The organism is Bilophila sp. (assembly GCF_057864385.1).
Genome location: NZ_DBMAFI010000030.1, coordinates 1 through 41435, shown reverse-complemented (window position 1 = coordinate 41435; position 41435 = coordinate 1). Strand labels below are relative to the sequence as shown.

The window sequence follows — 41435 nt, the reverse complement described above, 5'->3', positions numbered from 1 at the left end:
TGAGGTAAGGCGTCGGAGGGAAATCTTCGCACAGGCCGAAGATATAGCCCACTATGCTTCACTTGCGTGAAGCGTGGGCGACCGTCCCGCTCGACCGGAAAAACAAAACACCAATCCGGGGCATGGCCCCGGCGAACCACAGGAAAAGCACCATGACCATTACCGCGACTCAGTTGAAGGAAATCAGACAGGAATTCGCCACTCTCAAACCCGCTTCCGTCACACTGGAGGGGAACAGAGCCATGTCCGTCAAAGAAGCCGTCTTTGCTCTGGCCCCGACACTGGAACGGATGAGAAAGCGCGGCTTCGATACACAGGAGATTGTCGAACGCCTGCACGAAAAAGGCATTGATGTGAAGTCCCAAACTCTGACCAAGTATCTGACCGAAGCCAGACGGCAACGGGAAGGGCGAAAGTCAAAGAAGCAAGACACACCCCCTCCGCCTCCGAAACGCGAACAACGCTCCAGCTTCATTACTCCTGATATACCCGATGATGAACTATGAACATAAATCCACTGAAAGGAGAAAATCTTATGGCAGAAACTTACGGATATATTCGCGTATCCAGTACAGATCAGAACGAGAGCCGTCAGCGCATCGCCCTTGAGCGGCAAGCCATCCCGTCAGACCGCATTTTCATGGATAAACTGTCGGGCAAGGATTTTCAGCGTCCACAATATCAGGCTATGCTAAAAAAGTTCAGGCCGGGTGACCAGCTCTGTATTACAAGCATTGACAGGCTTGGCAGAAATTACGAGGAGATTCTGGAACAGTGGCGGATAATTACCAAGGAAAAGCGCGTAGACATCTTTGTGCTGGATATGCCACTGCTGGACACACGGCGCGACAAAAACCTGCTCGGCACCTTCATTGCCGACCTTGTTTTGCAAGTACTTTCCTTTGTGGCTCAGAACGAACGGGAGAATATTCGCAGCAGACAGGCTCAGGGGATTGCGGCAGCCAAGCAAAGCGGCGTGCGGTTCGGGCACGCGCCACGACCGCTTCCCCCAAATTTTCCGGAAACATATACCTTATGGACAGAGGGTGCCATCTCGACATCGGAAGCGGCAAAACGTTCCGGCATGGCTCGTTCCACATTCCGCATTCGTGCGGAGTCATTCAAAAAAAATTGTCCATAATATGTCGATAAAGTGTACTTGGCCGCCACCCGTTTTTTTACTTCTAGCACTCGTTTTTAGACGGTAAAAACAGCTTAGTCAACGTTATTGGACTGTCACAGACAGCAGAAGTTTCCTTGGCGGCCAAGTACACTTAACCGCCACCTCCTCCGGGGTGGCAGGAATTGGTGCGACTCGAAGATATTACAAGCGGAAGACTTGTTCTTGGCATTGCTCCACATGAGGCAGTCACCATTGTGGCAGTCCAGTGGTACGGCAACGCCGTTCTGAATCTTACCTACAAAAACAGCCGGGGCGATCTTGGCAATCGTATCCTCTACCGTGAGGATGAAGGGCAACTATCGCTTCAAGACGCATCCCTGCCATGGAGTTTCGACGCCGACGGGGCAAAGCTTCGCCTCGCTTCGGAAGCATGGCGTATACACTACGCCCATCTCTTCGACCCGTATCTCGCTGTTCACACCTCTGATGTGGAGCCTCTTCCGCATCAGATTTCCGCTGTTTATCAGGAAATGCTGGGCCGACTGCCCTTGCGCTACGTCCTTGCGGACGACCCCGGCGCGGGCAAAACCATCATGACCGGGCTGTTCATCAAGGAACTTATAGCCCGCGGCGACCTCAGGCGCTGTCTTATCGTCAGCCCCGGCAGTCTTGCGGAACAGTGGCAGGACGAACTCTTCCAGAAATTCCATCTGCGCTTCGAGATCCTCACCAATGACCGCTTTGAATCCGCCGTTACGGGCAACGCCTTTGACGAAACGCCGCTGGCCATCGCCCGGCTCGACAAACTGGCCCGCAACGAGGCCATCCAGGAAAAACTGAAGGCTACGGACTGGGATCTTATCGTCTGCGATGAAGCCCACAAGATGTCCGCCACGGTCTGGGGCGGCGAAGTCAAAATGACGCGCCGCTTCCAGCTTGGCCGCCTGCTTTCCGGCATCACGCGGCATATGCTTCTGCTTACGGCAACCCCGCACAACGGCAAGGAAGAAGATTTTCAGCTTTTCCTCTCGCTGGTGGATCAGGATCGCTTCGGCGGCGTGGCCCGTACCGGCTCGCAGGCTATCGACATCTCCGATGTCATGCGCCGCCTTGTCAAAGAAGAATTGCTCAAGTTCGACGGTTCGCCCCTCTTCCCTGAGCGCCACGCCGTCACTGTGAACTACAGCCTTTCCCCCGAAGAGGCCGAACTCTACGAGGCTGTGACCGCCTACGTTCAGAACGAATTCAACCGCGCCGACAATCTGAACAACGAACGCCGCACCACCGTAGGCTTCGCACTCACCGTGCTTCAACGGCGTCTCGCGTCTTCTCCCGAGGCCATATATCAGTCTCTGCACCGCCGTCGCGAAAGACTGGAAAACCGTCTCAGCGAAGAGCGGCTCGGCCAGCGTGCCCGCGACTGGAACGAACTGCGTAACCTGAACCTTACGGATGAATTCGACGATGACGACCTGACTTTCGCCGAGCTGGAAGACGCCGAAGAACGCGTAGCTGACAAAGCCAGTGCCGCGACTACCATCACGGAACTGGAAGCGGAAATTGCCACGCTCAAAACGTTGGAAGCCAAGGCCAACGCCGTCCGCACCAGCGGCAGAGACCGCAAATGGGAAGAGCTTTCCAGCCTGCTGCAAGACGAAAAAGGCATGTTCGACGCAGAGGGTTTCCGCGAAAAGCTGATCATTTTTACCGAACACCGTGACACGCTCCTCTACCTCACGGACAAGATACGCTCCCTGCTCGGCAATAACGACGCCGTAGTGATCATCTATGGCGGAATACTGCGCGACGAGCGCCGTAAAGTGGAAGAGCGCTTCAAGCAGGACAAGGAAGTCCGTATCCTCATCGCCACGGACGCCGCAGGCGAAGGCCTCAATCTTCAGCGCGCCCACCTCATGGTGAATTACGACCTGCCGTGGAACCCCAACCGTCTTGAACAACGTTTTGGCCGTATCCACCGTATCGGCCAGACGAAAACTTGCTGGCTCTGGAACCTCGTGGCTTCCGAAACACGCGAAGGCGCGGTGTTCCAGCGGCTTTTTGAAAAACTGGAGCAGGAAAAAGAGGCACTGGGCGGCAAGGTCTTCGACATTCTCGGCAAGGTCTCGTTCAACAACCGTCCCCTGCGCGAACTGCTTATCGAAGCCGTGCGCCACGGCAATGACCCCAATGTGCAGGCCCGTCTCAATCGCGACATGGATATTGCCTTCGACCTGCAAGCTCTGCTTCAGCTGGTGAAGGAACGCGCCCTTACCGAAGACGTGATGAACATCCGCACGGTCAGCGTCATCCGCGAGGAAATGGAGCGCATGGAGGCCCGCCGCCTCCAGCCGTATTTCATCGAGGCATTCTTCAAAGAAGCGTTCCGCGAACTGGGCGGCCGTATGTCGGCCCGCGAGAAAGGCCGCTGGGAGATACTCTCCGTTCCCTTCGTCATCCGCAATCGAGACCGGCAGATAGGCCATATCGAGCCTGTGCTCAATCGCTACGAGCGCATCTGCTTCGACAAGGCTTATCGCAATCTGCCCGGCTCTGTACCTGCCGCGCTCATCTGCCCTGGGCATCCTCTGCTTGAAGCTATGATCGACATCATCCGTGAACGCTCTGTTGATTTGCTTAAACGCGGCGCCGTCCTTATCGACGACAGCGATTCCGGCGAGACCATGCGCCTGCTCTTCTACATCGAACACGCTATTCAGGACGGCACGGCACTGCCCGATGGTGGCCGCCGCGTCATCTCGCGCAATATCCATTTTGTGGAGATGGACGAACACGGTACGGCCGCGAACGCAGGCTATGCGCCGTACCTCGACTACCGCCCCGCTGCGCCTGAAGAACTGGACGCCATTCTTGCCCACGCCCGCAAGCAACCGTGGCTGACGCGCGGCGTGGAAGATGTGGCCATCGGCTATGCCTTGGGCCATCTTATCCCCAAACATCTGAAAGACGTGCGCGAACGCCGCGAGATCATGATTGACAAGACGGAAAAGGCCGTGCGCGAACGCCTCACCGCCGAAATTCGCTACTGGGACTACCGCGCCGGAGAGCTAAAAAAACAGGAACAGGCCGGGAAGATCAGCAACAACCTGAACTCCCAGAAGGCCGCCCGCCGCGCCGAAGAACTGGCCGCCCGCCTGAAGCAACGTACGGACGAATTAGCGGCAGAACGCCTGATTTCGGCTCAGCCGCCCGTGGTCATCGGCGGCGCACTGGTCATCCCCGCTGGACTGCTGGCCCGACTGACGAACGCTCCTTTGCCAACCATCTGTATCGATGCCGCCCCCCGGAGAGTAGTGGAGCTTGCCGCTATGCGTGCGGTCATGGAAGCGGAGAAGGCCCAAGGCCATCTGCCTCGTGACGTCAGTGCGGAAAAATGCGGCTATGACATCGAGTCCTACATGCCGGATGTTGGCAACGGTCTGCCAGGCATGCGCTTTATTGAAGTAAAGGGACGGGCGGCCGGGGCCGATACCGTCACCGTTTCCCGCAACGAAATACTCACTGCGCTCAATCTGCCGGAGCAGTTCATCCTCGCCCTTGTGGATGTGGATGGGGCGCACACGCATACCGTCTATCTGAAACATCCTTTTGTAAATCCCCCGGATTTTTCTGTGGAAAGCACCACCTTCAACAAGGGAGCTTTGCTGGAACGCTCGAAACTGGTTTATGAGAACGATGAAATACTGCCCTAAGGAGAGAGATATGTATGAGAGTTATACGCGGCAGTCGCTGCCTTCTAAAGAATACAGAGAGCTTTTGGGAACTGCTATATGTGCATTTAACTCTAATAATGCATTTATAATAGAAAATATATTACGGTATAATACTGATAGCACATGGTATGAATTTATGAATAAAACGTCAGGAGAATTGAATAAATATATAAAATGTATTCCATGTAATATTAAAAATCTATTTGAAGAGTTGGTTGATATGAGGAATAGAATCATACATTCATTCCAATACACAAAAGAAGATGGAAAACAGATTTTGAGGACTAAAGACAAAGATGATTGTCAATATGATATAGACGAGGAGTATTTATACAAATTCATCAAGAAAAATGAGCAACTATCAGATATGCTTCATAATTTTCGTGGCTTTTAATATTGGGGGAGTATGAAGTATGTCTGTAAAGAAACTTATTGAAGTCGCGCTTCCTCTGGACGCCATCAACGCCGAATCCGCGCGAGAAAAATCCATCCGCCACGGGCACCCTTCTACATTGCATCTGTGGTGGTCGCGTAAACCTACGGCAACGGCCCGAGCAGTGCTTTGGGCTTCATTGGTGGATGACCCGTCGTCGCACCCGGAACTTTTTCCCACAGAAAAAGAGCAGGAGGCAGAGCGTCAGCGCCTGCATGCCTTACTTGCCCGTCTGGTGAAATGGGAAAATTCCAATGACGATGCAGTGTTGAACGAGGCCCGCGCCGAAATAAGGAAATATATGGGCGAAGAACCGTTGACTTTCCTTGATCCCTTTGCGGGCGGAGGGGCCATTCCTCTTGAAGCGCAGAGACTGGGGCTGGAAGCGCACGCGCACGACCTGAACCCCGTGGCCGTGATGATAAACAAGGCCATGATAGAGATTCCCCCGCGCTTTGCCGGGCAATCTCCGGTGAATCCCGATGCCCGAGCCAATCTGGGCAGTGACCGTTCGTGGAGCGGAGCTAAGGGCCTTGCCGAAGACGTACGCTATTACGGCGAATGGATGAAGCAGGAAGCCTTCCGTCGCATCGGTCATCTATACCCGAAAGTTCATATACCACCAGTACAGGGCGGCGGGGAGGCCACCGTTATCGCCTGGAAATGGGCCAGAACCGTAAAGTGCCCGAACCCGGCCTGCGGCTGCGAAATGCCGCTGGCAAACTCCTTTGTGCTGTCGAAGAAGAAGGGGAATGAGGCGTGGGTGGAGCCTGTTTTTGAGGAGGGAAAGACCAGTTACAAGGTGCACCACAGCGGCAAACCGAAGATTGAAGGGACTGTTGATCGTAAAGGGGGAGTCTGTCCCAACTGCGGCACAGTAGTTCCTTTTACCTACATCAGAGAGGAGGGACGACAGTGCAAAATGTCGGCCCAACTGATGGCCATTGTCGCAGAGGGGCAACGAGGTCGAATATATATTTCTTCGGATGAACGCCAAGTCCAGTGTGCGGACATTTCTAAGCCTGATGAATATCCTGATGCCTCACTGTCGCAGAATCCGCGAGACTTCAAAACCCCTAACTATGGACTTCGAAATTTTTCTGACCTCTTCACCAACCGCCAGCTTACGGCCCTGACCACATTCAGCGATCTGGTAGCCGAAGCGCAGACAAAAGCTACACAGGACGCACTCGCCTCAGGTATGCAAGACGACGGCAAGGGGCTGGATGAAGGCGGATGCGGCGCAACAGCCTACGGCCAGGCCGTGGGCGTGTATTTGGCGTTTGCTGTTGATAGACTGGCAATGACGGGAAATAGTCTTGTAAGATGGAATAGCACTGGTGAAAAGGCTCAACATTGCTTTGGTAGACAAGCATTGCCCATGTTGTGGGATTTCGCAGAGCCGAATTTTTTGGGAAATGCAACAGGAAGTATTGATGCTGCCATTTTTTATAGCTTTGATCCATTAAACTATTTATGTAAAGCTGAATACAATGGAATTGTAAATCAATATGCTGTCCAGTATGATATGCTTTTTCATAATATGATTATTTCAACTGATCCGCCGTATTATGATAATATCGGCTATGCCGATCTGTCCGATTTTTTCTATATCTGGATGCGGCGTTCCTTGAAAAACACGTATCCCCGCCTTTTCCGCACCATGCTGGTGCCCAAGGCGGAAGAGCTGGTGGCTACGCCCTACCGCTTTGAGGGCAGCAAGGAAAAGGCTCGGGAGTTTTTTGAGGACGGCATGCTTCAGGCCTGCCGGCAGTTCTACCGCTCTGCGCGGGAAGACGTGCCCGTTACCATTTATTACGCCTACAAACAGAGCGAAAACGACGAAGGCGACAATGCCGCGCAGGCTTCCACCGGTTGGGAGACCATGCTTTCCGCTATCATCAGAGCCGGTTTTGCCATCACAGGCACATGGCCAATGCGCACGGAAATGAAGACAAGGCAAGTTGCTATGAACACCAACGCTCTTGTTTCCTCCATTGTGCTGGTCTGCCGCAAGCGCCTGGAGGATGCGCCATACTGCCCGCGCCGCACTTTTATGGCGGAATTACGGCGGGAACTGCGTACCGCGCTGCAAAAGCTGCAAGCCAGCAACATCGCCCCGGTGGATATGGCGCAGGCCGCCATCGGCCCGGGCATGGGCGTGTATTCTCGTTACGCCAAGGTGCTGGAGGCCGACGGCTCTGCTATGGGCGTCCGTACCGCTCTGCAGGTCATTAACGCCGAGCTCGACGCCTACTTCAGCGAGCAGGACGGCGTGCTGGATGCCGAAAGCCGCTTCTGCGTCGATCTCTACACGCAGTTCGCCTTCAACGAGATGAAATTCGGTGAGGCGGATGTGCTGGCCCGCGCCAAGAACACTTCTGTGGAAAAGCTGGCGTCCATGGGCCTCGTCTATGCCGAAAAGGGCGTCGTCCACTTACAGGAACGCACCGACCTGCCGGAACTCAAGGTCTCGCGATTCACGGCGGATCGCTGTCTGTGGATGCTCACGCAGTACCTTATCCAAAGCATGGATACCGGCGGCATCGAAGCCTGCGCCTGGCTCGTGGTAGAATTTTCCGCCTCTGCCGAGCGCGCCCGCGACCTCGCCTATCGCCTCTTTTCCCTTGCCGAACGCAAAGGCTGGAACGCCGAGGCCTATGCCTACAACTCCCTTGTGGTCGCATGGCCCGACATCCAGCAGAAAGCCGCCGAACTGCGCGCCGCCCGTCGTGCAGCCAAGCAGGGTTCTCTTATCTGACAAACGCCTGAGAGTGAGATATGTCTAACAATAACGAACTCGTTTTCAAAGGATTCCGCCATCTCCTGAAGGCTTTTGCTCCCTATATCTGCGCACTACTCAAAATTGAGTACGGGACAGACTGGTGGCGTGTTGCGGTCATGGGCAAACTCTGGGATGAGCAGAAGCGCGACCTCCCCGAAGACGGCCCGGAACAAATGCTTGTCGACTCGCTGGATATCCAGCGCTGCCTTATCCTGTTTGACCTGTACTGGGGCGAGGTGTTCCGCAAACGCCTCTCCATTGACCACCGTACTTGGGCCAAGGAACTCGTGGGCGTGCGCAACAAACTGGCCCACATCGGCGCGCAGGACTTCAACGACAGCGACACGTGGCGCGCACTGGATACCATGTCCCGCCTCTGTGAGCAGATAGACCCCGAACACACGGAAGAGATCCGTTCCCTGCTCCGTGAGTCCCGCTACGGCTCTTCCGCCGGTTCCACAATGGTTACGGTGCAGACTGTACAGGCGGCTCCCAGCCCTGCCAAAGCAGAGGGGATGCTCACGGTGTCGCCGTCCGGGCTTCCCTGCTGGCGCGACGTTATCGAACCTCATCCCGACGTGGCGCAGGGCCGCTACCGCAATGCAGAGTTCGCCGCCGACCTAGCGCAGGTGTCACGTGGCGAAGGTTCCTTTGAATACCGCGACCCGGTGGAATTTTTCGCCCGTACCTACGTTACCGAAGGTATGTCCGGCCTGCTGGTACAGGCTTTGAAGCGCGTTTCTGGCAAGGACGGCGAACCCGTCATTCAGCTCAAAACAGCCTTTGGCGGCGGCAAGACCCATAGTATGCTCGCGCTGTATCATCTTCTGCGCGGCATGGTCTCGCTGGACAAGATTCCCGCCGCGCGGCCGGTGCTGGAGCAGGCCGGACTCGCCAGCCTGCCGAAAGTCCACGCCGCAGTGCTGGTCGGCACGGCCCTTGACCCCAGCCGCAGCAAACGCCCGCAGAACCTGCCCGGCATCACCATCAATACGCTGTGGGGCGAAATGGCGGCCCAGCTCGCGCTTTCCGTCGGCGACCCAAAACTGTACGACTTCGTGAAGGAGGCCGACAAGAAGGGCATCTCGCCCGGCTCGGAATCGCTCAAAAATCTTTTCGACGCCTGCGGCCCCTGCCTCATCCTCATGGACGAACTCGTGGCTTACGCCAAGCGCATCTATGGCGTGAACGGCCTTCCGGCCGGATCTTTCGACAATTTCATTACCTTTATTCAGGAAATAACAGAAGCCGCCCGCGCCAGCCGCAACAGTCTGGTGGTGGCCTCCATCCCAGAATCAGATATCGAGGTGGGCGGGGAAGCTGGTAAAACCGCACTGGAAGCCATTGAGCATACCTTTGGCCGTATGGAAGCCATCTGGAAGCCCGTGGCTGCCAGCGAAGGTTTTGAAGTGGTACGCCGCAGGCTTTTTCTGGATTGCAAAAACCCTTCCGCACGCGAAATGGTATGTAGCCATTTCAGCGCCCTATACCGGGAAAATCCAACAGACTTTCCTCTGGAAGTCAGAGAAGTGGAGTACAGGAACCGCATGCTGGCCTGTTATCCCATCCACCCGGAAGTATTTGACCGTTTGTATGAAGACTGGGCCACGCTGGAGCGTTTTCAGCGCACACGCGGCGTGCTGCGTCTGATGGCCGCCGTCATTCATGAATTGTGGATGGGCAGCGACGCAAGTCTGTTAATCATGCCCGGTTCCCTGCCACTGGACGTATCAGCCGTGCGCGACGAGCTGACGCGCCATCTGTCGGAAGGCTGGAACAGCCTTGTGGACAGGGAAGTAGATGGTAAGCGCTCCATTCCCTGGCAGCAAGATAAAAATGTTCTTCGCTACGGCAAGGTTCTGGCCTCACGGCGAGTAGCCAGAACCATCATGCTGGGCAGCGCCCCTACAGTGAGGCAACAGAATGTACGCGGCATAGAAGCCTCACGCATACGTCTCGGCGTGGTGCAGCCCGGCGAGCAGATTGCCGTATTCAATGATGCGCTCGGTTCTCTGCAAAACAGTCTTGCTTACCTGTACACGAACCCTTCAGGGGATCGGTTTTGGTATGATACCCGGCCGACGCTACGAAAGACGGTAGAGGATCGTGCGACACAGTTCTCGGCTTCTGACGTGGAATATGAGATAGAACGCCGCATGAAAAAATTGCGGCAGGAACCTCCATTAAAAGGCATACATATTGGTCCTGCTTCCTCACTGGACGTGCCCGACGACCAGACTGTCCGGCTGGTGATCCTCAGCCCCGGCGAGGCAGTGACAACTTCATCTCATGGCTGCGCTGCCTTGGACGTTGCTGAAAAAATTTGGGAAAGCCGGGGGAATTCTCCGCGAATTTTCCGCAATATGCTGGTCTTTCTTGCTCCTGACCAAACATCCATGTCGGCATTGGAACAGGAAACCCGTCGCTATCTGGCATGGCAGTCCATAAAAAATGACAGTCAGGACTTAAACCTTGATGCTGCACAAAACAGAGAGACGGAAAACAGCCTCAAACGCAGTGATGAGACTGTTGCTCTGCGATTAAGCGAAACATGGTGCTGGCTTCTGACACCGGCCATCGCTCGCTCTGACATGAAAACTGTAGAATGGGAAAAAACAAGGCTCAGCGGCGGTACAGAGGGAATTATAAGCCGGGCCGGTAAAAAGCTGCTGGAGAATGAGACTGTAATAGACATGTGGGCTCCTGCACTTCTGCTGATGGAGTTGGACAGCTTACTTTGGAAAGATGCAGATAGCCTGCAAATAAAAAAATTATGGGAGTATCTCTGCACCTACTGCTATCTGCCGCGTCTTTCCGATTACAGCGTACTTGAAAAGGCCATCCAAGAAGGTGTGCAAGGGAAAGATTACTTTGCCTATGCATCTGGCGTAAGTGAAGGGCGGTTTATAGATTTGAGATATGCCCAAAAGGCATCTATAGATCGCAGTGGCTTCATAGTGCGTAAAAGTGCAGCAAAGAAGCAAGTCGAACTGGAACATCTACAGCGTAATCCATCATCTGCTGAATCTGTTACCAATAAAGGGGATTTGAAAACACATTCTTCTGAGCAACGGGATGGCTGGACTCCTTTGACTATGGAGCAGTCAGACACTGAGTCCTCCATATCTTCGTCGCATCTTTCTACACCCAAAAGTATGCGTTTTTTCCTCTCAGCGCCCTTGGACGATGCACGCGTTAATCGCGACGTACAACGTATTCTCGAAGAAGTTATTTCTCAGCTCACAGCAGACAATGGGGTTACGTTGAGCCTGCGGCTTGAAGTGGAAGCTAGTGCCTCAAAAGGCTTCTCACAAGAGACAATACGGGCAGTGTCCGAGAATTGTCGGACATTGAAAATCAAGGAGTTTGGCTTTGAGGAAGAAGAGTAGCGTTGCTTTTGGAAGAATTACCTTCCTGGCTTTACTGTGAATTGTAACCGAGCTAATGCTGATACTTCAGCGTCCAACGGCGTCCCCAGAAGTTTTTTGAACTATTTTAATTTTTGAGGTACTTTTGTAGGTATTATTTTTATGTATGTAAAAATATTTTTAATTTTAGTATGTTATAATTTAAAATTTATCCGCTTGGGGACGCCAACGAAATTATGCCATTACGAGAAATCGTAAGGGTTTTTTCGTTGTGGAACGGAATATGCCCACTATCTGCCCACAAATTAAAAAATCAACTACATAATCCTAATATGGCTATATATACAAGGTCATATACACTTGTAAAAAACGAATGATTAAACAACGCCCCCATCCATACTCTTTAATTCCTCAGCTTGATTGTCGCTTTCGTATCAGTGTACTATAAATGGCGCACAAGCATGATCGCTAACATATATTCATGCAAACCTGACAGCCTTCCTCCAGCTCTACCTGGTATCTTACACATGCAGATCGGCATGGTTTAGCGTACACAGGCGTGCCCGCTACGGAGCATCCGGTCTGGCTCAGCCATCCCGGATACTGTGCAGATCACGAAATACATCAAAATCCTTTTGCCAGCCGTGCGAGTAGTTGAAAGCCCGCCGCTGGAACGCTTCACACGCGGAATAACCAAATGCAGCCCATGATGTCCGACATGACTGTGGCACCCCCGGAGAATAGTCCACGGCTCTTCCCTTAGTCCGGCAAAGGCTTACGGCCTCGAAGTCATCTATGGCGCGCTGCTCCTATTCCGGCGTCACCGTGCCGTCAGGATAAGAAGAGCCCCCAACCGTAAAGCACCATGTCGTGTCCAGCGAATCAGTCAACGTCCAAGTTCGCTTCACATCTACACGCAAGACTTTCGATGGGTGCGTGTCCCGGTCAGGATAGTCCCGCCGTACCAGATAGCGCACAGGCGTACTGCCGTTGCCCCGCCCATACGGAAAAACTTTCATATATGATGGGGCTCCGGAAGAGGCGGGGCTTCTGTATTCATCACCCGTTCAAAGCTGAACAGCGCCTTCAAAATCTCCATAGATTAGCACAGCTTTTCCACATGTTGGCTAGTGAGAAACTGATTGAAATTAACTCCGTCCGATGCGCACAACTGCCGAATATGTTCCTTCTTCTGCGGCATTTGCCGTAGGCGATATCCAACACCTGTTACAGCAGAAAGCCCGTAACAGTTAATCCCTGAGCGGCGGCCTTGGGTAATGACCTTTTTCTCCCTCCAGTGTGAAGCCGAACTTAATCCATGCGTTGCGCCGTAGCGTCAACGTACTCTCATGCCTTTCCTACCTTTGGCCTTCAAAGAGGGCGAGGAGCGGCACGCTTCCGCCAGCCCCGGTAGGAGACACCGTGTCAGCGTATGCCCAGTCAGCATGTATCCATAACGAGTAGGTTGCCTCTGCACCCTACCGTCTTTTCTGCAATCTTACCATCCTGTTGAAATGGTGTGCGAAGAAGGCAAAAGAAGAAGGCAACAGGTACGTTTCAGAGACGGCGGCTCCTACCATCAGCGCACAATATTTCAGGTCCTTCATAGTATCTGGTTGTTTTATCTCAACAATATGCTGAAAAATATATTTTTCTCCAATTTTTCCGCTGATGGGATCCATGTTTGGGGCATTTTACTGGTTATTCCTTTGAAATTTCAAGAAATAAAGCATCAGCCGTTTCCTATGACATCGCCTCTCAAAAAAGTACGGCGAATCATCTGGCTGGACATATGATGCGCCTGACTCACTGATCAAGGTTCTTTTCATGAAGCCACTCGGATAGCAGATTGGCAATTTCGAGGTTGTTCAAGTCTGAGAAAGGAAAATGGGTATTACCCTTAATACCGATTTCCGGTAGATGCACCACTGTGACGTCGCCCCCCTTGCCATTGACGGCAGCAGCCCACAGCCTAGCCATCTGGAGCCGGGTGCGCCAATGATCCGGGCCGGGAAACTCACTTTGAGTTTCTGGAATAAAATCACCATAGTAAATGATGATGGGAATCCGAGTTAACTTCATAAAATCTTCAAGCGGAACAGGGACACCTTCCAGCGTATCAATCCCGCTCGGCAGAGCCGGAGGCACTTCTCCTTCGGGGAAAGGGAAATTGCTGCCCGGTTCGTATGATACTATAGCTCGGACATTTTCACTTTTGATTGCGGTAAACCAGCCTCCCCCACCCCCTTGGGAATGGGTAACCATAATTCCCGGCCCTACCCTGTCGAACAATGCAGCCACGGCATCAGACACTACCTGAACGTCGAACGGGCCTGTATTAGGAGTCATCTGCCGGAAGTATTGGTTCAAAGATTCCGCATCACGCGGGAACTGTACGCCTTCAAAAAAGTCGGGCCAGTTCCCCACGCGGAAGTTGCCGAACCAAAGCTGATCGTCAGTTGCCGCCGAGACGGTTGTTTCCTGCGTGCTGCGCCCGGCATCTCCACGTCGAGGCTGGTCTACCAAATAAACTCCAAATCCTCGGCGCAAAAAAATATTCTGAAATCCTTCACGTCCGTCCGGCGTGCTTTCCCATGTTTTGGAGAACTGTCCGGCCCCATGCAGGAAGACCAGAGGCAGTTTGTGGGCGTTCACCGGAATCTGATAAAAGACGTAGGCATGATCTCCATGCAATGTTTGCCCCGCGGGATTTGTCGGGGTACGGGGGGCAAACATACCGGGCGTTGTGATGACTTTTCCCCCTGCCGCGAAACTCCCTTGCTCCTGAATCATCAAGGGGGGCAACTTGTCCTTGGCCGTGGCGTCTCCCGCTGGTAAGCAGAGTCCGACGGAAAGCGCCAGTACGGTTATGAAATATTTTATGTGCATCGTTGTATCCTTATATTATAAGCTGTTACCGGGCGTTATACTGCTCATCGCTGACCTGTTCCATCCACGTCACGCTTTTGCCGTCCAGCCGTTCACCTATGGCGAGATGCGTCATGGCGGCATCCGGGGCCGCGCCGTGCCAGTGCTTGACGTTGGGCGGACACAGCACCACGTCCCCTTGCCGGATGACCTGTACCGGGCCTCCCCATTCCTGGGTCAGCCCGACGCCGGACGTAACGAGCAAGGTTTGGCCCAACGGGTGGGTATGCCATTTGGTGCGCGCACCCGGCTCAAAGGTGACGTAGGAACCGTAGACGCGCTGTGGTGCCTGTGTTTCAAAAGCCGGATCAACGCGGACATTGCCTGTAAAATTCTGTCCGGGTGCCGTGGACGAAGGGCGGGAACCTGCCGGAATCACAAGTTGTCCCTGAGCTTCAGCATGAGCCGGAAGCACGGCTGTGCCCCCGACAAGAAACAGGCAAAGAGTGAAAAGTGAAAGGCGGTTCATGATATTCTCCGTGAAAAGCCGCGGCATGGGCAGGAGGGCATGGCTATTACATGCCGTAACAGCGCCCTCCTGATTGAGCCGTTTTGTTCGTGACAGGTTATTTCAGATTCTTGCCGTAGAAGTCCGCGAGCTTGGCAACGGCCTGATCCACATACTCAGGCACAAAATAGGTCTGGATATGCGTGGCTCCGGGAATCTTTAAGAGTTCCTTGTCCTTGGTTCCCGTCACCTTCTCAAAGGCTTCCTCGGACATGTACAGCGTATCGGCCTTTTCCCCAGCCATCATGAGCAGCGGCACATTGATAAGTTCGATGTTGTCGGTGGCGTCCCAGCTCATCAAATCCATGAGGCTGCTGGTCGTATAACGGAAGGTGGAGTTGGGATGCCGATGCGTCTTTCCGTAATATATCATGCCCTCTCGGTAGAGATCGGTAGGAATCTTGCTGATGCTTTCATCCGTCAGTGCGTCAAAATCGACGTTGCCCGAATAGCCGATTTCCCCTGTGGCGGCTTCCCTGGCGCGGGCGTCGGAAGCTTCCTTCAGGCGCGTCTGGATGGAATCAAGCTGCGTGTTCATGAAGCCGTTGCGCCTCACCTGCCCGGAATTGAACATGCTCAGCGTGGCTACTGCCTTGAACCGTTTGTCGGACTTGGCGGCATTCAGCGTATAGCCGCCACCGCCGCAGATGCCCAGAGCGCCGATGCGATTGGCGTCTACGCCGGGATAGGCGCTGATGTAGTCGGCCATGCCGTGGATGTCCTCCGTGCGGAACTGAGGCTTGTCCACATTGCGTGGAGTCCCCTCACTGGCTCCCTGATAGGAAGCGTCCGCCGCGATGGTGATATAGCCTTTTTCCGCCAGCCGTTGGGCATAAAGTCCGGCCACCTGTTCCTTGACGCCTCCGTTGGGATGAGCCACCACGACGGCGGGATATTTTTTCGTGGCCCCATATCCGGCGGGAGTATAGACGTTGGCCGCAATTTTCAGGCCGTTCAGAGTATAGGTGACGGGATGGATGTTCACTTTTCCTTTGACGTTTTCCATGATGGCTCCTTTGTAGACAAGACCGAACGGATTGTTTTCAGCCGCATTCGCAACACATGCAAAAGCAAGGGATGATGCCACTGCCAGAGTCGTCAGAAGCGTTTTTTTCATGACTGTCTCCTGTTCCATAAATGTTATGGTGTTATTTGAATTGCATCCTGTTTTGCAGGACGGTGTTCAGGGCCTTTTCCGCCAGTTCCGCTTCCGCCTTGCCTACTTTCGTTTCAAGGACGGCGACAAAGGCTTTCATCTGCTCTTCGCTCCATCCGACCACCAGACAGCAGTTCAAATGAGAGCGCAGTTGGGCTTCTGCCGGGAGACTGGCCAATGCGGAAACCGTGGCCAGCTCTCTCTCCTGGAAACTGAGGACATCACGGCTGAAGATGTCGCCGAAAAGATGTTCCTTCAAAAAGGTGTCGATGACGGGTGCGAATTCATAGACTCGTCCGCTGGCGGGCCTGCCGATGACAGTGGTCTGATTCGCCGTACCGAGTTCGCGAATGTCTGCATTGTCGGGCAGCGGGGAGGCATCCCTGCCCATTTCATCCTCGATCCCCTGCGCCTTTCGTTCGTCAAGCAGGGCGATGAAGGTGTTCAGGCCCGTCAGACTGCGGGGGAACCCCGTGTAGGCGTACATCTGGACAAGGACTTCCTTGATTTCATTGACCGTCATGCCATTTTGCAAGCCTTCCACAAGAACGCCCTTCAATTTTTCCGTATCGCCTTTTGCGGTAAAAGCCGCTATAAGGATGATGCTTTGTTGTTTGCCGCTCAATGCCGATGCGGAGTGCGTACTTTCGGCGTGTGCCATCGCCGGCAATCCCATTGTTACAGTACAACATACGCCCAGAAGGGCCGTAATTATCTTGGAAAACACTGGAACCTCCTTGCTGATGTGTATCAAGGCATTTTTCTTTTGTTGATGACAAAGTAAGATTTCCTCGGTCGCGAAACTATACATAATCTGAGCTATTCTTTGCCTATTTCGCTCGGAAATGCTTGTTTTTTGAAAAGGCCATGTCACGCAAGCGATTGATGCTTTCCTTCTTGAAATTCCAAAAGAATAACCAACAAAATACCTCAGCCATAGAGCCATTCAACAGAAAAACGAAATAAAAAGGACGTATTTTCACTCTATTATGAAAACAAACTGTCATATCCTATGACAGAACTTAAAAAATAAGCGGGAAGCCCGCCAAGTGGTTCTTCCCGCTTATCTTTATGAAGTGAGTCAATAGGTTATGAACGTTTTTTAGCTACATCCTTACGGGGAGGAGCTCCGAATTGACGCTTGTACTCTCTATTGAACTGTGAGCCGCTTTCATAACCAACCATAAGCGCCGCAGTACCGGCATCTTTTCCTTCAAGCAACATAAGCCGTTCGGCCTCATAAAGCCTTAGCCGTTTTTGGAATTGAAGAGGGCTGAGGCTGGTTACTTCCTTAAAATGCCGATTGAATGTTGAGGGAGCCATGTTGACATACCGGGCCAATTCTTCCATGCGAATCGGTGACGTATAATTTTCTCTTAGCCACGAAATAGCTTGGGCGATCTGGTTTGCCTGTGTTCCGCTTGTGTTGAAAAGCCGCAGACATTTCCCCTGACTGCCGCAGAGCAGATAGTAATGGATTTCCCGAATAATCATGGGAGCCAAAACCGGGATTCGTGATGGTGTATCCAACAGCTCAACAAGGCGGGAAAAGGCCTGCAAAAGTTCCTTGTCTACCTCATCTACTACGACAGGAGTCACTTCTCCTTCTTGGGCGGCAACTAAGGAAGGGGCTTCCGTAATCAACTGTGTGATAATGCGTCTGTCCAACTTTACGGAGAGCGAAAGGAACGGCGCCTGAGGCGAAGCATTCGTAATATGGAAGACGCCGGGCATATCAATACCGACAGTTACGCAGTGGAGCTCGCCATAATTTGCTTCATGGTCGCCAATCATGGAACGTTTGAACCCTTGGGCGACCAATGCAATCATAGGTGTATAAAAACATCTTATTGCAGAAGTGTTTTCATCATGACGGGTTAAGGCCAAACCTGAAATCGGGGTTTCCAGCCTGGATTGCTCAGGGAGCCATTTCAACAATTTCTCTTTGAGAGAATCATTAAGTTCATGTAGCTGTGCAGATTCACTCATATTGCTTACTCCATTTGGGTCAAACGGTGATCAATCCACAGGAGCCGTGTCCATACCAAAATAGCTTTTCGTTCTATGTTTAAAATGGTTATAGCATGACTGCGTGAAAACTTGTATGCCTCATTCGCCAGTAAGATTGCCTCATTCGCTCGGCAAGTACATTGAGGGAGCCTCAACCGACCAGACTTCATAGAGTCCCGTCAAAACAATGTCCCCCGGTATCCATGCACTGGACAATAAATACATGGGGGCTGTAAGAAATCGTTTGCGTCATCTCCGGTTACCCCCGGCAAAATCCCGTACCGCATTTACCCCGCAAAAGAGCCCTATTGTGAGGCACAGCCCGCTGATAAGCCAGAGGGCATGTGCAGGCTTACCGCCAGAAGAATATCCCTGCCTGTGGCGATACGAATATCTGTCCAAAGCATCAGGTATCCGTAGGCCAGTAGGCAAATGAGGGAAAACAGCTATATTGGCACCAGATTGGCGTATTGAATTTTGGCGGCAAGGTATTGCGCTTCCTTCACCACGCCATCTATGAACCGTGCTTGAGCGGCGGCAGCTTCCTTTTCAGCGGCAACACGACCATACCGTCTATGATGGTTCTGGACGCTCCGGTGATTTATAAAGGCTCTGTTATAGTACGGGGTCGTTTCATCTCCACAGCACGGTGAAAATACAGCCTGTTCTCCAGTTTTCCCTTTGGCGGGCTTCATGGCTGAGGTGTTTTGTTGGTTATTCCCTTGGAGCGCCATAGAAAAAGGCATCAATCTTTTTCTATGACACAGCCTTTATAGTATGTTGATACTCCATCGCGGTCAGCAACGGCCAGAGGGCATCGTCCTCCCTGAGATTCAATCTGTTGCCGAACTCACGCAGACGGGCCGCTTCAAGGGGCTTAACCAAATGCCCGCTTCCGGCACCCATGCGGGCGTGACGGACAACGAACCCAAAAAAATGATACTTTTCCCCTCCATTTCAGCAGAGGGCTTTTCCAAGAGTACGGCAATATCCAACCCCTCCACGCCGTTGTACGCGAGGCAAGAGTGGCTGTTTTCGGATAACGGTCACCCCTGCCTGCCCACCATGCGCTGCGACTGACGGGAACGGGAACAAGTACATGGACAGACAAAACGAAGCATTATTGGGGATATGTTACGCGGGATACATCATCCGCTGCCTATGAGTCTTCAGATGCACAATGATGGACTTGTATTTAACCACACTCTTTGGAAGTATTTTACCTCCAATGACGGCAAAACCTCATGGGGAGCTGCGGCAGACGGCTTGAAAAAAATAGGCAATAAATTTGGAAAATCGTTCATTTCCCCCTCCAGAATTTCTGCCTATATGGAATCCATAACACACTGATTTCGTGGAGGGAAAAATGAACGCCAAAAAGGATTCCATGACACTCGGACGCCGCCAGTTTCTTGCCGGAGGGCTGGCTCTTGGAGCCGCCGCTCTTCTGCCCCATTCCATGAATGGCATGGCCTATGCCGCAGATACAAACGCAGCGCCCGATACCCAAGGGTTACGGCAGGACAAACAAATGGAACATCGGAAGCTCGGCTCGCTGGAGGTTTCCGCCATCGGCCTCGGCTGCCTGCCTATGGTAGGATACTACGGCGGTAACTATGAAAAAAAGGACATGGTCGCCCTGATCCGCCGGGCCTTTGAACGCGGCGTGACGTTCTTCGACACCGCCGAAGTTTACGGCCCCTATACCAGTGAGGAATGGGTCGGAGAAGCCCTTGCCCCCGTCCGCAATCAGGTCAAAATCGCCACCAAGTTTGGCTTTGGCGTTGAGGAAAAGCAGCCTACGGCTTTGAACAGCAGACCCGGCCACATCCGCCGGGCGGTGGAAGGCTCCCTAAGGCGTCTGCGTACCGACCATATCGACCTTTTGTACCAGCACCGCGTCGATCCGCAGGTTCCGATGGAAGATGTTGCCGGGACGGTGAAAGACCTGATTCAGGAAGGAAAGGTACTGCACTTCGGATTGTCCGAGGCAAGCGCCAACTCCATTCGCAGGGCGCACGCCGTGCAGCCTGTGAGCGCCGTTCAGAGCGAATACTCCCTGTTGTGGCGGGAGCCGGAAACCAAAATTTTTCCCACCCTGCGGGAACTCGGCATCGGCCTTGTGCCGTACTGCCCTCTGGGACGCGGATTCCTTACCGGGGCCATCAATGAAAACAGCCGGTTCACCACGGGGCGGCTTTCCACCCTGCCCCAGTTCACGCCGGAAGCCCTGAAACACAACATGCCTCTGCCGAACCTGATTCGCGAATGGGCTGCGCGCAAAAACTGCACCATGTCCCAGTTCGCCCTCGCATGGCTGCTGGCCCAGGCTCCCTGGATCGCTCCCATACCAGGCACGACAACCCCGGCGCATCTTGATGATTTTCTCGGAGCCACCTCCGTCAGCCTGTCACCTGCGGAACTGCGTGAATTCGAGTCCGCCTATTCCAAAATCAAGCTCATGGGGCATCGCGCAGATCCATTCACGGAAAGCCAGATCGACAAATAACTATTTCCTCACTGCACTGTCCGATGCCGTAAGAACATTACCGTTTGTATTTCTCTATAGTAAAAAATAGAAATAACAAAAGGCACTTCATATAAAGTGAAGTGCCTTTTGTTATGACGCATATGTTATGCAAGAATCAGGCAACTTTTTGCGAAAATTGTATCTTCATTCGTGCCACCGCCTCATCTATCCTGCAACTCAGGACAGATATTCCCCATCTTCCACTGTATTCCTTACGCCATAAGTGGGAAAGGATAACGAAAATGAGCATACCGACAAAACTCTTGACGGACATCCTCATGGCCGTCCTGTTTCTCCTGCTCATGGCCGACCGCCATACAGGCAACACCATCCATGAATGGCTGGGCGTCACGCTTGCGGGAGCTTTCCTGCTGCACACATGGCTGAACCGAATCTGGTACAAAACCTTAAGAAGGGGCCGTTATGATTTTTCCCGCGTCGTCAGGCTCATCCTGAATATGCTTCTGCTTCTGGCAATCCTTGGCACATTGGCAAGCTCCGTGCTCATTTCCCGGACAGTATTCCCATTTCCGGAGCTCAGGGGGGAACTCTTTGCCAGAACCCTGCATGTCTTTTGTGCCCACTGGACTTTCCTTCTCGCGGCGGCACATCTCGGAATCTATGGAAAAAGACTCCAGACGGCGCACGGGCGGCGTGTCCGTTTCACGCTCCCGCACTGGTGCAGTCGGGCGTCACCCGTCCTGTGCGTCGTGCTTGCTGCCTATGGGGCATACGCCTTCCTGTATAGGGAGCTGATTTATCCATTGACCATGAACAGCGCCTTCATGCCGTGGAACGGAAACGAGCATATGCTCTTTTTCCTTCTGGACTACGGTGTAATCTTCTTTCTGTGCGCAGGAGCGGCCCATATGCTTTCTCGCCTGATGCGCAAGAGGAACGCTCCTGTTTTGCGCCCGGCAGAGGCTTGGGATTGAATGCCCCATACGAAGCGGACGACACCACAATGCAAGGAGCAATTCATGAAAATACTTACAGCCGCCATCATCTGTCTGGCTCTGGCGCTGTCGGCGGTACAGACTCAGGCTGCGGATGCGTTCGTCCTCATTCGGGGCGGAACCTTCGACATGGGCAGCCCGTTTTCTGAGCACCGCCGGGAAAAGGATGAAAGACGGCACAGCGTCACCCTTAATCCTTTTTATATGGGCGTCCACGAAGTTACCCAGAAGGAATACCGGGAGCTCATGGGAAATGATCCCAGCCAGTTCAAGGGCGACGATCTCCCGGTGGAAAACGTCAGTTGGCACGATGCCGTGGCCTACTGCAACGCCAAAAGCGCCGCTGAAGGGCTGGCCCCGGCTTATGTGATAAGCGGAAACGGGGATGAGCGCAGCGTTGTCTGGAACCGCGACGCGGACGGATACCGTCTCCCCACGGAAGCGGAATGGGAATATGCCTGCCGTGCGGGAACAACAACTCCGTTTTCTACGGGAGAGAACGTCACTGTCGATCAGGCGAACTATTACGGCACTTATCCCTATGACGGCTATCCCAGCGGACAATACCGTTCGCGGACGGTTCCCGTCGGCAGTTTCGCCCCAAACCGGTGGGGGCTGTACGACATGCACGGCAACGTCTGGGAATGGTGCTGGGACTGGTACGGCCCCTATGCCGACGGCGCGGCCGCCGATCCTACGGGGGCCGCTTCCGGCACCTACCGCGTCAACCGGGGAGGCGGGTGGAACGACTTCGGGCGTCATTTGCGTTCGGCCTACCGCGCCGCATACCCTCCGGCCAATAAGACCTTCAATCTCGGATTCAGGCTTGCCCGCAATGCCCAGCGGCCATCATAGGCCATCTTCTCTTGATGGCTGCCCATCATCCCATCAAAACAATGCACATACCGCCCGGAGGTACACGCTTATGCTTCATCCTTTTTCCCGTCGCCATTTTTTGAAAGGAACGGCTTTGGCGCTCGGCGCATTCGCCCTGAACGGCTTTTACGGTACAGCCCACGCCGTTCCGGGAAATGTACTCGTGGCCTACTTTTCGTGGTCGGGCAACACGCGGGGCATCGCGCGGCTGCTCCATCAGAAAATCGGTGGAGAACTCGTTGAAATCGAACCGGCTACACCGTATTCCGAAGACTACAACACCTGCCTCGAACAAGCCAAGCGCGATCAGGAAAGGGCCGCCCGGCCGGAACTCAAGACACACATCGCCGACATGCCCCGTTATGACGTGGTGTTTCTGGGGTATCCCAACTGGTGGGCCACCATCCCCATGCCTATAGCGTCGTTTTTGGAACAGTATGATTTTTCCGGTAAAACCATTGTGCCCTTCGTCAGCCACGGCGGCGGACGCTTGGGCCAGAGCGTCACCGACATCGCCAAACTGTGCCCTTCCTCCAAAATCATGGAAGCCCTTTCCGTGCGCTACAGCGGCGGCTCCTCGCTGTCAGGCGATATGGATGACTGGCTTGTCCGGATCGGCATGAAAGTCTGAACCTGCTGCAATACCTGATGAAAACGAGAGGCCCTGCGCTGCTGCGGGGCCTCTTCACGTTATTGCAGGAACGTCTGGCGCTGGAGTTTGTCCCGATAGGGCGGTTCACCAAAGAGCCTTTTATATTCACGGTTGAACTGCGTATCGCTTTCGTAGCCGACAAGCAGGGAAACGCTGGACGCTTTCCGGTTTTCAAGCACCATCAGGCGCTGGGCCTCGTGCAGCCGCAACTGCTTATGGAACTGCAACGGGCTGAGTCCGGTAATTTCCTTGAAATGCCTATGGAAGGTTGACGACGACATATTCGCCCGGCGCGCCAGCTCATCCACATGGAGCGGTTCCTTATAGTTGTCTTTCAGCCATGAAATGGCCTGGGCTATCATGTTGCTCTGCGTACCCAGCGTATTAAGCTGGCGAAGGCTTTCCCCTTGCGGCCCGGCAAGCAAAAGATAATGGATTTCCCGGATGACCATCGGAGCACGGATGCGAATCTGCTCCGGCTTGTCCAGAAGTTCCACCAGGCGCAAAAAGCATTGCAGCAAATCCGCATCCAGTTCGCCGATGGAAAGCCCGCCGCCCCTTCCGCTTTGCTTTTCAGAAGCGGGAGGCATTTCCATTGCCAGCCGGGAAATGAGCTGGCTGTCCAGATCAAGAATGACCGACAGGAACGGCTTTTCCTCACTGGGGTGAAGGATATAGAACGCGCTCGGCAAATCAACGCCGGTGATGCAGAACTGCCCTTCCTTATAACGGTATTCCCTGTCTCCGATAAGGGCGCATTTGGCCCCTTGGACAATCGCCGCCACGGAGGGCGTGCCGAAACAGTTATCCGCCTTGTTGATCTCCTGACGCCGTGACAGCGTGAGCCCCTTGACGGCGGTGGCCTGTTTCCCCGGAACGGGCAGATGCCGCAGAATACGCCGCTTCAGTTCCTCATTGATCCGCCTCAGTTCATCATCGACGGTATGTATCATGCTGGCCTCCTGAGAGAACGGACGTCGTCCGCCGTTTTGGAAAGCCTATCATCATTTCCCCCTTCGGAAAGCCCCTTGGCAGATTTAGGCAACAAATTGCAAAAAACGTATCAGTTTTCCCTCTCACTCCCGCCGTAGATTCCTTTCATCAACTGCCCGTCTTACCTATCAGGGGCCGAACGGGAAGCATTCCCCACAGTCATGGAGGCCGTGACGGAAAATTTGCGCCGGCGGTTGATGTCCCGGTGCGGAGGCTCCCCGAACATGCGTTTATATTCCCGATTGAATTGCGTCACGCTTTCATAGCCTACGGACAACGCCGCATTGGCCGCACGTTCATTCTCCATCAGCATCAGGCGCTGCGCTTCGTACAGGCGCAACTGCTTGTGGTACTGCAACGGGCTGAACCCGGTAAGGCTTTTAAAGTGGCGGTGCAGGCTTGATACCGACATGCTGACCTGCCGCGCCAGGGCGTCCATACGCAGGGGGACAGCGATATTCTGCTTCATAAGCGCAATGGCCTGAATGATCTGATTGTTCTGCGAGCCACGCGTATACAGCCCTTGCAGGGCCCCTCCCTGCGGGCCGATAAGGAGCAGGTAATGCAGTTCCCGCATGACGATCGGCGCACGGATGGCAATCTGCTTCGGCTTGTCCAGAAGCTCCGCAAGCCGCAGCATCGCTTCCAGAAACTCCGGATCCGCATCGGCAACGGATACGCCCTGCCCTTCCACGGATGAGGGCCTTGCCTCAGGTTCCATTTCCATAACCAGATCGCTCAGTATCTGCCTGTCCAGATAAAAGAAAAGGGAAAGGAACGGTTTTTCCGGCGTGGGGTCGGCAACGTAAGACGTGCTCGGCATATCCACTCCGGAAACAAGGCATTGGTTTTCGTGGATATGGTATTCCTGCGCGCCTATGATGGAATGTTTGCCGCCTTGGACAATGACCGAAGCCAGCGGCTTCTCAAAGCAGCGTTCCGAACTGTTGGCCTCCTCCCTGCGCACCAGCGTCAACCCACTGACGGCGGAGGGGCGGACACCCGGCCCCTCCATATGCCGCAGCAGTATTTCCTTCAGCCTGGCATTGATTTCTTTAACTCTTTCCTGATTGCCGCCAGCCATAGACAGCGCCTCCCGCCTTCTGGAAAAATCTTGCCCACGCGTCTGTGGAAGCGCCTCTTTTCTAGCATGGCCCTTCCCTTTTGAACAGGCTTTGACAAAATAAGGCAATTTTTTGGCAAAACAAGCTCTTTCACGAGATGGGCTCAAGGCATACACAGAAAACAGAGGCTGCGCCATAGAAAATGGCTGATGCTTTTTTCCTTGAAGTTCCAAAGGAATAACCGGCAAAATGCCTTGGCTATGGATTCCGCCAAGGGGAAGCTGGAGAAAAAGGCTGTGTTTTCATCGCGCTGTGGAGATGGAACAACCGCATATCATGACAGAGCCAAAACAGAAACCTGGATGTTCCATCAATCATGCAGCAGCCATGAACAAGGAGGAAACATGAGAAGGGTACGCGTGGCCGCCGTGGCGTGCTGCCTCCTTATTTCGGGGATCGCCGCCTTTGCCGGGGCCGCCGAAGGCACAAAACGCATTCTGGTATTCGGCGACTCCAACACGTTTGGCTATGTTGAGGATGCCCAGGGGACAGTAAGCCGTCTGCCGCTGCATACGGCCTGGCCGGGCAAAATGGCCGAGCTGCTTGGCGCTGGCTATGAGGTGGTGGTTGAGGGGCTGAGCGGCCGCACGACCACTATGGACAGCCCGGAGCGTTCCGGCACCGGCATCATTCCCGGCGCGGGCATGAACGGAGCCGCATACCTCCCGGCGGCGCTTTCTTCGCACATGCCGTTGGACATGGTCATCATCATGCTGGGGACGAACGACCTCCGCAAGGACAGAAACCGCAATGCCTCGGATATTGCATCAGGCATCATGCGGCTCGTATCCATCGTCAAAAAAGGCGAATGGCAGCAGCGCACGCCTTTTCCCATCCCCCAAGTGCTGGTCATCTGCCCTCCAAAGCTGGATCTTCAACGGAGCCCCTATAAAGACGCTTTCAAAGGGGCCCTCGCCAAAAGCGAAGCCCTCCCCGGAGTCCTTCGTCCGTTAGTGGAATCTTCCGAAGCGCTCTTCTTTGACGCGGCGACGGTGGTGCCCTTTGCACAGGGAGCGGACGAAATACACCTTACGGCGGAAAATCACGCGGCGTTGGCCCAAGCCGTAACCAGGGAAGTCAGGAAGGCATTCGGCGATCCCAACAAAAACACCGCAACAGACAAGGAGACGGTTATGAACGACATCACGGAAGTGTTCCCGCGCGGCGAGGCAAATACGGCGTATGCCCGGTACTTCGTGGGCAACAGCTATCTGAACATGCTTTCCACCGAGGGGGTGGCCATCGGCAACGTAACTTTTGAGCCGGGATGCCGGAACAACTGGCACGTCCACCACGCCGCCAAAGGCGGAGGGCAGATACTGCTCTGCACCGCCGGGCGCGGCTGGTATCAGGAATGGGGCAAGCCCGCCCGCGAACTGCGTCCCGGCGACGTGGTGAACATCCCCGCCGGGGTCAAGCACTGGCACGGCGCGGCCAAAGACAGTTGGTTCGTCCATCTCGCCGTGGAAGTTCCGGGGGAAAACGCCCGTAACGAGTGGCTCGAACCCGTCAGCGAAACGGACTATGACCGGCTCCCCTGAACCTGCCCCTGCCCGGCACTCCATAGGGGCACAAGGACTATTGCTATGGACAGCACGAAAGAAACCCCGCCGGCCCCATCCCTGCATGGACGGGGATCCCCGAAGTTTTCTGGAAAAAACGCCGCAGGAGGCATGACGCGCCGCCATCTGCTGAAAATGGTTGGGGGAACGCTCGCCTTCAGCCTCCTGCCCCCATCCGCTTCTTCCGCCGATGTCCTGACGGACAATGGAGAAAATCCCATGAAAATCGTTGTTCTCACCGGCAGCCCCCACCGTCAGGGGACATCCGCTCTGCTGGCTGATGAATTCATCGCCGGAGCGGTTTCCAAAGGGCACGCTATCGTCCGCTTTGATACGGCCTTTGAAAAAGTCGGCCCCTGCCGGGCCTGCTATTACTGCGACAGGCATGACGGGGAATGTATCCAAAAAGACGCCATGCGGAAGATTTTGCCGGAAATCCTGTCGGCGGACATGATCGTGCTGGTCACGCCGCTGTATTACTTCAATATGACCGCCCAACTGAAAACCGTTCTGGATCGCCTGATGCCGCAGCGCGCGGCCCTGCGGAAGCACCCCATGAAATCCGCTATGCTCGTCACCTGCGGCAGCAACACGGACTGGAACATGGACGCCATCATGGCCCACTACAAAGTCCTTCAGCAATATCTCCCCTGGGAGGATCAGGGCGTGGTGCTCGCCAAAAACGTCTTTGCCCGCAAGGACATTGAAGGCACGGACTATCCTCCGGCTGCGAAGGCTCTGGGCGAACGTCTGTAGCCCGCCAACATCACGGCAAGGAGGAACAGACGACCATTCCCGCCGGGAACGCCCTCCCTGAGCGACGGCCAGAAAGGGCGGCTGGTTTCCGAATTTGCCGACCCCGCAGTACGGATCATAACCCTGTAGAATGAAACATATTGCTCCTTCCTCAAGGAAAACGATCCGGGCACGGTGGGAGTGGGCGGCGTCCTGCCTTCCGAAAGGCGGCGGATGCCCTCCGAATGAGTCGGCGCCGCCTGTGAAGGACACCCGCCTTCAACATGCTGAAGAATCAAAACAGCGCAGGAGGACATCCCCGCACAAAAAGGATAACCTGATGCTTCTACGCCATCTCATGTATTCCACTGCATTGGCGGCCCTCTTTGCGTTCACTGGATTGGGAACGGCCCATGCCGCCGATACGACATCCGTCCGCATAGCCCACCTGCAAATCAAGCCTGAATTTCTAGAAGCGTTCACCGCCGCCGTAAAGGAGGAAATGGAGGCGGCCCTGCGTGTGGAACCCGGCGTATTGGCCATCTATGCCGTGGCGGACAAAAACGATCCAACCAAGCTGACGTTCATTGAAATGTACGCGGACGAGGACGCCTATCAGGTTCACCGTGATACGCCCCATTTCCAGAAATACTTCCATACCACCAAGAATATGATTGCGGAGCGTGTACTGCTGGAAGCCGTGCCCGTCGAACTGCGCGACAAGCACAATACGCCCGCCGCCGACTAGCGGCTCCCGCCCCATCCCCTCCGTACAGAGAAGGTTCACAGATGGACGGGATGGGGCCTTCCGTTGATGCGATGGCAATGAGACATTCACGTTTCCAATGAAACGTGTATCCAATTGGCTTTATTTTAGAAAAGGGTTTATTTTATAATATATTTAAATAAATATATATTTTAATATTTGAAGTTATACTTCCTACTAAAATCAACCGCCCAAACCATATAGAAACCCTCTCTTAAAACATAGCCATTCAATTATCTGAAATTCAAAACGATTTTTTAGAGAGTCATCAAAATGACGAATGTCTCCCACGATACCGACGGGGCTCCTTACGGCATCTATCCTGCCATCTCCATTCCCGTTGCTTGCGGCCCGTGAATATATTACCGCCATGCGGAAGACTCTATTGGCATTCCATCCCTATTTAATTGATCTGGAGGTACTTGCTGTTCTTCCTACAAGCGGTGTCTTGCAATATACAATATACTAAAACTTCAAGCATACTATTGAAATCTGAAATCCGCTTCACTGAATCATCCGGCAACAGGCAACCTATAGGGCTATGATGAGCGTACCGACGGCGATGAATGCCCCACCAAGGGCAACTTTCAGCGTGAGCTGTTCATGCAGAAAAACAATCGCCATGATGATGGTAAAGATGATGCTCGTTTTGTCGATAGGAGCCACTTTTGAAACATCGCCTATTTGCAGCGCCTTGAAATAGCAGAGCCATGATGCGCCTGTGGCAAGCCCTGAAAGCACAAGAAAAACCCACGTCCTTATACTTATTTCTGTCAGGTCTACCTTGACTTCGGTGATGCAGACCATGCCGCAGGCCATAAAGAAAACCACCAGCGTGCGTATGGCGGTGGCGAGATTGGAATCCACGCCTTCAATGCCCACTTTGGCAAGGATGGACGTGAGCGCCGCAAAAACAGCGGACAGAAGCGCAAGAATGAGCCACATCTTTTTTGTATCCTTTTGCATGATAATACCGCAAAGAGGCCGGGAATACCCCGTCCTGTCCGATGGGTTGAATGCCGTCAATGGGCTGGCGCATGACGCGGGCGGTTCAGGCTTGCCCTGACAGTTTTTTCCGTTTTGAAGTCCTTGCCTGTCTAATAAATGAAGCCGTCCGCCTCTTTCCTCCCATAATTTTTTTCCGTCAAGAAATCTTTGCATGGGAGACATTCACCTTTTCGATGATCTTCCAAGGCTCTGTGTCATGGCATGTGGTTGTTTCATCTCCACAGCACGGTGAAAAGACGGCCTTTTTCTCCAGTTTCCCCTTGGCGGACGTTATGGTTGAGGCATTTTGTTGGTTATTCCCTTGGAATTTCAAGAAAGAAAGCGCCAACCATTTTTTAGGGCGTGTCGTCGTGTTAAATGTAACTATCTTCAATTATTGAAACCAATCTTTTTATGAATGGCTGTGTCATAGAAAACGGTTGATGCTTTTTTCCTTGAAATTCCAAAGGAATAACCAATAAAATCCCCCAATCACAGAGCCCACCAGCGGAAAATCTGAAAAAAACATATATTTTCAGTATATTACTGAAACAAAAACATCCATGTACTATGACAGAGCCTTATGAATTAAAAGCAATTAAATAATTTCAATAAATTATATTAAATTGACAACACGGCCTAGGATACAGCCAAAGGGAAACCCAATATCGACAGCCGGAGGCCCCTCACTGAGAGAATCAGGCAATAAAAAGCAAAAAACGTATCTACCATACGTTTCTTTTTCCGCTTATTGTCCGAAAAAATCTATCGGATGGAGAAGGCCCGCCCATGAATCGAAGAACATTTCTCAAGGCTCTGACTGCGGCCGCATTGCTCGGAGGATGCGCTGCCGGAGGGACATGGGCCTTTCTCCGGCAGATGAAGTTCGGCGCGCTCCCGGCAGGCGAAGCGCTGCAACGTATTCTGGCCTCGCCCCACTATGCCGATGGAACCTTCCACAACATGGTTCCCAGAGCGATTTTAAGCGACGACAGCAGTTTCATCCTCGCGCTTCTCCGCTCCCTTGTCGCCAAAAGGGTCAATCCCGTTCCTCCCGGTCCTGTTCCTTCAAAACATATCCCCCTTCACACATTGGAGCGCGGGCAGGATACAGTTCTGTGGCTGGGCCATTCCTCTTTTTTCATCCAGCTCGGCGGCCGCCGCCTGCTCATCGACCCGGTATTCAGCCCCTATGCCGCGCCGGTATCCTTCAGCACACAAGCCTTTGCCGGAGCCACCCCGTACTCCGTTCATGACATGCCGGATATCGACTGCCTGCTGATTTCGCATGACCACTGGGATCATCTGGACTACCCCACCGTTATGGGGCTCAAGCCAAAAATCAGGAATATTGTCTGCGGGCTTGGCGTTGGCGCGCATTTCCGGCGCTGGGGTTTTCCCAACAGCCTCATCCATGAGGCGGACTGGGGCGACACGCTGCCCCTGGACGCGACGGTACGTATCCATGTGACCACCGCAAGCCATTATTCAGGGCGTTCCCTGACCCGCAATAAAACCTTGTGGGCCGGATTTCTGCTGGAATCGGCCTCAAGAAAGATCTTTTTCAGCGGCGACAGCGGATACGGGCCGCATTTCGCTGAATTGGGAAAACGCTTCGGCGGCGTTGACCTCGCCCTTCTGGACTGCGGCCAGTATAACGAACGCTGGCGCCATATCCATATGACGCCGGAAGAAACGGCTCAGGCGGCGGAAGACCTTGGGGCCCGCCATCTGCTCCCCGCGCATGTCGGCAAATTCGCACTGGCCTACCATCCGTGGGACGAACCATTCAAGCGGATTGCCGCCGCCAGCCAGGGCAAAGCCTTTCATCTGATTACCCCTGTTATAGGGGAAGCCGTGAACATGACAGGCCGTATCCCTGATTTCCCCTATTGGTGGGAACAGCTCAATACGGGCTGATGATCCCATAGCCGTTTTACGGCGTAAAAGGCATTGTTCATGAATGCGTGTATGAATAACAAAATAAAAGAGATATTGCTGCATAAAATATCCGCTTCAGGAAAATATATTACACCAATACCGGGATTGACGCTGTTATGCGGCAAAAAAGGAATAAAATCACTCAGTGCGAACAATATACTTTCTATTGTCCTTGTTATTCAGGGAAACGGCTTTGCCATATGCAAAGATAAAAGCATCATATATCATGAAAATGATTATTTCTTTGCAATTCCGCAGGCAGCGGGCAAGCATTGCTGCATAGCAACCTGCAAATCAAAATATTTTTTGGCACTTTCCCTCAAAATAAGCAGGCATGTCCTCTCGCTTTTGGGCACGGGAGGTTCCCATGTATGCCTTCAACATTCAGGGACGAGCGACGACGCTTACGAGGAAGACATCAAGATTGATCTGTTCAACTGTTTTCAGCGCCTTATAATGCTTATGGATAAACCGGAGCAAATTGATGTCCGTGCTCCGATAATTATCTGTGAAATCCATTATCTGGTTTTGATAAGCAGAAAGTGGAGAGAGCGCGAACCATCAGCACTTGATGATTTGAGTGATGCCCATACGTGCTGATGTACCCCGGAGCAATGGGGCAGCGGCATTGATGGGATGCCAGTTCTCCCATTTTTTTGATTCATCAGCTCTTTACCATTCTTGACAAAGTGAACCGGCATGATATTTTGCTTAACTATAAAAGCAGTAATATGCCTTACTTTTAATCACAACGAATCTATTATTTTCTTTTACAGCATTTACTCCATATCAACACTGAACCCCACCTGCTTCTTTTCCACCATGCCATCCAAACCGAGGTGAAAGAACATGTCTGACCATTTACAACGGATAGCCCAACTGAATGACGAACTCAAGCAAAAGCTCTTGCGGTACATGGAAACTCCCTGCATCTACCCCACAGCCATCGAAGGGTTTAACCTTGTTCGCCGTGAAGATGCCGGAATGTCCGAAAAGTGCTTTGAAAAGCCGCTGGTGGGGCTTGTCATACAGGGCACCAAACACTCTCTCATGGGGGGGCAGGAGTACGTCTATACGGAAAACCAGAGCGTCGTAGCCGGTGTGGACATGCCCATATCCTCCTATGTCATAAACCCGACGCACGAAAAGCCTTTTCTTTTTCTTTACCTCTATCTCGACAAACAACTGCTTTCATCGTTGGCGCTGGATATGAAGCAGAGCTTCACTGAGGATATGGAGACGAACACAAGCATTTCGGTTGCCGATACCGATACGGATATTTTAGAAATGTTCCTCCGTCTTCTTGAACTTCATGAAAAGCCCGAACAAATACCGCTTCGCGCCCCCATGATGCTTCGCGAGCTGCATTATCTTCTGCTCATAAGCCCACATGGAAAAATCCTGCGGCAACTGAATACGCCAGGCACACAGAACAATCAGGTTGTTCAGGCGATCAACTGGATACGGGAGAACTATAAAATCCCCATGCGGGTGGAGTCGCTGGCCCGGCAGGTCAATATGTCTACGGCGAACCTGCACCGCCATTTCAAGCTGCTTACCGGGCTCAGCCCGTTGCAGTATCAGAAACAGCTGCGCCTCCATGAAGCCCAGCGCCTTATGCTGGTGGAAAACGAGAGGGCTTCCAGCGCCGCTTTAAGCGTTGGATATGAAAGCATAACCCAGTTCAACAGGGAATATAAGCGGGTATTCGGCGAACCGCCTCTCAGGGATATGAATCGCCGCCGCTCCCTTGAGGCGTGAGGGGCCGTGTCTGAAACAATGCGCGGAAATGCGTGTGGCCCCCTGGCAGAGGGGGCCATACATCATAAAATCACGCCCCCAAATGCCTCCCCATTTCCCTGGCCCGATCCGGAAAGTCCGTCTTCTCCACATCCGAGCGGCAGCCGCACCCTGTCGCCAGCAGCATCCCGGCGTCATGCCAGTTCATATACCGCACAATGGTGCGGTAATGCCCAACAAGGTCACGCATAGTCCAGTCGTTGTCATCATAGGCGGCGGCAAGGAGAAGCGTCCGCTTTCCCTGCCCCCGCAACGCCGCGTTCCGCGCATAAAAACGGTCTACAACGCTTTTCAACTGCGCAGACATTCCAAAATAGTAGAGCGGCGTCACGAAAACGACCATTTCCGCCTGCTCCAGGACAGGAAGCAGTTCCTGCATCCCATCGTCATGGATACAGCGCCCCTTTGCCCTGCAATGCTCACAGGCCAGACAGGGGGATATTTTTTCTTTTGCCGCATCAAAACGAAAAATGTCGTGTCCCGCCTCCCTCGCCCCTTCGATAAAAGCATCGGCCAGGGCAGCCGTTGTTCCGTTCCTGTGCGGGCTTCCGGTAATGACGACTATATGCACGTCAGGCTCCTTTTATACATCTTTTGCTTGGTTCCGTTATCACCATATGCTGGGAACGCCCATCAAGGGCGTTTCCATTTTCAGGTTCACTCGTTTCACTTCATCTGTTCGCGGAAAAGCTTTTCCAGTTGGCTCTGTCATAGCGTGTGGTTGTTTCATCTCCACAGCACGGTGAAAAGACAGCCTTTTTCTCCAGTTTTCCCCTTGGTTGAATCCATAGCTGAGGCATTTTTCTGGTTATTCCTTTGGAATTTCAAGGAAAAAAGCATCAACCATTTTCTGGGACACAGCCTTCCAGTTTATCAAAATGCGGGTACTCCTGCCTGTCTTAGAGATCCACATGCAATGCTCCGGTGTTTATGGGCCGCAACACCTTCATCCCGCTCTCATAGAGATCCATGCGATGTTCCGGGTATGATGTTCAGGACCTTGGGCCCGGCGGCCAGATCATAGGCATCTTCGCTGAAGCATCGGGATACTGCCCCTTCCCCGGCAATGGATAAGAGCGGACTATGGGGTCACATAAACGGAGAATAAATATATTCCTTACAAATGGTTATACTTTTTCCGAGCTATGCCGCCTTTTTCTTCAATCCTCTTCAAGCATGGGAAAAGTTCAGCATGGTGCGAACAACACCCTAGGCCGTGTCGTCAATCAGATATAATTTATTGAAACATTTAACTATTTTTCAAGCCACAAAAATATTGTTTTAAATAATTTCAAATAATTATATGTAAAACAACGACACAGCCTAGGAGATGCGATCTTCATCTGGATAAAAGGGCAGAAGTCCATCAATGGCCTGCTGCCGGTGAAAGGCGGGCCGACACATTCCCGGACTAGTTCCTCGCCGGGAAACCGAGGCCGTCCAACCACGCGTCCACATCCTTCTGCGCGCTGGAAACCCGTGAGCCGCGCACTTCAAACCCTTTCAGCATGTGCGCCTGCGGGCAGAGCTTCCTGAGGTCGCTTTCGCTGCGGCCCAGACGGCTTCCTTCATGGGTGCAGAACGGAATGACGTTTTTGTCCCCCATGTTGTGCTTTTCCAAAAACGTGAAGAAAGGCATGGGCATAGTCCCCCACCAGTTGGGGAAGCCGATGAAGACGGTATGATACTCGTCCCAGTTGGGGATTTCGGTGGCAATCTGCGGGCGGGCATTGCTCTGCTGTTCCTTCTGAGCCATATCCACCACGGCGTCATAATCCTGCGGATAAGGCACGACGGTCTTGAGTTCGACCATATCCCCTCCCGCGCGTCCATGAATCTGCCCGGCGAGCCGCCGCGTATTGCCGGAATGGGAAAAATAAAGAATCAGCACCTTGTTCCCTCCTGCTTCCGCGGCATAAGCGGACGCCCTGGACAGTACCGGAGCGGCGATTACGGCGGCGGCGCCAAGCGCGATGCCTTTCAAAAAGCCTCGCCTCGACCGGATCATGTTTTCCTGATGCGCAACGGCAGTGTGGGGCTGCAAAAAGATCCTGCTGGTCTTGTTCATGGCATATTCTCCTGTAATGCTTTAAAAATGTTTATTTTGCCTGCTTGGGCTCAGGGATGACGGCATTGACGCAGGCCAAGGCATTCAGCGTCCTTGGAAAACCGATGTAGGGAAGGCTCTGCGCCAGCGCGTCAATCAGATTTTCCTTGGAATTCCCTACCGCCACGTTTCCCTGCACATGGGAACGAACTTGGCTGTCGCAGCCTCCGAGGGCGGAAATGATGGAAAACGTCAGAATTTCTCTGGTCTGCAAATCCAGCCCCTTTCTGGTGTAGACATCGCCGAAGCAAAATGCGGAAAGATAGTTTTGGACAAGAGGCAACTGATTGGCAGGAGCCGTCTGGTGCATCTTGTCTATTCCATCGCCAAAAATGGATTTTTGTACTTTCAACCCGTCCGCATACCGGGAAGCTTCCGTTACAGTGCTCTGGCTTTCCACCGGAAGGGGGATATTCTTCGCCCTGAACGCCCCATTCACTCTTTTCAGCGCGGCTTCCGTTTTGGGGAAACCGATGTACGGAGCGCACTGGTACATCGCCTCCTTGATCTCCACAGGCGTTACGCCGACGCGCAAGGCCGCATCCACATGCGTTTCCAAATCCTCCAGGGTTTGCCCAGAAGTCAGCACGACCAGCGTGATGAGCGCACGCTGCTTGTCGTTCAGTGTGCCGTGGTCTGCGATTTCACCATAGATGAGCCTGTCCCGCATGGCGGCAAAGTCAGGATCGGTGGAAGAAAATGAGGATTCCGTATTCCCCAAAAATTTTTGCATGTTCCTTTCCGCCGCCGCAGCCCGTCCTGCGGTGGCATCCCCTCCGGCCTGCGGCGCGGCAAAGGCCATCGTCGAGGCCAGCAGCATCCCGCATACAACGAATGCAGCTTGGCATTTTGAACTTTTCGCATAACGGCTCCCTTAGAGTCAGTTACCTTTAAAGTTTTACGATGTTGACGTGTAAGACGCGCTCGCTCCGACATTGAACAGCACAAATGCATTGTGCTTATGCCTTGCAGCGACCGCCTGCTTCCCACAGCCAAATGCCTTTTCAACGTGAAAACGCTCTCGTTTTGCATGGCTCAGGCGGGAAGCCCGCATGTCAGAATTCCCGGTTCCCTTTATGGGAAGAATACTCCGGCGCCTAAAAGTTGCCAGATATGATTGTTGCAACTTCTTGCCTGATTCTGTACGGGGGACGCCGCCACACAAAAACGGCCTTTTCCGATCCACAGCTTCATCGCCTTCCTGTACTGCCTTCTTCCATACAAAAACCCGGCAACCGCATAAAAATGCACATTGCCGGGCTATGCTGATGGAACCTGTAATTCAGAAGGTTCCGCCACAATATGTGGCTGTTTCATTTCCACAGTATGGTGAACATGCAGCCTTTTTGTCCGGTTTTCCCGTCGGCGGACTCCAAGGCTAAGGTACGCTCTTGGTTATCCCTTTGGAACTTCAAGGAAAAAGCATCAACCGCCTCTATGACGCAACCATTCAGAAAAAATTACTGCGCTTTTACCGTACCCAGCCGCTCAATATCCTTATCCGTTCTATTGCCGTGGAGGGTGATTTTGCCCAGTTCCCGCTCAAGGGAGTCAAATTCCTCATGCGTCAGCGAAACTTCGGCTGCGCCAAGGTTTTCAATTATCCGTTCTTCCCGGCGCATTCCCGGAATCGGGACGATGAAGCCCTTTTTGTGCAGCATCCACGCCAATGAAATCTGCGCCGGAGTCGCCTTTTTTTCTTGCGCGTAACGATGCAGCAAATCAAGCAGGGGCTGGTTGGCTTCCACGTTTTCCCTTGCAAAACGCGTGATGACACGCCGCACGTCGTCACCGGAATATGTGGTTTCCTTATTATATTTTCCGCTCAAAAAACCGCTGGCAAGGGGCGAAAAAGGCACAAAACCGATCCCCAGCTCCTCGCAGGCGGGAATGACGTCCTTTTCAAACATCCTTTCCATCATCGAATACTCGCTCTGGACGGCCGTGAGGGGAGTGACGCCATGCGCCCGCCGTATCTGCCCTTCCGAAGGCTGGGACTGCCCCCATCCCCTGATTTTCCCCTCACGGATCAGTTCTCCCATCCATAAGGCCACTTCCTCCACATTGCTGCCTTCGGGCACCCTGTGCTGATAATACAGGTCGACATAATCCGTTCCCAGCCGCCGGAGGGAGTCTTCGAGGGCTTTTCGGATGCCCTTTCTGCTCAGTTTTCCTTCGGGCAGCTCCTGCCCGGCAAGCGCGATGGGAGAAAACTTCGTAGCCAGAACAATCTTGTCCCGGAAGGGCGCGACCGCTTTGCCGACCAGCTCTTCGTTGACATAAGGGCCGTAGCCCTCAGCCGTATCAAAAAAAGTGCAGCCAAGTTCATACGCTTTGCGTATCAGCCGGATGGATTCCTCTTCAGCGGGCGTCGCACCGTAGCCGTGGCTGAACCCCATGCACCCCATGCCGACGGCAGAAACTGCCATGCCGCTTTTTCCCAACATCCTTGTTTTCATATCCTGCCCTCAACTTTTAGGGTATGTGCCCCGTATTGCTTATGCCCCTGCCGCCCGGTTGCTTCATCTCCACAGCATGGTGAAAATGCAGCCTTTTTATCCAGTTTTCCCACTGGCGGAAATAGCTGAGACATTTTATTGGCTGCCCTTTTGGAGCCTCAAAAAAAGCATCGGCCATTTCCTGCGGCACGGCCTTGCTTATATGGCGATCCTTTCGTCACGAGACCCCATACATGGGCCTGATGACCGCCCGCCCGTCACAAGGATTTCAGCTCTGGAATGTTCATCGTCACGGATGATTTCATCAACAGAGGGAACCACAATGCGCCCCGAACGGGGATTCTTGATGCTGTCCACGGGCGTCGTGATGACGGCATCCACATCCGACTTTTCAAAACAAAGATCGGAATCGACCACTTCACAGTCAATCAGCTTCAGCGCGCTGCAGTAACAAAGCGGCTGGGAACTGAGTATTCTGCAATGTTCAAGAGTGAGGTTGTCGGAATACCAGCCGAGGAATTCCCCGCGAAGCACGCTGTTTCTGACGGTAACATTATGCGCGTGCCAAAAGGCGTCCCTGCTGGTAATATCGCAATGCTCAAAAACGGCATCATGCAGGTATTGCAGCGCATATTTTCCTCTGAATCGCACATCGCGGAATGCCAGACTTCCGGCGTGCAACATGAAATAGTCGCTTTCCACAGTACAGCCTTCCATCGTGAAATCACGGGAAAACCAACCGAATTCATTCGATTTGATGTCGCAGTTACGGACAGCCACATCCCGGCACTCGCGAAACGCCTTGATTCCATGCAGTTCGCTCCCCGTGACGGCAACATGATCCGAATACCAGAGGGCCGCGCGGCACCCTTCGGACATGCGGCACTCCCGGATGTCCAGCCGATGCACATGCCAAAACGGGTAACGCAGGTCGAAAAAGCAATGTTCGGCAACAACATCCGAAGCTTCCTTGACGGCGCTTTCTCCATCGGCCGGACCGGCAAAGGTACAGTCCAAGAGATGGATATTGCTGATGCCGTATAAGGCGCGTTCCTCGTCATAGGTTTGATTTGCTATCGTTTTCATCAGTCCAATCCGTTTTTCGTATACAGGGGTATCCGATCCTTCATTCGCAGTTACATCGAAACCGGAAAACAAGGCTCTGTCGGAATATCTGGCTGTCTCATCTCCACAGCACGGTGAAAATACAGCCTTTTCCTTCAGGCTTCCCATTGGCGAAATCCATAGCCAAGGCATTTTGCTGGTTATCCCTTTGGAGCTTCAAAGAAAAAAGCATCAACCATTTTCCAGGTCGTGCCATTGATTAGATATAATCTAGTGAAACTATTTAACCATTTTTCAAGCCACAAAATATCATTTCAATAATTTCAAATGGTTAAATATAAGATAACAACACAACCCAGGATACGGCCAAAACAAAAGGCGCTCTCCAATTTCACTATGAATTCATTTGTTAGCTTATGCCGTCATGTTACATGCAATTATTTGAAATTTTTGGAAACAATATTTTATAACTTGGAAAAATAATTAGTAATTTCAATATATTATGTCTAATTGACGACACAACCTAAGCATCCTCCGTTTTTTCTGAGGAGGCATTTACCGTCAGGCATTACGGCCTGATGACGGTCTTCAAAACGGACTCAGCAGGGGAAATCTGCTTCTCAAAAGCGTGCTGAAGCTGCTCCAAGGGCAGAATGTCGGTCACGTACTTTTCAACGTCGATGAAGCCGTTGGCAATGAGGTCAATCGTTTCTTCAAATTCCTTTCGGGTGCAGGATACGCTGCCGGTCAGACGAACCTCATGCAGAACGGCGCGATTCAGCTCAAAGGGAACCGCAGGCGTCATCGAGTTGCCGATCATGACGATTTCGCCGCCGGGCTTCACGCCGTCCAGACAGGCGGCAAGCGATTCCCCCGTGCCGACAGCTTCAAAGACGACATCGAATCCGCCTTCGGAAACAGCCTGCATCTTCGCGGCCCGGTTGGGATCATTCCCGTCAAAATAGACGTCAAAATCGCCTAGTTCCCGTGCCTTGCCCGTCTGCCGTTCATCAACTTTGGACATGGCCAGACAGGAAGTCCCCGCCCTCTTGGCCAGCCCGCCGATAAGCTGCGCGATAATGCCGCTGCCGACCACCAGCACCTTGTCGTGCAGTTTCAGGCTGGACTGCCTGACCGCATGGTACGCGACCATCAAGGGATCAATCAGCCCGGCGGCGACGTCCGACACCGTATCCGGCAGCCTGTAGGCGTTCCCCGCCTTGCCGACAAAATATTCCGCATAACCGCCGTTGCAGACGAAGCCGATATAATTGGTGCCATGCACCTCCCGGCAAAGATGTTCCCTGCCCGCCCGGCACATGTCGCATTCGCCGCAATATAGGTTGGCCCAGAAAGTCACACGGTCGCCGACGTGGAAATCGCTATCGCCGGGGTCGACAACGTTCCCGCAAAATTCATGCCCCATATGAAAATCGGCAATGGGTTCCGGGCTCCAGCCCTTTCCGGCCTTCCACATGTGGATGTCGCTGCCGCATACGCCGCAGGCGGAAACACGTATCTTCAGCATACCGGGAGCCATTTCCGGAACGGGTACCTGCCTGATTTCAATCCGCTGCGGCCCGGTCAGGACACCGGCCCTCATCATTTCCTGTTTCATATCTGTTTCCATTTTTTAGGCTGTGTTATAGAAAATGGTTGATGCTTTTTTCCTTGAAACTCCAAAGGGATAACCGGAAAAATGCCTTAGCCGTAGATCCCGCAAGGGGAAAACTGGAAAAAAGGCTCTATTTTTCACTGCACTGTGGAGATGAAACAACTACATACTATAACAGAGCCTTTTTATGGCTCTAATCCGCCTGCCGGCGCGCCTTATAAGCACGCATCTCATCCATCCGAACGGGATTTATCAATGCTTCAATAAAAGCTGTCTTCACTCTGAAGGGAAAAGGATACTCTTTTATTGCTGTATTCCGTTGTACTGCTCGTCGGTCACCTTTTCCATCCACTCGACAACCTTGCCGGGTTCTTTTTCCTCACAAATGGAAATATGCGACATGGAACTGTTCGGAGCGGCCCCGTGCCAGTGCTTGACGCCCACAGGACAAATAACGACGTCACCCGGCCGGACTTCCTGAACAGGTTTGCCCCATTCCTGCGTCCGGCCCACGCCGGAAGTGATGATCAAAACCTGCCCCACAGGATGGATATGCCAGTTGGAGCGAGCGCCAGGCTCAAAGGTCACACTGCCGCCGCTGGAACGCATCTCATTGTTGGCAGGGTACAAAGGGTCAATACGCACATTGCCGGTAAAAAACTGCTCAGACCCCTTGCTGGAAGCCTGCTCACCGTTACGGATAATCGTCTGCGCCTTGCCCATTTCCGCGGCAAAAACCTGCCCGGCAGAAAGCCCGGTTGCTGCCGTCAAAGCCAAAGCCATGCACATCATAGCGTTTTTCATACTATCGTCTCCCATTGATCTAAAGTGTATGGCCGCATAATATGTACCCGGCATCCCTTGAACCAGCTACAATCCTCGCATCTTTTTGCCTATTTCTACACCTCACGTTTCGACGGAACTTGTTTCCGATTCGCTCAAACAAGAAAGAAAAGCGGCTCTGTCTAAAGGGTAAAGCAACACTTGGTTAAAAAGATGTGAGCAACGTAGCTAGTTGTTTATAGGGTATTATCGGTGTGTATTCTCTAAGGCTTTTTCTTTGAAGACGCGGATGATGCAAAGAGGAGAGAGAGAGAGAGAGAGAGAGAAGGCTCTAAAGGCGTGGAGGGAAGAACTCCGGGTGGGAGCTGGAAAAAAGCGGGAGGGAAGCCGGGGAGGAGGGAGGGCGAGGCTGAGGAGAAAAACGGGGAAGGGGGAGGGTGCC

37 protein-coding genes are annotated in these 41435 nt (G+C 53.1%); 19 read left to right on the top strand and 18 right to left on the bottom strand.

Translation table 11 applies throughout. The features are described from left to right. The first annotated feature begins 53 nt into the window (after nt 1-53). The 6 genes from ACZM8Y_RS10895 (at nt 54) to ACZM8Y_RS10870 (ending at nt 11461) form a co-directional block, all read left to right on the top strand. A complete protein-coding gene (locus tag ACZM8Y_RS10895) occupies nt 54-506 on the top strand; it encodes a protein MobC (protein WP_489501728.1) in 453 nt (150 codons plus the stop codon). 29 nt (nt 507-535) lie between these two features. After that, complete coding sequence (locus ACZM8Y_RS10890) at nt 536-1141, top strand: recombinase family protein (protein ID WP_303866792.1); 606 nt, start codon at nt 536-538, stop codon at nt 1139-1141. Nucleotides 1142-1308: 167 nt separating this feature from the next. Further along, the gene (locus tag ACZM8Y_RS10885) at nt 1309-4833 is read left to right on the top strand and encodes a helicase-related protein (RefSeq protein ID WP_489501727.1); all 3525 of its coding nucleotides are present in this window, start codon (nt 1309-1311) and stop codon (nt 4831-4833) included. A 10-nt stretch (nt 4834-4843) separates the two neighbouring features. Continuing rightward, nucleotides 4844-5248 (top strand): hypothetical protein, encoded by a 405-nt coding sequence (locus ACZM8Y_RS10880; protein WP_482330618.1) that lies wholly within the window; start codon nt 4844-4846, stop codon nt 5246-5248. 19 nt (nt 5249-5267) lie between these two features. Next, entirely contained in the window at nt 5268-8048 is a 2781-nt protein-coding gene (locus ACZM8Y_RS10875) for a DUF1156 domain-containing protein (RefSeq protein WP_482330619.1), read from the top strand. A gap of 20 nt (nt 8049-8068) precedes the next feature. After that, entirely contained in the window at nt 8069-11461 is a 3393-nt protein-coding gene (locus ACZM8Y_RS10870) for a DUF499 family protein (protein WP_482330620.1), read from the top strand. Between the two features lie 788 nt (nt 11462-12249). Here the strand turns inward: ACZM8Y_RS10870 and ACZM8Y_RS10865 are convergent. The 8 genes from ACZM8Y_RS10865 to ACZM8Y_RS10830 form a co-directional block, all read right to left on the bottom strand. Continuing rightward, the gene (locus tag ACZM8Y_RS10865) at nt 12250-12459 is read right to left on the bottom strand and encodes a hypothetical protein (protein ID WP_337432374.1); all 210 of its coding nucleotides are present in this window, start codon (nt 12457-12459) and stop codon (nt 12250-12252) included. A gap of 459 nt (nt 12460-12918) precedes the next feature. Continuing rightward, the gene (locus ACZM8Y_RS10860; RefSeq protein ID WP_337432375.1) at nt 12919-13122 is read right to left on the bottom strand and encodes a hypothetical protein; all 204 of its coding nucleotides are present in this window, start codon (nt 13120-13122) and stop codon (nt 12919-12921) included. Nucleotides 13123-13246: 124 nt separating this feature from the next. After that, nucleotides 13247-14329, bottom strand: coding sequence for an alpha/beta hydrolase (locus ACZM8Y_RS10855; RefSeq protein WP_337432376.1), 1083 nt, complete (start codon nt 14327-14329; stop codon nt 13247-13249). A 25-nt stretch (nt 14330-14354) separates the two neighbouring features. Further along, nucleotides 14355-14837: a (R)-mandelonitrile lyase gene (locus ACZM8Y_RS10850; protein WP_337432377.1), complete on the bottom strand. Its 483-nt coding sequence runs from the start codon at nt 14835-14837 to the stop codon at nt 14355-14357. A 97-nt stretch (nt 14838-14934) separates the two neighbouring features. Continuing rightward, the gene (locus ACZM8Y_RS10845) at nt 14935-15993 is read right to left on the bottom strand and encodes an alpha/beta hydrolase (RefSeq protein ID WP_479858475.1); all 1059 of its coding nucleotides are present in this window, start codon (nt 15991-15993) and stop codon (nt 14935-14937) included. A gap of 31 nt (nt 15994-16024) precedes the next feature. Further along, the gene (locus ACZM8Y_RS10840; protein WP_482330621.1) at nt 16025-16693 is read right to left on the bottom strand and encodes a carboxymuconolactone decarboxylase family protein; all 669 of its coding nucleotides are present in this window, start codon (nt 16691-16693) and stop codon (nt 16025-16027) included. Between the two features lie 428 nt (nt 16694-17121). Next, complete coding sequence (locus tag ACZM8Y_RS10835) at nt 17122-18021, bottom strand: AraC family transcriptional regulator (protein ID WP_337432380.1); 900 nt, start codon at nt 18019-18021, stop codon at nt 17122-17124. Between the two features lie 467 nt (nt 18022-18488). Further along, nucleotides 18489-18788, bottom strand: coding sequence for a hypothetical protein (locus tag ACZM8Y_RS10830; protein WP_479858477.1), 300 nt, complete (start codon nt 18786-18788; stop codon nt 18489-18491). Between the two features lie 31 nt (nt 18789-18819). On the opposite strand from ACZM8Y_RS10830, the gene ACZM8Y_RS10825 reads away from it, so the two are divergent. From ACZM8Y_RS10825 to ACZM8Y_RS10805, 5 genes are all read left to right on the top strand, one after another. Further along, the gene (locus ACZM8Y_RS10825) at nt 18820-19122 is read left to right on the top strand and encodes a hypothetical protein (protein ID WP_482330622.1); all 303 of its coding nucleotides are present in this window, start codon (nt 18820-18822) and stop codon (nt 19120-19122) included. A 286-nt stretch (nt 19123-19408) separates the two neighbouring features. Further along, the gene (locus ACZM8Y_RS10820) at nt 19409-20551 is read left to right on the top strand and encodes an aldo/keto reductase (protein ID WP_479858479.1); all 1143 of its coding nucleotides are present in this window, start codon (nt 19409-19411) and stop codon (nt 20549-20551) included. Between the two features lie 263 nt (nt 20552-20814). Beyond that, nucleotides 20815-21507, top strand: coding sequence for a hypothetical protein (locus tag ACZM8Y_RS10815; RefSeq protein ID WP_479858480.1), 693 nt, complete (start codon nt 20815-20817; stop codon nt 21505-21507). Between the two features lie 45 nt (nt 21508-21552). Further along, complete coding sequence (locus ACZM8Y_RS10810) at nt 21553-22383, top strand: formylglycine-generating enzyme family protein (protein ID WP_479858481.1); 831 nt, start codon at nt 21553-21555, stop codon at nt 22381-22383. Nucleotides 22384-22453: 70 nt separating this feature from the next. Beyond that, the gene (locus ACZM8Y_RS10805; protein WP_483971785.1) at nt 22454-23035 is read left to right on the top strand and encodes a flavodoxin; all 582 of its coding nucleotides are present in this window, start codon (nt 22454-22456) and stop codon (nt 23033-23035) included. Between the two features lie 59 nt (nt 23036-23094). Here the strand turns inward: ACZM8Y_RS10805 and ACZM8Y_RS10800 are convergent, their stop codons facing one another. Together ACZM8Y_RS10800 and ACZM8Y_RS10795 are read right to left on the bottom strand one after the other, a co-directional pair. Then, entirely contained in the window at nt 23095-24009 is a 915-nt protein-coding gene (locus tag ACZM8Y_RS10800; protein ID WP_482330623.1) for an AraC family transcriptional regulator, read from the bottom strand. A 161-nt stretch (nt 24010-24170) separates the two neighbouring features. Next, the gene (locus ACZM8Y_RS10795; protein ID WP_302551733.1) at nt 24171-25133 is read right to left on the bottom strand and encodes an AraC family transcriptional regulator; all 963 of its coding nucleotides are present in this window, start codon (nt 25131-25133) and stop codon (nt 24171-24173) included. A gap of 384 nt (nt 25134-25517) precedes the next feature. Between ACZM8Y_RS10795 and ACZM8Y_RS10790 the strand changes: the two genes are divergently transcribed. The 3 genes from ACZM8Y_RS10790 (at nt 25518) to ACZM8Y_RS10780 (ending at nt 28218) form a co-directional block, all read left to right on the top strand. Beyond that, nucleotides 25518-26714 carry a GDSL-type esterase/lipase family protein gene (locus ACZM8Y_RS10790; RefSeq protein ID WP_482330624.1) on the top strand — a complete coding sequence of 399 codons (1197 nt, stop codon included), beginning with the start codon at nt 25518-25520 and terminating at the stop codon, nt 26712-26714. 132 nt (nt 26715-26846) lie between these two features. Continuing rightward, the gene (locus ACZM8Y_RS10785) at nt 26847-27491 is read left to right on the top strand and encodes a flavodoxin family protein (RefSeq protein WP_482330625.1); all 645 of its coding nucleotides are present in this window, start codon (nt 26847-26849) and stop codon (nt 27489-27491) included. Between the two features lie 319 nt (nt 27492-27810). Further along, the gene (locus tag ACZM8Y_RS10780; RefSeq protein WP_482330626.1) at nt 27811-28218 is read left to right on the top strand and encodes a putative quinol monooxygenase; all 408 of its coding nucleotides are present in this window, start codon (nt 27811-27813) and stop codon (nt 28216-28218) included. Between the two features lie 549 nt (nt 28219-28767). Here the strand turns inward: ACZM8Y_RS10780 and ACZM8Y_RS10775 are convergent. After that, nucleotides 28768-29181, bottom strand: coding sequence for an EamA family transporter (locus ACZM8Y_RS10775; RefSeq protein WP_479858486.1), 414 nt, complete (start codon nt 29179-29181; stop codon nt 28768-28770). 92 nt (nt 29182-29273) lie between these two features. Here ACZM8Y_RS10775 and ACZM8Y_RS10770 point away from each other — a divergent pair, with 92 nt between their 5' ends. The 4 genes from ACZM8Y_RS10770 (at nt 29274) to ACZM8Y_RS10755 (ending at nt 32925) form a co-directional block, all read left to right on the top strand. Further along, nucleotides 29274-29624 carry a hypothetical protein gene (locus ACZM8Y_RS10770; RefSeq protein WP_482330627.1) on the top strand — a complete coding sequence of 117 codons (351 nt, stop codon included), beginning with the start codon at nt 29274-29276 and terminating at the stop codon, nt 29622-29624. 388 nt (nt 29625-30012) lie between these two features. Next, entirely contained in the window at nt 30013-31143 is a 1131-nt protein-coding gene (locus ACZM8Y_RS10765; RefSeq protein WP_482330628.1) for an MBL fold metallo-hydrolase, read from the top strand. A gap of 51 nt (nt 31144-31194) precedes the next feature. Then, the gene (locus tag ACZM8Y_RS10760) at nt 31195-31764 is read left to right on the top strand and encodes an AraC family transcriptional regulator N-terminal domain-containing protein (RefSeq protein WP_482330629.1); all 570 of its coding nucleotides are present in this window, start codon (nt 31195-31197) and stop codon (nt 31762-31764) included. 249 nt (nt 31765-32013) lie between these two features. Next, nucleotides 32014-32925, top strand: a complete 912-nt coding sequence (locus ACZM8Y_RS10755; protein ID WP_482330630.1) for an AraC family transcriptional regulator — start codon at nt 32014-32016, stop codon at nt 32923-32925. Between the two features lie 70 nt (nt 32926-32995). Here the strand turns inward: ACZM8Y_RS10755 and ACZM8Y_RS10750 are convergent, their stop codons facing one another. The 3 genes from ACZM8Y_RS10750 to ACZM8Y_RS10740 form a co-directional block, all read right to left on the bottom strand. After that, complete coding sequence (locus ACZM8Y_RS10750; protein ID WP_482330631.1) at nt 32996-33535, bottom strand: flavodoxin family protein; 540 nt, start codon at nt 33533-33535, stop codon at nt 32996-32998. 840 nt (nt 33536-34375) lie between these two features. Further along, complete coding sequence (locus ACZM8Y_RS10745; protein ID WP_482330633.1) at nt 34376-35032, bottom strand: flavodoxin; 657 nt, start codon at nt 35030-35032, stop codon at nt 34376-34378. Between the two features lie 31 nt (nt 35033-35063). Beyond that, a complete protein-coding gene (locus ACZM8Y_RS10740) occupies nt 35064-35804 on the bottom strand; it encodes a carboxymuconolactone decarboxylase family protein (protein WP_482330634.1) in 741 nt (246 codons plus the stop codon). Between ACZM8Y_RS10740 and ACZM8Y_RS10735 the strand changes: the two genes are divergently transcribed. Next, nucleotides 35803-35937: a hypothetical protein gene (locus ACZM8Y_RS10735; RefSeq protein ID WP_489501726.1), complete on the top strand. Its 135-nt coding sequence runs from the start codon at nt 35803-35805 to the stop codon at nt 35935-35937. The two genes, ACZM8Y_RS10740 and ACZM8Y_RS10735, sit on opposite strands and share 2 nt — an antisense overlap. A gap of 594 nt (nt 35938-36531) precedes the next feature. On the opposite strand, the gene ACZM8Y_RS10730 is transcribed toward ACZM8Y_RS10735, so the two are convergent. From ACZM8Y_RS10730 to ACZM8Y_RS10715, 4 genes are all read right to left on the bottom strand, one after another. Beyond that, nucleotides 36532-37500, bottom strand: a complete 969-nt coding sequence (locus ACZM8Y_RS10730) for an aldo/keto reductase (RefSeq protein ID WP_482330635.1) — start codon at nt 37498-37500, stop codon at nt 36532-36534. Nucleotides 37501-37728: 228 nt separating this feature from the next. Next, nucleotides 37729-38616 (bottom strand): DUF3737 family protein, encoded by an 888-nt coding sequence (locus ACZM8Y_RS10725; RefSeq protein WP_482330636.1) that lies wholly within the window; start codon nt 38614-38616, stop codon nt 37729-37731. Between the two features lie 547 nt (nt 38617-39163). Beyond that, nucleotides 39164-40213: a zinc-dependent alcohol dehydrogenase gene (locus tag ACZM8Y_RS10720; RefSeq protein ID WP_482330637.1), complete on the bottom strand. Its 1050-nt coding sequence runs from the start codon at nt 40211-40213 to the stop codon at nt 39164-39166. A gap of 300 nt (nt 40214-40513) precedes the next feature. Then, complete coding sequence (locus ACZM8Y_RS10715; RefSeq protein WP_482330638.1) at nt 40514-40933, bottom strand: (R)-mandelonitrile lyase; 420 nt, start codon at nt 40931-40933, stop codon at nt 40514-40516. Nucleotides 40934-41435 lie beyond the last annotated feature (502 nt).

Excerpts from the sequence above, each read along its gene's own strand:
- ACZM8Y_RS10790 (WP_482330624.1), top strand. The coding sequence starts at position 25,518 with ATGAGAAGGGTACGCGTGGCCGCCGTGGCGTGCTGCCTCCTTATTTCG.
- ACZM8Y_RS10780 (WP_482330626.1), top strand. The coding sequence starts at position 27,811 with ATGCTTCTACGCCATCTCATGTATTCCACTGCATTGGCGGCCCTCTTT.
- ACZM8Y_RS10720 (WP_482330637.1), bottom strand. The coding sequence starts at position 40,213 with ATGAAACAGGAAATGATGAGGGCCGGTGTCCTGACCGGGCCGCAGCGG.
- ACZM8Y_RS10805 (WP_483971785.1), top strand. The coding sequence starts at position 22,454 with ATGCTTCATCCTTTTTCCCGTCGCCATTTTTTGAAAGGAACGGCTTTG.
- ACZM8Y_RS10745 (WP_482330633.1), bottom strand. The coding sequence starts at position 35,032 with ATGAACAAGACCAGCAGGATCTTTTTGCAGCCCCACACTGCCGTTGCG.
- ACZM8Y_RS10865 (WP_337432374.1), bottom strand. The coding sequence starts at position 12,459 with ATGAAAGTTTTTCCGTATGGGCGGGGCAACGGCAGTACGCCTGTGCGC.
- ACZM8Y_RS10820 (WP_479858479.1), top strand. The coding sequence starts at position 19,409 with ATGAACGCCAAAAAGGATTCCATGACACTCGGACGCCGCCAGTTTCTT.
- ACZM8Y_RS10755 (WP_482330630.1), top strand. The coding sequence starts at position 32,014 with ATGTCTGACCATTTACAACGGATAGCCCAACTGAATGACGAACTCAAG.
- ACZM8Y_RS10855 (WP_337432376.1), bottom strand. The coding sequence starts at position 14,329 with ATGCACATAAAATATTTCATAACCGTACTGGCGCTTTCCGTCGGACTC.
- ACZM8Y_RS10810 (WP_479858481.1), top strand. The coding sequence starts at position 21,553 with ATGAAAATACTTACAGCCGCCATCATCTGTCTGGCTCTGGCGCTGTCG.
- ACZM8Y_RS10760 (WP_482330629.1), top strand. The coding sequence starts at position 31,195 with ATGAATAACAAAATAAAAGAGATATTGCTGCATAAAATATCCGCTTCA.
- ACZM8Y_RS10765 (WP_482330628.1), top strand. The coding sequence starts at position 30,013 with ATGAATCGAAGAACATTTCTCAAGGCTCTGACTGCGGCCGCATTGCTC.
- ACZM8Y_RS10830 (WP_479858477.1), bottom strand. The coding sequence starts at position 18,788 with ATGCCTTTTTCTATGGCGCTCCAAGGGAATAACCAACAAAACACCTCA.
- ACZM8Y_RS10860 (WP_337432375.1), bottom strand. The coding sequence starts at position 13,122 with ATGGATCCCATCAGCGGAAAAATTGGAGAAAAATATATTTTTCAGCAT.
- ACZM8Y_RS10770 (WP_482330627.1), top strand. The coding sequence starts at position 29,274 with ATGACGCGGGCGGTTCAGGCTTGCCCTGACAGTTTTTTCCGTTTTGAA.
- ACZM8Y_RS10740 (WP_482330634.1), bottom strand. The coding sequence starts at position 35,804 with ATGCAAAAATTTTTGGGGAATACGGAATCCTCATTTTCTTCCACCGAT.
- ACZM8Y_RS10800 (WP_482330623.1), bottom strand. The coding sequence starts at position 24,009 with ATGATACATACCGTCGATGATGAACTGAGGCGGATCAATGAGGAACTG.
- ACZM8Y_RS10775 (WP_479858486.1), bottom strand. The coding sequence starts at position 29,181 with ATGTGGCTCATTCTTGCGCTTCTGTCCGCTGTTTTTGCGGCGCTCACG.
- ACZM8Y_RS10835 (WP_337432380.1), bottom strand. The coding sequence starts at position 18,021 with ATGAGTGAATCTGCACAGCTACATGAACTTAATGATTCTCTCAAAGAG.
- ACZM8Y_RS10725 (WP_482330636.1), bottom strand. The coding sequence starts at position 38,616 with ATGAAAACGATAGCAAATCAAACCTATGACGAGGAACGCGCCTTATAC.
- ACZM8Y_RS10880 (WP_482330618.1), top strand. The coding sequence starts at position 4,844 with ATGTATGAGAGTTATACGCGGCAGTCGCTGCCTTCTAAAGAATACAGA.
- ACZM8Y_RS10815 (WP_479858480.1), top strand. The coding sequence starts at position 20,815 with ATGAGCATACCGACAAAACTCTTGACGGACATCCTCATGGCCGTCCTG.
- ACZM8Y_RS10785 (WP_482330625.1), top strand. The coding sequence starts at position 26,847 with ATGACGCGCCGCCATCTGCTGAAAATGGTTGGGGGAACGCTCGCCTTC.
- ACZM8Y_RS10870 (WP_482330620.1), top strand. The coding sequence starts at position 8,069 with ATGTCTAACAATAACGAACTCGTTTTCAAAGGATTCCGCCATCTCCTG.
- ACZM8Y_RS10735 (WP_489501726.1), top strand. The coding sequence starts at position 35,803 with ATGTTCCTTTCCGCCGCCGCAGCCCGTCCTGCGGTGGCATCCCCTCCG.
- ACZM8Y_RS10845 (WP_479858475.1), bottom strand. The coding sequence starts at position 15,993 with ATGAAAAAAACGCTTCTGACGACTCTGGCAGTGGCATCATCCCTTGCT.
- ACZM8Y_RS10895 (WP_489501728.1), top strand. The coding sequence starts at position 54 with ATGCTTCACTTGCGTGAAGCGTGGGCGACCGTCCCGCTCGACCGGAAA.
- ACZM8Y_RS10850 (WP_337432377.1), bottom strand. The coding sequence starts at position 14,837 with ATGAACCGCCTTTCACTTTTCACTCTTTGCCTGTTTCTTGTCGGGGGC.
- ACZM8Y_RS10795 (WP_302551733.1), bottom strand. The coding sequence starts at position 25,133 with ATGGCTGGCGGCAATCAGGAAAGAGTTAAAGAAATCAATGCCAGGCTG.
- ACZM8Y_RS10890 (WP_303866792.1), top strand. The coding sequence starts at position 536 with ATGGCAGAAACTTACGGATATATTCGCGTATCCAGTACAGATCAGAAC.
- ACZM8Y_RS10730 (WP_482330635.1), bottom strand. The coding sequence starts at position 37,500 with ATGGCAGTTTCTGCCGTCGGCATGGGGTGCATGGGGTTCAGCCACGGC.
- ACZM8Y_RS10840 (WP_482330621.1), bottom strand. The coding sequence starts at position 16,693 with ATGGCACACGCCGAAAGTACGCACTCCGCATCGGCATTGAGCGGCAAA.
- ACZM8Y_RS10875 (WP_482330619.1), top strand. The coding sequence starts at position 5,268 with ATGTCTGTAAAGAAACTTATTGAAGTCGCGCTTCCTCTGGACGCCATC.
- ACZM8Y_RS10825 (WP_482330622.1), top strand. The coding sequence starts at position 18,820 with ATGTTGATACTCCATCGCGGTCAGCAACGGCCAGAGGGCATCGTCCTC.
- ACZM8Y_RS10715 (WP_482330638.1), bottom strand. The coding sequence starts at position 40,933 with ATGGGCAAGGCGCAGACGATTATCCGTAACGGTGAGCAGGCTTCCAGC.